The following is a 54,961-nucleotide window of genomic DNA, read 5'->3' on the forward strand; positions in this document are numbered from 1 at the left end:
GATGAGCACGGCCGTTGCGCTCACGCACAACATGTTCGACGCGGCGCTGTGCCTGGGCGTGTGCGACAAGATCGTGCCGGGTCTGCTGATCGGCGCGCTGCAATTCGGCCATCTGCCCACGATTTTCGTGCCCGCCGGCCCGATGACAAGCGGCATTTCGAACGACGACAAAGCGAAGGTGCGCCAGAAATTCGCGACGGGCCAGTGCGATCGCGAGGCGCTGCTCGAATCCGAGGCCGCCGCATACCACGGCCACGGCACCTGTACGTTCTACGGCACGGCCAACAGCAATCAAATGCTGATGGAGGTCATGGGCCTGCATTTGCCGGGCTCGGCATTCATCCATCCGCATACGCCGCTGCGCGATGAACTTACGGCAGCGGCTGCGCGCCGCGTGCTCGAACTCACCGTCGAGCGCGGCAACTACACGCCGATCGGCCACGTGATCGACGAGAAGGCGGTGATCAACGGCATCGTCGCGCTGATGGCGACGGGCGGCTCGACCAACCATACGCTGCATCTCGTGGCGATGGCGCGCGCGGCGGGCATCATCATCGACTGGAACGACTTCGACGAGCTTTCGGCTGCGGTGCCGCTGCTCGCGCGCGTCTATCCGAACGGCAAGGCCGATGTGAACCATTTCCATGCGGCGGGCGGCATCGCCTTCCTCGTGCGCGAGCTGCTCGACGGCGGCCTGCTTCACGAAGACGTGAAGACGGTGGCGGGCGAGGGCCTGCGCCACTACACCGAAGAGCCGAAGCTGCTCGACGGCAAGCTCACGTGGGTGCCGGCGGTCGAGAAGAGCGCTGACACGGCTGTGCTGCGTCCGCTTCCCGAGCCGTTCCAGCCCGACGGCGGCCTGCGTCTGATGCAAGGCCGCATCGGCCGCGGCGTCATCAAGATTTCGGCGGTGGCGCCCGATCATCGCCTCGTGCGCGCGCCGGCCGTCGTGTTCGATTCGCAGGAGGCCGTGCAGGAAGCGTTCGATCGCGGCGAACTCGAACGCGATTTCGTGGCCGTCGTGCGCTTCCAGGGCGCGCGCGCCAATGGCATGCCGGAATTGCACCGCCTCACGCCGCTGCTCGGCGTGCTGCAGGACAAGGGCTTTCACGTTGCGCTCGTGACCGATGGGCGCATGTCGGGCGCGTCGGGAAAGGTGCCGGCCGTGATCCACGTTTCGCCCGAAACGCTGCTGCATGGGCCGATTGGCAAGGTGCGCGATGGCGACATCGTCGTGATCGATGCGGTCGCTGGCGTGCTGGACGTGGAAGTGGACGAGGCCGAATGGAGTGCGCGCCCGGTTGCGCAGCCCGCGCACCAGGAGAGCAACGAAGTGGGCTTCGGCCGCGAACTGTTCGGCGTATTCCGCGCCGCTGCCGCGCCGGCTGAGCTGGGTGCGTCGGTGTTCGGACCGCTTGTCGGCGAAGCGCCGGCTACGCCAGCGACTGCCGCTGCCGCACGCGCGACGCACTGAGCGACAAACTGAATTCATCATCAAGGAGCCTGATCATGGCAACAAGCACGGTGGCCGACATTGTCCGCCTCGGCCCGGTGATCCCGGTGCTGGCATTCGACACGCCCGAGCAGGGCGAGCACGTTTCGCGCGCGCTGCATGCGGGCGGCGTTAAGGTATTGGAGATCACGCTGCGCACGGCGGCCGGTCTCGAAGCAATCGAGCGCGCTGCGCAGATCGCGCCGGACATCGTCGTGGGCGTGGGTACGATCACGAAGCCCGAGCATTGCGCGCTCGCGAAGAAGGCCGGCGCGAAGTTCGGCGTCTCGCCGGGCCTCACGCGCGAGATTCATCAGGCGTCGCTCGATGCGGGGCTGCCGCTGCTGCCCGGCGTCATGACGCCGACGGACATCATCGTGGCGATGGAACTCGGCTACGAGATCGTCAAGTTTTTCCCCGCGGTGCCGGCGGGCGGCCTCAACATGCTGCAGGCTTTCCATGGCCCGTTCCCGACGCTAAAGTTTTGCCCCACGGGCGGCATCACGTCCGAATCGGCGATCAACTTCCTCGCGCTGCCCAACGTGGTTTGCGTGGGCGGCTCGTGGCTCACGCCGAAGGCGGCGCTCGCCGCCCAGGACTGGGCCGAAGTGACGCGTCTCGCACGCGCCGCGAGCGAGCTGGCGCGCCCGGTGCGCTGAAGTTGCATGTGGCGGGCGGTATTCCGGGCGTTCGCGCCCCGATTTAGATCTGCTGCATTCGCGAGCCGCGCAGGCCGCGCCCTTCGGGGCGCATGGCCTGCGCGGCTCGCGCGTCTGCGCTTGTTTTTCGCTCGTTTTTCAGGCACGCGGCTCGGAAAGCCGCTATAACCTCTACAATCCCGGACCCTCGACAGCCGAACTCTTCCGTGCAGCGTGGTGACGCGTGGTGACGTGCTCGCGCCGCTGCGGAAGAACAAAGACAACTAACAGGAGAAGAGCCTCATGGGAGTGGCCCACGGCAGTACGCTGCTGATTTACGCGGTCGTTGCGATCGCTGCGCTGATCTTCATGATCACGCGCTGGAAGGTTTATCCGTTCCTCGTCCTGATCATCGTTTCGTTGCTGCTCGGCCTGGTTGCCGGCATGCCGATGGATACGATCGTCAAATCGTTCGAAACCGGCAACGGCAATACGCTCGGCCACATTGCCATCGTGGTGGGCCTCGGCACCATGCTCGGCAAGATGATGGCGGAATCGGGCGGCGCCGAGCGCGTCGCCACGACGCTGATCCGCTGGTTCGGCGAGAAGAACATCCACTGGGCGATGATGTTCGTCGCGATCATCGTGGGCTTGCCGGTGTTCTTCGAAGTCGGCTTCGTGCTGCTGATTCCGATCGCGTTCAACGTCGCCAAACGCACCGGCAAATCGCTGCTGCTGGTCGGCCTGCCGATGGTGGCGGGGCTGTCCGTCGTGCACGGCCTGATTCCGCCGCACCCGGCCGCGCTGCTCGCGGTGCAGGCGTATCACGCCGACATCGGCAAGACCATCGCTTACGGCCTGATCGTCGGGGTTCCGACCGCGATCGTCGCCGGCCCGCTGTTCGCGCTGCTCATCCATCGCGCGATCAAGCTGCCCGAGAACAATCCGCTCGCGGACCAGTTCATCGGCGACATGAAGATCAAGGCCGATCACGAGCTGCCCAGCTTCGGCATCACGCTCTTCACGATCCTGCTGCCCGTGATCCTGATGCTGGTCGGCAGTTGGGCCGACCTCGTGTTCACGCCCAAGACCTTGCCGAACAGTCTGCTGCACTTTGTCGGCACCTCGGACGTCGCGCTGCTGATTGCCGTGCTGGTCAGCTTCTGGACCTTCGGCGCGCAACGCGGCTTCAACCGCGCGCAGATCCAGAAGTTCTGCGGCGACTGCCTCGCACCGATCGCGGGCATCACGCTCATCGTGGGCGCGGGCGGCGGCTTCGGCCGCGTGCTGATGGACGGTGGTATCTCGAAGGAGATCGTCGCGGTGGCGCAGTCGGCGCATCTTTCGCCGCTGCTGTTCGGCTGGTTCGTTGCGGCGCTGATCCGTCTCGCGACCGGCTCGGCTACCGTTGCCATGACGACGGCCTGCGGCATCGTCGCGCCGGTTGCGGCCGCGAGCGGCGCGGCTGTGAGCCCTGAGCTGCTGGTGCTCGCGACGGGCTCGGGCTCGCTGATCTTTTCGCACGTCAACGACGGCGGCTTCTGGCTGATCAAGGAATACTTCGGCATGACGGTCGGCCAGACCTTCAAGACCTGGTCGCTGTGCGAGACTATCATTTCGCTGATGGGCCTCGGACTGACTTTCGTGCTGGCGAGCGTGGTGTAAAGAGACGAGGGTGCGGCAATGATTCTGATCGCGATGGGAGTGTCGGGGGCGGGCAAGACCCGCATTGGCGAGTTGCTGGCCGAGCGCCTGCACTGCAGCTTCACCGACGGCGACGCTTTCCACAGCGAAGCCAACAAGAAGAAGATGCACGACGGCATCCCGCTCACCGACGACGACCGCTGGCCCTGGCTGCGCACGATCCGCGCGGCCATCGAGGAAAAGCAGCGTGCGCACGAGACGGCCGTGTTCACGTGCTCGTCGCTCAAGCGCTCGTACCGCGATATCCTGCGCGGCAGCGACCGCGACGTGTTCTTCGTTTACCTGAAGGGCAGCTTCGAGGTGTTGCACGAGCGCCTCGCGTCGCGCACGGGCCACTTCTTCGATCCGTCCTTGCTGCAAAGCCAGCTCGACACGCTCGAAGCGCCGGACCCGGACGAGGCAATCGAGGTGAGCATCGAGCACACGCCCGAGCAGATCGTCGATGAGGTGATCCGGCAGATGGAGACGCGCGGCGCGAGTTGATCGCTTCGTGTGGACGTGAAGGACGTAAAAAAGGCGCTTCGTTCAYKRCGAACGAGCGCCTTTTTTGTTGAGACGACGGGTTGTTGACTTACGAAATGCGCTTGGCCAGCTCCGCCGCCTTGCCGACGTACGAAGCCGGCGTCATCGCCATCAGACGCTGCTTCGCATCTTCCGGAATCGCCAGGCCGCTCACGAAGGTCTGCAGCGCTTCGCGCGTGATGCCCTTGCCGCGCGTGAGCTCCTTCAACTGTTCATACGGGTTTTCGATGCCGTAGCGGCGCATGACCGTCTGCACCGGCTCGGCCAGCACTTCCCACGTGGCGTCGAGGTCTTCGTTCAGGCGCAGCGGGTTCACTTCGAGCTTGTCCAGACCGCGGATCAGCGAGTCGTACGCGAGCAGCGAGTAGCCGAACGCGACGCCGATGTTGCGCAGCACCGTCGAGTCGGTGAGGTCGCGCTGCCAGCGCGAGACCGGGAGTTTGTCGGCGAGGTGGCGCAGCGTGGCGTTCGCGAGGCCGAGGTTGCCTTCCGAGTTCTCGAAGTCGATCGGGTTGACCTTGTGCGGCATCGTCGACGAGCCGATCTCGCCGGCCTTGGTCTTCTGCTTGAAGTAGCCGACCGAGATGTAGCCCCACACGTCGCGGTCGAGGTCGAGCAGGATCGTGTTGGCGCGCGCGATGGCGTCGAACAGTTCGGCCATGTAGTCGTGCGGCTCGATCTGGATCGTGTACGGGTTGAAGGTGAGCTTCAGGCGCTTTTCGACGACGTCCTTCGAGAACGCTTCCCAGTCGAATTCCGGATACGCCGAGAGATGCGCATTGAAGTTGCCCACCGCGCCGTTCATCTTGCCGAGCAGTTCGACCTTCTCGATGCGCTGGATCGCGCGCGCAAGCCGCGCCGCGACGTTGGCGACTTCCTTGCCGAGCGTGGTCGGGCTGGCGGGCTGGCCATGCGTGCGCGAGAGCATCGGCTGGTCGGCCTGCGCGTGGGCGAGCGCGACGAGGCGCTGGTGCACCGAACGCAGCGCCGGCAGGATCACGTGCTCGCGGGCGCCCGCGAGCATCAGGCCGTGCGAGGTGTTGTTGATGTCTTCCGAAGTGCAGGCGAAGTGGATGAACTCGCTCGCGCGCTCGAGCTCCGGCTGACCCTTCACCGATTCCTTGAGCCAGTACTCGACGGCCTTCACGTCGTGGTTCGTCACGCGCTCGATGTCCTTGATGCGCGCGGCGTCGTGCGCCGTGAAGTTCTCGGCGAGCTTGAGCAGGAATTGCTCCGAGGCTTCCGAAAAGCGCGGCACTTCCGCGAAACCGGCCTGCGAGAGTGCGATGAGCCAGTGGATTTCGACGGTCACGCGGTTGCGCATGAACGCGGCTTCCGACAACCAGTCGCGCAGGGCTTCGGTTTTCGAGGCGTAGCGGCCGTCGAGCGGGGAGAGCGCGTTGAGCGCGAAGAGGGTATCGGGACGAGTATCGGACATGATGGGGACGTAACGTATGGCGTTACGGTCAGAAAGGAACCGGAGGGAGCCGCATATTTTATCACCACGCTGACAGGGGCCGGGGCGATGGTGATATATGAGACGGATATAGAGTGGCGCGGTTTGCGGCTTCGGTCGCTTTTTGCTTTTCGTCTCGCATGAACCACGATATCTCTCCCGCGCCTGGCCATGAGCATGAGATTGCCGCGCTGCTCGAAGCGGGCCTCGCGCACCACCGCTCCGGCCGGCTGGGCGACGCGCAGGCGTTCTACGCGCGCATTCTCGACTTGCAGCCTGATCAGCCTTGCGCGCTGCATTACTTCGGCGTGCTGGCGCTCAATCAGGGCGACCCCGAACGCGCCGCGCTACTGATGGATCGCGCGCTTGCGCAGACGCCCGGCGACGCCGAGTTGCTGGGCAATCGCGGCGTGGTCGCGGCGCGGAAGGGCGATCACGCGGCCGCTGCCGCGCTGCAGCGCAAGGCCATCGAGATCGCGCCCGAGTTTGCGAACGCGCACAACAATCTTGGCAATGCGCTGATGGAGCTCGGCGACCTCGCCTGCGCGGAGCAACACTACCGGCGGGCTCGCTTGCTCGACCCGCACTCGGCGCATTTCGCGTTCAATCTGGGCCGCGCGCTCGAGAAGGCCGGCCGCGTACCTGAGGCTGTCGCGCAATACCAGGATGCACGCGCCCGCGATCCCGACGACACTCAAACGCTCATGCATCTAGGCAAGCTTTTGCGCGTGGCCGCGGAGCACGCGCAGGCAGCGGCTTGCTTCGAGCGGATCGTCGTGCTTCAGCCAGAGAACGCCAACGCGCACTTCGAGCTCGGTTACGTCTACGACGCGCTGCATCGCTATGAGGAAGCGATTCCACACTATCGGCGCGCCGCGGCGCTCAAGCCCGACGCGGCGGGTGCCGTGAACAATCTCGCGTTCGCGCTCACGGCGCTCGCGCGTTACGACGAGGCCGAGGTGAACTATCGCCGCGCGCTCGAAATGAGCCCGGGCTTGCCGGAACCGCAGTTCCAGCTCGGCATGCTGTTGCTGCGGCGCGGCGAATACGAGGGAGGCTGGCCGCTCTTCGAGCACCGCAAGACCACGACGACCGGCAAGCCCAACTACCGCAAGCTGCCGTGCGCCGAATGGCAGGGCGAGCCGCTAGCGGGCAAGCGCTTTCTGATCGCGCGCGAGCAGGGCTTGGGCGATCAGATCCAGTTCGTGCGTTATGCGGGGCTGCTGGCGGAAATGGGCGCGCAGGTCGATGCGTGGGTTGCGCCGGAGCTGGCTTCGCTTGCCGCGACGGTGCCGGGCGTGGCCCACGTGCTCGACACCGCGCCGGCCGACGAAGCGATCAGCGAGCGCTACGACTACTGGTGCGATGTGATGAGCTTGCCGCTGAAGTTTCCAGGCCAGCCGATCCATGCGCCCGTGCCCTACATGCACGCCGATGCTGCGCAGGCCGCCACCTGGCGCGTGCGCGTGGACGCCCTCGCGGGCAACGCATCGCGCCGCATCGGGCTGGTCTGGGCCGGCAACCCGCTTCATCTGTTCGATACGTTCCGCTCGGTGCCGCTCACGGCCTTGCTGCCGCTCGCCGCGCTCGAGGGCAATGCATGGTTTGCTATCCAGAAGGGGCCCGGCGCCGCCCAGCTCGCCGGGGTGGCGGGGCGCTGGCCGCTCCATGCGCTCGGCGACGTTCTCCACGATTTTGCGAGCACCGCCGCGCTCATCGAAAGCCTCGATCTCGTGATCACCGTCGATACCTCGGTTGCGCATCTCGCGGGCGCGCTTGGCAAGCCGGTGTGGGTGCTGCTCGCCGCACAGCCCGACTGGCGCTGGGGCATGGGGCGCACCGATTCGGTGTGGTATCCGTCGGCACGGCTGTTCCGGCAATCCACGCTCGGCGACTGGGGCCGCGTGGTAAGCGAGCTGGAGGTCGCGCTGGCGAGCGCGCGGGCCTAGAATGCGGACTTCTCATCCGCAATCAGGCTTTGCATGGAACTCAAATGGCTTGAAGACTTCGTTTCGCTGGCGGAAACGCATAGTTTCAGCCGCTCGGCCGAGTTGCGGCACGTAACGCAGCCGGCGTTCTCGCGCCGCATCCAGGCGCTCGAAGCGTGGCTCGGCACCGAACTGATCGATCGTTCGGTCTATCCCACGCGGCTGACCTCGGCGGGGCAGGTGTTTTACGAGCAGGCGCTCGCGATGCTCTCGCAGTTTCACGAGGCGCGCGCTGTGCTGCGCGGCCATACGGCCACGCCCGCCGCGACGATCGAATTCGCGGTGCCGCACACGCTCTCGCTCACGTATTTCCCGCGCTGGCTCCAGCGCATCGAAGCGAAGCTTGGCCGGATCCACACGCGCCTGCGCGCGCTGAACGTGCACGACGCGGTGCTCTCGCTCGTGGAGGGCGGCTGCGATCTCGTGATGGGATATCACCATCCGAGCCACCCGGTAACGCTCGACCCGGCGCGCTACGACACGCTCACACTCGGCATCGAGCCCATCAGCCCATACTCGGCGCCGCAGCGCGCGGGCCGCGCGCGCTACACGCTGCCCGGCACCGCCGACGCGCCCACACCGTATCTCTCCTATACGCCGAACGCCTATCTGGGCCGCATGACCGAGGTGATCGTCGCCAATGCGCCGGCGCGGCTGTATCTGGACCGCGTCTATGAAACCGACATGGCCGAGGGTCTCAAGGCGATGGCGCTCGCGGGCCACGGCATCGCGTTCCTGCCGCACAGCGCGGTGGAGGATTCCGTTGCGCAAGGCAACCTGATCCGGCTCGATCGCGGCACGCGCGGCGTGCCCGAGGGCCAGTTCACGCTCGATATGGAGATTCGTCTCTACCGCGACAAGCTCGCTTCGCAGGGCAACGACGCGCGCGAGATGCTCGTGCGCGCGCTGTGGGACGTCGTGAGCGACGAGGTGGCGCGCGGTTGAACGAGGCTGAGTGCGACACATTCTTTCGACTTCGAAAACGTTATGCACAATACGCATAACGGGATGATCAAACGGCATTGGATTTCGTGTGGGTGTTTTCTGACAATGGCTCCACTTCTTTGATCGCTGGAGCGTTCATGTCTTCCCAATCGCAGTCTGCAGTGTCTTCGGTTCCGTCCTATCTTCACGCGGACGATCTTGGTCCGTGGGGCAACTATCTTCGTCAGGTCGATCGCGTCGCGCCATATCTCGGCTCGCTGTCGCGCTGGCTCGAAACGCTCAAGCGCCCGAAGCGCATTCTGATCGTAGACTGCCCGATCGAACTCGATAACGGCACCGTTGCGCACTTCGAAGGCTATCGCGTGCAGCACAACGTCTCGCGCGGTCCCGGCAAGGGCGGCGTGCGTTACCACCAGGACGTTACGCTCTCCGAAGTGATGGCGCTGTCCGCGTGGATGTCGGTGAAGAATGCAGCAGTGAACGTGCCGTACGGCGGCGCGAAGGGCGGCATCCGCGTCGACCCGCGCACGCTTTCGCGTGGCGAGCTTGAGCGTGTGACGCGCCGCTACACCAGCGAGATCGGCATCATCATCGGACCGAACACCGACATTCCCGCGCCGGACGTGAACACGAACGAGCAGATCATGGCGTGGATGATGGACACGTACTCGATGAACCAGGGCCAAACGGCCACCGGCGTCGTGACGGGCAAGCCCATCTCGCTCGGCGGCTCGCTCGGCCGCCGCGAGGCAACGGGCCGCGGCGTGTTCGTCGTGGGCTGCGAAGCGGCGCGCCGCAAGGGCCTGTCGATCGAAGGCGCACGCATCGCCGTGCAGGGCTTCGGTAACGTGGGCGGTATCGCTGCGCGTCTGTTCCAGGAAGCGGGCTCGAAGATCGTGGCCGTGCAGGATCACACGGGCTCGCTCTACAAGTCGACGGGCATGGACGCGGCAGCGCTGCTCGAGCACGTGGGCAAGACGGGCGGCGTGGCGGGCTTCCCGGGCGCGGACATGCTCAGCAACGAAGAATTCTGGACCATCGAAACCGATATCCTGATTCCGGCCGCTCTGGAAAACCAGATCACCGAACACAACGCGGGCAAGATCCGCACGAAGATCATCGTGGAAGGCGCGAACGGCCCGACCACGACGGCCGCCGACGACATCCTGCACGACAAGGGCGTCCTCATCATTCCGGACGTGGTGGCAAACGCGGGTGGCGTGACCGTTTCGTACTTCGAATGGGTGCAGGACTTCTCGAGCTTCTTCTGGACCGAGTCCGAGATCAACGAGCGTCTCGAGCGCGTGATGCGCGAAGCGTTCACGGCGGTCTGGCAAGTGGCGAGCGAGCAGGGCGTGTCGATGCGCACGGCGGCGTTCATCGTTGCATGTAAGCGCATCCTGATGGCGCGCGAAATGCGCGGCCTGTACCCCTGATCGAGGCGCAACTTCGGAGAGCACCTTCGAAGCGCGAAGCATCCGGCAGCGGTAAAAATTACGTTTTGAATCGTTGCTGAAAGAAGGCGGGCGGCCCCCAAAAAGGGCCGCCTGCTTTTGCATTGGCGGTGTATAAAACACTCATGCAGCGCCAGGGTCCACCTTAATTCTTTCAATAAAATTACTTTGCTACACTGGCGGCGATTCTTGCCAAGGAGATCAAGGATGAAAATCAAAAAGGCTGCGCTCGTTCTCGCCGCACTCGGTTTCGTTGCCGTAAGCGCGCATGCGCAGGACTCGGGCACGCTCAAGAAGATCAAGGACACGGGCGTCATCTCGCTCGGTCACCGCGAATCGTCGATTCCGTTTTCATACTATGACGACAAGCAGAACGTGGTTGGCTACTCGCAGGACTTCGCGATGAAGATCGTCGAGGCGGTGAAGCAGAAGCTGAACATGCCGAACCTCAAGGTCAAGATGGTGCCCATCACCTCGCAGAACCGCATTCCGCTCGTGCAGAACGGCACGATCGACATCGAGTGCGGCTCCACGACCAATAACGCCGAACGCCAGCAGCAGGCCGCCTTCACGAACACGATTTTCGTGATCGGCACGCGCCTCATGACGAAGAAGGATTCGGGCATCAAGGACTTCGCCGACCTCAAGGGCAAGACCGTCGTGACGACGGCGGGCACGACGTCCGAGCGCCTCCTGCGCAAGATGAACCAGGACAAGAGCCTCGGCATGAGCATCATCAGCGCGAAGGACCATGGCGAGTCGTTCATGACGCTGTCCACGGGCCGCGCGGCGGCGTTCATGATGGACGACGCGCTGCTCGCGGGCGAGCGCGCGAAGTCGAACAATCCGGGCGATTTCGTGATCGTCGGCACGCCGCAATCGCATGAGGCCTACGGCTGCATGATGCGCAAGAACGACCCCGAGTTCAAGAAGGTCGCCGACGACGCCATCGCGAAGGTCCAGACCTCGGGACAAGCCGATGCGATCTACAAGAAGTGGTTCGAATCGCCGATTCCGCCGAAGGGCCTCAACCTGAACTTCCCGGAAAGCGACGACATGAAGGCGCTCTTCAAGAGCCCGAACGACAAGGCAATCGACTGACCCGGGCGCAAGCCTGATCGGCGTGTAACACAGAACGGAAGAAGCCGCGCTTCTTCCGTTCTTTTTGTTGGAGGCTCTTCATGTCCTACCACTGGAACTGGGGCATATTGCTCAGCCCGGTCTCGACGGGCGAACCCACCACCTATCTCGGCTGGATCATCTCCGGCCTCTGGGTGACGGTGTCGGTGTCGCTCTGCGCGTGGGTGATCGCGCTCATCGTCGGCTCGTTGTTCGGCGTGCTGCGCACGGTGCCGAACAAGTACGCGGCCGCCGTGGGCACCGTCTATGTCGCGATCTTTCGCAACATCCCGCTCATCGCGCAATTCTTCATCTGGTACTTCGTGCTGCCGGAAATCTTGCCGCCCTCGCTTGGCAACGCGTTCAAGCAACTGCCGCCCGGCGTGCAGTTCTTCACCGCGTCGGTGATCTGTCTCGGGCTCTTCACGGCCGCGCGCGTGTGCGAACAGGTGCGCTCGGGCATCAACGCGCTGCCGCGCGGCCAGCGCGCCGCCGGCCTCGCGATGGGTTTCACGCAGTGGCAGACGTATCGCTACGTCTTGCTGCCGGTGGCTTACCGCATCATCGTGCCGCCGCTCACCTCCGAGTTTCTCAACATCTTCAAGAACTCGGCGGTGGCGTCCACCATCGGCCTGCTCGATCTTTCCGCCCAGGCGCGCCAGCTCGTCGACTACACCGCGCAAAGCTATGAGTCGTTCATCTCGGTCACGCTCGCCTACGTGCTGATCAACCTGATCGTCATGGCGCTGATGCGGTGGGTCGAGTCGAAGTCCAGGCTGCCCGGCTATATCGGAGGCAAGTGATGCATCATTTCGACTGGAGCGGTATTCCGGGCGCGCTGCCGACGTTGTGGACCGGCGCCATCGTCACCTTCAAGATCACGGTTTGCGCGATCGTCGTGGGGATTCTGTGGGGCACGCTGATCGCGCTCATGCGCCTCTCGGGCGTGAAGCTGCTCGGCTGGTTCGCGCAGGGCTACGTCACGGTGTTCCGCTCGATTCCGCTCGTGATGGTCCTGCTGTGGTTCTTCCTGATCGTGCCGCAGTTGCTGCAGAATCTGCTCGGCCTCTCGCCTGACATCGACATCCGGCTGGCTTCCGCAATGATCGCGTTCTCGCTGTTCGAGGCCGCGTATTATTCGGAGATCATCCGCGCCGGTATTCAGGCGGTGCCGCGCGGGCAGGTGAATGCGTCGTTCGCGCTCGGCATGCGCTACGGCCAGGCGATGCGCTTCGTGGTGCTGCCGCAGGCGTTCCGCGCGATGGTGCCGCTGCTGCTCACGCAGGCCATCGTGCTGTTTCAGGACACCTCGCTCGTCTACGTGATCAGCCTCGCCGACTTCTTCCGCACCGCAACCAATATCGGCGATCGTGACGGAACGATGGTCGAGATGGTACTGTTCGCGGGCGCATGCTATTTCGTGATCTGCGTGATCGCGTCGACCCTTGTGAAAGGTCTTCAGAAAAAGGTCGCAAGATGATTTCAATTAAGAACGTTTCGAAGTGGTACGGCCCGTTCCAGGTGCTGACCGACTGCACGACGGAAGTGAAGAAGGGCGAGGTGGTGGTGGTGTGCGGGCCGTCGGGCTCGGGCAAATCCACACTCATCAAGACCGTCAACGGACTCGAGCCGTTCCAGCAGGGCGAGATCCTCGTGAACGGCCAGTCGGTGGGCGACAAGCGCACCAATCTCTCGAAGTTGCGCGCGAAAGTGGGCATGGTGTTCCAGCACTTCGAGCTGTTCCCGCACCTGTCGATTACCGAGAACCTCACGCTCGCGCAGATCAAGGTGCTCGGCCGCGGCAAGGACGAGGCCACCACGAAGGGTCTGAAACTGCTCGACCGCGTGGGCCTGCGCGCGCATGCGGACAAATACCCGGGCCAGCTTTCGGGCGGTCAGCAGCAGCGCGTGGCGATCGCGCGCGCTCTCTCGATGGACCCCATCGCGATGTTGTTCGACGAGCCTACCTCGGCGCTCGACCCCGAGATGATCAACGAGGTGCTCGACGTGATGGTGGAGCTCGCGCAGGAAGGCATGACCATGATGTGCGTGACGCACGAAATGGGCTTCGCCAAGAAGGTCGCGCATCGCGTGATCTTCATGGACAAGGGGCTCATCGTGGAGGACGACCGCAAGGAAGACTTCTTCGCGAATCCGAAGTCGGACCGTGCGAAGGATTTTCTCGCGAAGATCCTGCACTGAGCGTTTCGCGCCGCGAGGCATAAAAAACCGCGCAGGCCTTCGGGCCTTGCGCGGTTTTTTCGTTCGGGCGTTAGCGCCGAGTCATTTGTGGCGTGTCATTCGCCCCAGGTCTGCAAGGCAGCGGCGGCTTGCGGATCCACCGCACCGGGCGGGGCCACGCGCGAAGCGCTCGCCGAGGCGTCCGTCGACGGATTCTTGAGCTTGTCGAGCACCTTCTGCGGCACCGGCACGCTCCTGCGCGCGACGACGTCGCCGTGCTGGAACATCAGCAGGTCGCCGGGAGCGAAGCGCGTCCAGACTTCGTTGTCGGTGAGCGGCGCGGTGGCGATCACGGACACGCGGTCTTCGGGCGTGGTGTATTTCGCGAAGTCGATCGAGACGTCGGCGTCGACCAGATGCGCGGTGGAAAACGGCCAACTGCGCACGAGGTAGTACAGATGCGTCGAGCAATGCGCGAACAGCGCCTGGCCGTTCGACAGCAGGAAGTTGAACACGCCGAACTGCGTGATCTCGCGCGTGAGCGATTCGAGTGTCGCGAACAGTTCGTCGAGCGGCGGCTGGGTCCCCGGAAAGGCCTTGCGCAGACCTTCCAGCAGCGTGCAGAAGGCCTGCTCGCTATCGGTAGTGCCGACGGGCTGGTAGACGCCCGACATGACCGGGTTGAAGTCCTGAAGGTCGCCGTTGTGCGCGAAGATCCAGTGGCGGCCCCAAAGCTCGCGCTGGAACGGATGGCTGTTCTCGAGCGACGTATGCCCTTGGGTAGCCTTGCGGATATGCGCGATGGTATTGCGCGATTTGATCGGGTAGCGCTTGACCATCTCGGCGATGGGCGAGCGCGCCGATGCCTCGTGGTCGATGAACAGGCGGCAGGCCTTGTCCTCGAAGAATGCGATGCCCCAGCCGTCGGCGTGGTGGTCGGTGGCGCCGCCGCGCGCAGCGAATCCTGTGAAGGAGAACGTGACGTCCGTTGGCGCGGCGCAGTTCATTCCGAGAAGTTGGCACATGATGCTTATGGTACGTAACGCGGGTACGGGGTGCGGGAGCGCTTGCGTGCTCCCCGTGAAGGGCGACCCGGTACAATGATGATTTTCCAAGCATATCACCGGGCTGCGGCGCGCCAATACGAAATTTGTCGGATGCATTCCCGGCGCTCGCGTAAGCGCGCCGGCGCGGCATCCGCGCGTGATGGCCGCGTGCGGGTCGCCATGCAGAGTGTCGTGCGCACGCGACGCCTCGCCTGGCGTCCAACGCTTTGCTGCCTTGCCGCTTTGCAGCCCCGTGTTTTGCACCCTGATTTCGTAGTCCGATCATCCGTGGCGCACCGCGCCTCACACTAGCCATGAACGCTTCCACACCCACGACTCTCACGCTCGCCCGCCCCGACGACTGGCATCTGCACGTGCGCGACGGCGCGATGCTTGCAGCGGTGCTGCCGCACACGGCGCGCCAGTTCGGCCGCGCGATCATCATGCCGAACCTGAAGCCTCCGGTCACCACGACCGCGCAGGCCGCGGCCTACCGTGAGCGCATTCTCGCGGCGCTGCCCGCGGGCGCGAAGTTCGAGCCGCTGATGACGCTCTATCTCACCGACAACACGCCGCCCGAGGAAATCCGCCTCGCGAAGGCGAGCGGCTTCGTGCATGGCGTGAAGCTTTACCCGGCGGGCGCGACCACCAATTCGGACGCGGGCGTGACCGACATCCGCAAATGCGCGCAGACCCTCGAGGCGATGCAGGAAGTGGGCATGCCGCTGCTGGTGCACGGTGAAGTGACGAGCGCCGACATCGACCTGTTCGACCGCGAGAAGGTTTTCATCGACCGCGTGATGACGCCGCTGCGCCGCGACTTTCCGGCGCTGAAGGTGGTCTTCGAGCACATCACGACCAAGGACGCCGTCGATTACATTCGCGCGGACCACGCGGCGCCCGGCCTGCTCGGTGCGACGATCACGGCGCACCACCTGCTGTACAACCGCAACGCGCTGTTCCAGGGCGGCATTCGTCCGCATTACTTCTGCCTGCCGGTGCTCAAGCGCGAGACGCATCGCGTGGCGCTCGTCGAGGCGGCCACCTCGGGCGACGCGCGTTTTTTCCTCGGCACCGATAGCGCGCCGCACCCGAAGGGCCTGAAGGAGCACGCGTGCGGCTGCGCGGGCTGCTATACGGCGCTGCACGCGCTCGAACTCTATGCCGAGGCGTTCGACAACGCTGGCGCGCTCGACAAGCTCGAAGGCTTTGCGAGCTTTTTCGGCGCCGATTTTTACGGCCTGCCGCGCAGCGCGGAAACCGTCACGCTGCGCCGCGAGCCGTGGACGCTGCCGGCGGAAATCAGCGTTGGCGATGCGCCGGTCGTGCCGCTGCGTGGCGGCGAGACGATCGGCTGGAAGCTGATTTGAGCGTAGTGATGCCCGGCACAGTGCGCCGGACTTTGCCCGAGGGCAGTTTCGCCGACATCGACTGGGCGCGCCCCTGGTTCGCCCAGCACGAGGCGCGCGGCCGGCGCTGGCAGCAAGCCGCGCTGGCGGGCTACGCTCGCTATCTCGACGAACTGAACGCCGATGCGCGCGCCGCGCAACAGTTCACGGGCCGCGGCCAGCGGCTCGCGTTCATCGCGCAAGACGATCTGCCCGAGGGCGCCGCCTACGAGGCTCACATTGCCGCGACCGGTTGCGTGCCCACGCGCCACAATCTCCACGACTTCTTCAACGCGCTGGCCTGGTTTGCGTTCCCGCGCATCAAGGCGGCGCTCAACGCGCGCCAGGCGGCGGCGATCGACGTGTTCGGCGTGGGGCCCACGCGCGGCGGCGTGCGCGACGCGCTGACCTTGTTCGATGAGAACGCAGTGCTGTTCGCGAGCGCCGATCCTGTGCTCACACAGGCGTTGCGCGACTTCGACTGGCGTGCGTTGTTCGTCGAGGGGCGCTTGGCATGGGAGACGCCGGATGGCGAGACAGCAGGAACGACGGCTGCCGTAACGCACGGCCCGGCGCGCTGCGAAGTCCACGTATTCGGCCATGCGCTGCTGGAAAAGCTGATCGCGCCCTATACGGCGTGCACGGCGCACGCGTGGGTAATCGACGTTCCGCCGGCGTACTTCGCGTGGCCGCGCGCGCAGCGAAACACCTATCTGGACGAAACGGTGAGCGCGACGCTAGCCGCCGACGCGCATCTGAACGGACGCAGTTTCTCGCCGCTGCCGGTGCTGGGCATTCCCGGCTGGTGGGCGCCGAACGAAGACCCGTCGTTCTATACCGACACCACCGTCTTTCGCCCGGGCCGGCGCGCACGTTGAGTACGCCACGTCCGACGCCTGGCGCATTCAGCCGGCGCCGCGCGCGATGGGCTCACCCGTGCTAATATCGCGCCTCGCAAAGCAGGCCAGGCAGTCGCGGCCCCGAGGTTCACGCCGAGGGGGCGAGGAAAGTCCGGACTCCACAGGGCAGGGTGATGGCTAACGGCCATCCGTGGCGACACGCGGAACAGGGCAACAGAGAACAGACCGCCGATGGCCCGATTTCGGTCGGGATCAGGTAAGGGTGAAACGGTGCGGTAAGAGCGCACCGCGTCTGCGGCGACGTAGACGGCACGGTAACCTCCACCCGGAGCAATTCCAAGTAGGCAGGCGCGCATCTTCGAGATGCAGGACGGGGCCCCCGTCTCGTCTGCGGGTAGGAAGCTTGAGCGCGTCAGCAATGGCGCGCCTAGAGGAATGGCTGCCACGCGCGGCGTGCCTTCGGGCGCGGCGCGTGCACAGAATCCGGCTTATCGGCCTGCTTTGCCGCCTCATTCACGCAAAAAGCCGGCGCGGTTCTTCGAAGAACCGCGCCGGCTTTTTCTTTTGCCGCCGATTCTTGCCGCAGATCTTAGATTGCGACGATCTCGAACGAGTGCGTGATCTCGGCCGTCTTGCCGATCATGATCGACGCCGAGCAGTACTTGTCGTGCGAGAGATTGATCGCGCGCTCGACGGTGGCCGGGTTCAAGTTCTTGCCGGTCACGATGAAGTGGAAATGAATTTTCGTGAAGACCTTGGGGTCTTCGCTCGCGCGTTCGGCCTTCAGCGTCACGTTGCAGCCCGTGACTTCCTGGCGGCTCTTCTTCAGAATCAGGACCACATCGTAGGCCGTGCAGCCGCCCGTGCCGAGCAGCACCATTTCCATCGGGCGCGGCGCGAGGTTGTGGCCGCCGCCTTCCGGCGCGCCGTCCATGTTGACGAGATGGCCGCTGCCCGTTTCGGCTGCGAACGCCATGCCATCCTGACCCATCCAGCTTACTTTGCATTCCATGCGTTTGCCCCTGCGCAAATTTCTCGGTCCAGCCGGCATTGTAGCCCGGCCCTACTGGTATGTCCGGGGGGACACGGCGCATGCGAGTCATGCGCCGTGCTTGAATGTTGCGGCGCGACATCTTAGTAACAAGTCGGATTTCCCTCGTGCGATTAGGGGTTTTGCTCTAGCGGATGCGCGCCATCTGGCTCGGTATTAATCGTAAGATATTGATTTGTATCGATAAACTGTAATTCCTTGTGCGCCGATTGAATTTCATATTGTGGTTTATGTTTTCATGATGCAAATTCTCTTGCGTCGCACAAGGTCGATCCGTATAATTTGTTCCGTTGGTTGTCGTGCTTCACGACACCTCAGCATGTCTCCTCCACCCTCCTCCAAGAGGTGGATTAAGCCCGAGCAAACGCGTTCGGGCTTTTTTTCGTCCGCGTTTTTTCGCGTACATTCCGCCATCGGCCGCTCGTATGGTCTTTGACGGTGCGCTAATTTTTCCTTTATAATTTTAGGTTTCCCGCATTCATGCCCGCGGGAAAATACCAGGGAGAGCCTGCGCCGACGCCAACGAGCGTCACGACACAAGCAGGACCAAACAGGGCACAAGCATATTTTTTGGATCGATCATGAAGACTTTTTCCGCCAAGGCACATGAAGTGCAGCGCGAATGGTACGTGATTGACGCGACGGATAAGGTTCTCGGCCGTGTCGCCAGCGAAGTGGCACGCCGTCTTCGCGGCAAGCACAAGCCTGAGTTCACCCCGCACGTCGACACTGGTGATTTCATCATCATCATCAACGCCGGCAAGCTGAAGGTCACGGGCAACAAGACCACTGACAAGAAGTACTACCGTCACTCGGGCTACCCGGGCGGTATCTACGAAACCACGTTCGGCAAGATGCAAGAGCGCTTCCCGGGCCGTGCGCTCGAGAAGGCCGTAAAGGGCATGCTGCCCAAGGGCCCGCTCGGCTACGCGATGATCAAGAAGCTGAAGGTCTACGCAGACGCAACGCACCCGCACTCGGCACAACAGCCGAAGGCGCTCGAGATCTAAGGGGAGCCCACATGATCGGTAACTGGAATTACGGTACGGGCCGCCGCAAGAGCGCCGTCGCTCGTGTCTTCATCAAGTCGGGCAAGGGCGACATCATCGTCAATGGCAAGCCCATCGCCGACTACTTCTCGCGCGAAACGTCGCTCATGATCGTGCGTCAGCCGCTGGAACTCACGAACCACGCCACGACGTTCGACATCAAGGTGAACGTGAACGGCGGCGGCGAAACCGGCCAGGCCGGCGCAGTTCGCCACGGCATCACGCGCGCGCTGATGGACTACGACGCAACGCTCAAGCCGGCACTGTCGCAAGCTGGCTTCGTGACCCGCGATGCACGTGAAGTGGAACGTAAGAAGGTCGGTTTCCACAAGGCACGTCGCCGCAAGCAGTTCTCGAAGCGTTAATTTTGCGCTTCGGCGCGGCGCTCTTCACCGGGCGCAGCGCTGCTGCAAAAGCCGTCCGCGCTCATGCGCCGGGCGGCTTTTTCATTTAATGGGTGTTCATATATGCCCGGCCGCAAAAAGTGGCGAGAAACCCTTGATTTCGTGGGATTCAGCACGAACTGCGGAAGAGCCCTACAATAGCGGCTAGAAGCTTTTTTGGAGAGTTCGAATGAACGCTGTCACCGAGACCCCCGTGACTGAAATGCCCGCTCCTTTCGTCTTTACCGACGCAGCGGCTGACAAGGTCAAGCAACTGATCGATGAGGAAGGCAATCCGGAGCTGAAGCTGCGTGTGTTCGTGCAGGGTGGCGGCTGTTCGGGCTTCCAGTACGGATTCACGTTCGACGAGGCTGTCAACGAAGACGACACCGTGATGAACAAGAACGGCGTCCAGTTGCTGATCGACTCGATGAGCTATCAGTACCTCATCGGCGCCGAGATCGACTACAAGGACGATCTGAACGGCGCGCAGTTCGTCATCAAGAACCCGAACGCCACGACCACTTGCGGTTGCGGCTCGTCGTTCTCGGTTTGAGCGAATACGTCAGGCAGTAAAAAACGGGGCATCAAGCCCCGTTTTTCGTATCTGCGCCCGCGATGTCCATCGCGTTAGCTCTCTATCTCGGATAAATCGCACCCAGCACGCGTTCGCCCGCCGCGCCCGTCACTACCGGTAGATTGCCCGGCTCGCGCGCGACGCAGCGCATCGCGAGCCACGCGAAGGCGAGCGGCTCCACCTGCTGCGGCGGCACGCCCAGCGCCTCGGTGGTCGTGACTGGCACGCCGGCTACGCCGCCGGTTTCCAGCGCTTTTTGCAGCGCACCCATCAATGCCTTGTTGCGCGCGCCGCCGCCACATACGTAAACGGCACGGCAATCCCCCGCATGACGCTCGATTTCGCGCGCGACGCTCACCGCTGTGAGCGCGACGAGCGTGGCTTGCACGTCGGCCGGCGTGAGCGATTCGAAACCCTTCAGTTTTTGATCGAGCCACTGCGCGTTGAAAAGATCGCGCCCGGTGCTCTTGGGCGGTTGCTGTTCGAAGAACGGCTCGTCGAGCAGCGCGTTCAGCAGCGGCTGATGCAGCGTGCCGCTTGCCGCGAACTGGCCGTTGTCGTCGTAGGGTTTGCCCAGATGCCGCTCGGCCCACAGATCGAGCAGCGCGTTAGCCGGCCCGCAGTCGAACCCGCGCACCGCGCCCGTCGACGAGAGTACCGTAATGTTGCTGATGCCGCCGAGATTGCAGACGACGCGCGTTTCGTCGAGCGAGCCGAATAGCGTCGCGTGAAACGCTGGCACGAGCGGCGCGCCCTGGCCGCCCGAGGCGACGTCGCGGCTGCGGAAGTCGGCGATCACGTCGATGTGCGAGAGCTCCGCGAGCAGCGCGGGATTCTGGATCTGCACCGTGAAGCCCTTCTCGGGCCGATGCCGGACGGTCTGGCCGTGGGCGCCGATGGCGCGCACCTCGCCGGAGGAGAGATTGCCCGAGCGCAGCAGCTCGTGGCAGCAGACCGCGTAGCGCGCCGCGAGCGCATTGCCCGCGAGCGAGGCGCGCACGATCTCGTTCTCGCCGGGCTGCTGGAGCGAAAAGAGCGCGTCGCGCAGGCCCTGCGCGAAGCCCACGAAGGCCTCGGCGAGCACCACGGGTCGCTTGCCGTGTTCGAATCGCACGGCGATGCCGTCCACGCCGTCCATGCTGGTGCCGGACATCAGGCCGAAATACACGCCGTCGGCCGGGTATGCGCTGTCTTTGCGTGCGGGCGCCACGTTGCTGCTCCTTTCGTGAGTGCGGGGAAGGGATTCTGACGGTGATTATCGGGGCAATGGCTATTGAGCGTAAGCCGTAGGGCTGAATTGAGCCGCACTCGCCGGTCATGGGACGACGACATCTTGCCCGAGCTTGGCCTGACCGTGACCGAGCCTGCCGCGCAGCTTGGCGTGACGCGCGTGCTCAACGGGCGCGCTGGCATCTCGCCGGAGATGGCGCTGCGCCTCGAAGCGTGGCTTGGCGTGGTAAACGGTGCTCGCGCCGGCTCGCGCAGCAAGCCGCCTACGATCTTTGGCAGGCGCGCGCGAAAGGCCTGCCGCATGTGCAGCGGGCCGTCGCGCGTGCGTAGCGTAGGTCGCACAACGCCGCTGGACTCGCGTGTAAGCTCGCAAATCTCGGTCCGGAGAGTCGAATCACGTAAAATCCCGGTCTAAACCCAACGAAACGATCGAAGCATGAGCACCGAGTCCACTACAAACAGCGGCGCCAAAGACGCCTTTCCGGTCACCGACGAAGTTCGTCACGCGCTCGCCGTCACCAAACGCGGCGTCGACGAACTGCTGATCGAAGAAGAATTCCAGCAGAAGCTCGCCCGCAGCGCCGCCACGGGCAAGCCGCTGCGCATCAAGCTCGGCCTCGATCCGACCGCGCCCGACATCCACATCGGCCACACGGTCGTGCTCAACAAGATGCGCCAGCTTCAGGATCTCGGCCATACCGTGATCTTCCTGATCGGCGACTTCACCTCGCTGATCGGCGACCCCTCGGGCCGCAACGCCACGCGCCCGCCGCTCACGCGCGAGCAAATCGAGTCGAACGCGAAAACGTATTTCGATCAGGCCGCGCTCGTGCTCGACCGCGAGAAGACCGAGATCCGCTACAACAGCGAATGGTCGATGCCGCTCGGCGCCGACGGCATGATCAAGCTCGCGTCGCGCTACACGGTCGCGCGCATTCTCGAGCGCGAGGATTTCACCAAGCGCTTCCAGGGCGGCGTGCCCATCTCGATCCACGAATTCCTCTACCCGCTAATGCAGGGCTACGACTCGGTCGCGCTCAATGCGGATCTGGAGCTCGGCGGCACGGACCAGAAGTTCAACCTGCTCGTGGGCCGCGAACTGCAAAAGCAGTACGGCCAGGAGCAGCAGTGCATTCTGACGATGCCGCTGCTCGAAGGCCTCGACGGCGTCGAGAAAATGTCGAAGTCGAAGAACAACTATGTGGGCATCAGCGAGAAGCCCAACGACATGTTCGGCAAGCTCATGAGCATCTCGGATACGCTGATGTGGCGTTACTTCACGCTGCTTTCGTTCCGTCCGATGGACGAAATCGAAGGCTTCAAGCGCGAGATCGAAGCGGGCCGCAACCCGCGCGACTTCAAGGTGCTGCTCGCGCAGGAAATCGTCGCGCGCTTTCACTCGCAGGCCGACGCCGAGCGCGCGCTCGAAGACTTCAACCACCGCGCGAAGGGCGGCGTGCCCGACGATATCCCGTCGATCACGCTCGCTGGCGCGCCGCTCGCCATCGGCCAGCTGCTCAAGCAGGCGGGGCTCGTGCCGTCCACGAGCGAAGCGCTGCGCAACATCGAGCAGGGCGGCGTGAAGATCGACGGCGCCACCGTGTCCGACAAGGGCCTGAAGGTCGAGGCGGGCGAGTTCGTCGTGCAGGTGGGCAAGCGCCGCTTCGCGCGCGTGACGCTGACTGCCTGATGGCGATTCGCGTTTTAGACGTGGAGCGCACGCGATGATCGCGCTGATTCAACGCGTGCGCCGCGCCGAAGTTCGCGTTGCCGATGGCCATGCAGAGCGCGTGACCGGCGCGATCGGCCCTGGCTTGCTCGCACTCGTCTGCGCGGAGCGCGGCGACACCGAAGCAAGCGCCGACAAGCTGCTCGCGAAGCTGCTGGGCTACCGCGTGTTCAGCGACGCCGCGGGCAAGATGAATCTGCCGGTGCAGAACATCGACGGCAACGGCGCGGCGGGTGGCCTCTTGCTGGTCTCGCAGTTCACCCTTGCCGCCGATACCAACAGCGGCCTGCGCCCGAGCTTCACGCCCGCGGCGCCGCCCGACGAGGGGCGGCGTCTATTCGACTACTTCGTTGCTGCGGCGCGTGCGAAGCATCCCACGGTCGAGACCGGCGAGTTCGGCGCCGACATGCAGGTCTCGCTCGTCAACGACGGGCCCGTCACGTTCTGGCTGCAAGTGCGCAATTGATCATGACCACGCAGATTCTCTTTATCCGCCACGGCGAAACCGCCTGGAACCGTATCAAGCGCATCCAGGGGCATATCGACATTCCGCTCGCCGAGAGCGGCGTCGAGCAGGCCCAGTTGCTCGCCGCACGTTGCGCGAACGAAGCGCGCGCGGGCGTGCGCCTCGACGCGATCTGGTCGAGCGACTTGATGCGCGCGCAACAAACCGCCCAGCCGATCGCCGCTGCGCTCGGACTGACGCTCCAGCTCACCGAAGGCCTGCGCGAGCGCAACTATGGTGCGTTCCAGGGCCACGACAGCGACCAGATCGCCGAGCGCTTTCCCGACGAATACGCGCACTGGCAAACGCGCGATCCCGGTTTCTCGCCGCCCGAGGGCGAGTCGCAGCGCGTGTTCTACCACCGCGTGCTGCACGCGCTCGAGCCGATCCTCGCGAAGCATCCCGAGGGGCGCATCGCCTGCGTCGCGCATGGCGGCGTGCTCGATTGCATCTATCGTTTCGCGAACGGTCTCGCGCTCGACGCGCCGCGCGCGTGGCCGCTGCTCAACACGAGCGTAAACGTCGTCGATTTCGAGCGCGACGGTGCGGTGACGCAAGCGCGCGTGCTCGCGTGGGGTGACGTCACGCATCTGCCCAGCCCAAGCGACGACGACAGCTTCAAGCGCTCCTCCTGAGCGCACAGCCGAACCCCACGAGGCTCTCCGCGCCGGTCGTCGCTCGACCTGCGCATTTCCCGCGTTTAGCCCCGCTGCGGACGTCAAATTCTTACCTGCAACTTTCAATTGCTTTCCAAATGCCAACCGCAAAGCGGGAGCGCCTGATACCATTTGCCAGACCATTGCGCCTTGCCGTGCGTTGAAGAGGGATGCGCACCACGTATATGTGGCGTGGGCGAGGCCAAGGTCGCAGACGAAAAAGCGAAGCACAGTTTCAAGAACAACCGCAGGAGATCTTTAATGACGTTCAAGCTTCACAAGCTGTTGCCGGTGAGCGCCGCTGTCATGGCGTTCGCGGCGGGTTTGGCCGCTGCGTCGGCCAATGCTTCCGCTGACCAGGTCGTCAAGATCGGCCACGTTGGCCCGCTCACGGGCGGCTCGGCGCACCTCGGCAAGGACAACGAAAACGGCGCGCGTCTCGCCATCGAAGAGATCAACGCCAAGGGCCTCACGATCGGCGGCCAGAAGATCACGCTCGCGCTCGACGGCCAGGACGACGGCGCAGACCCGCGCCAGGCGACCCAGGTCGCGCAGAAGCTCGTCGACGACAAGGTCGTGGCCGTGGTCGGCCACCTGAATTCGGGCGCGTCGATTCCCGCCTCGAAGATTTACAGCGACGCGGGCATCGTCCAGATCTCGCCCTCGTCGACGAACCCGACCTACACGCAGCAGGGCTTCAAGACCACCTATCGCGTGGTCGCGACCGACGCGCAGCAAGGTCCGGCGCTGGCCAACTATGCCGCGAAAAGCCTGAACGTGAAGACCGTGGCCGTGGTCGACGATTCGACCGCCTACGGTCAGGGCCTCGCGAACGAGTTCGAGAAGACCGCGAAGTCGCTCGGCCTGAAGGTCGTCTCGCACGACGCGACCAACGACAAGGCCGTCGATTTCCGCGCGATTCTCACCAAGATCAAGGGAGAGAATCCCGACGCCATCATGTACGGCGGCATGGACGCCACCGGCGGCCCGTTCGCCAAGCAGGCGCGCCAGCTCGGCCTGCGCGCGAAGGTGCTGGCCGGCGACGGCGTGTGCACGGAAAGCCTCGCGCAGCTCGCGGGCACGGCTTCCGACAACATCGTCTGCTCGCAGGCCGGCATGGCGCTCGAGCGCATGGAAGGCGGCGCGGCGTTCTCGGCGAAGTACCAGAAGCGCTTTGGCCACCCGGTCGAATACGATGCGCCGTTCACCTACGACGCGGTGTATATCGTCGTCGACGCAATGAAGCGCGCGAACTCGACCGACCCGGCGAAAATCCTCGCGCAGATCCCGGGCACCGACTACAAGGGCGTGATCGGCGAGACCGTATTCGATTCGAAGGGCGACCTCAAGCACGGCGTGATTTCGCTTTACAACTACAAGGCGGGCAAGAAGTCGCTGCTCGACGTGGTGAAGATGTAAGCCGCGCTGTCCGGCGTTACTGATGCACGGCCAGCCTGCGCAAGCAGCCTGGCCGTTTTTCGTTGCGTGCGGGGAAGAGCGAAAACGGTGGGCTCAGGGCGCCGGAGGCGCGGCCGCGCGCCGGCGCGCGCGCTTCGAGACGCCATTGACGAGCGCCCAGCGCAGCACGGGCGCGACCGCGCGCATGCCCGGCTGCACCATCGCGCGGCGGGCGAGGGCGAAGCGGTCGAAGCCGAGCATCTGCTGGGCGAACGGCGGCAGGAGGTCGATGCCCGCATTACGCAGCAATGCGCCTGCGGGGCGCATCGCCGGGCGTGGCACCGGCGCTTCCATCAGCACGCGCACGACTTCGCGCGTGCGCTCGCTCGCGACGAGTTCGGGCCGCATCGCTTCCAGATATGCGGTGACTTCTGCGCGCGAGCGCGGCACATCGATCGCGCCCAGCAACTGTGCGATGAGCGCAACTTCGGCGTAGTACTGGTCCTGCGCTTCGCTCGGCAGCGCGGGATTCACGTAGCGCAGATACGCGGCCAGAAAGCTCGACACCTCGGCCACGTGCACCCACGTGAGCAGCGCGGGGTCGCTCGCGCGATACGCGCGGCCATCGGGCGCGATGCCCGTCACTGCAAGATGGATTTTCTTCACGCGCTCGATGAGCGCGAGCGCGTCGGCGCGGCTGCCGTAGGTCGTGCCGGCGATAAAGGTCGCGGTGCGGCGCAGCCGGCCGAGGATGTCGCTGCGAAAGGTCGAGTGATCCCATACGCCCGCGAGCGCAAGCGGATGCAGCGCTTGCAGCAGCAATGCGCTGATGCCGCCCGCCATCATCGCGGCGAAGTCGGCGTGCACTTTCCAGCAGATGGCGTGCGGGCCGAAGAGACCGGGGTCGCCGGGCGGCGACGAGTAGTCGAGTTTCGGGCCGCTGCCCGTGGTGAGATGCGTGACGTTTTCGGCGAGCATCATGCGCAGGCGCTGCGCGATCTGCCCGACGAGGCCAGCCGGTTCGGGAGCGTTCGGAGGACGGCCGGCGTGATCGGACATCGTGCTCTCGCTTGCTTGTGCCGCTGTGCGTCTGGTTGAGCCTTGCCGCGCCTTACGGCGCGCCCGGGCTCCAGTCGCCGCCCGTCGATGCGTCGTCGGGCACGACGAGGCCGAAGTGGCGGTAGGTGAGCTGCGTGGCCACGCGTCCGCGCGGCGTGCGCTGCAGAAAGCCTTGCTGGATCAGGTAGGGCTCCAGCACGTCCTCGATCGTGTCGCGCTCTTCGCCGATAGCCGCCGCGAGGTTGTCCACGCCCACCGGGCCGCCGTCGAACTTGTGCAGGATCGCTTCGAGCAGCTTGCGGTCCATCAGGTCGAAGCCCACGGGATCGACGTCGAGCATCTTGAGCGCGGCGTCGGCCACTTGCGCGGTGATCGTGCCGTCGGCCTTCACTTCGGCGTAGTCGCGCACGCGGCGCAGCAGACGGTTGGCGATACGCGGCGTGCCGCGCGAGCGGCGCGCGATTTCGAGCGCACCGTCACGGTGAATATGCGCGCCGAGCAGCGCCGACGAGCGCTGCACGATGCGCGAGAGCTCGCTCGCGTTGTAGAACTCGAGCCGCGAGACGATGCCGAAGCGGTCGCGCAGCGGGTTCGTGAGCATGCCCGCGCGCGTGGTCGCGCCCACCAGCGTGAACGGCTGCAAGTCGAGCTTCACGCTGCGCGCGGCCGGCCCTTCGCCGATCATGATGTCGATCTGATAGTCCTCGAGCGCCGGATAAAGAATTTCCTCGACGACCGGCGAGAGCCGGTGGATTTCGTCGATGAAGAGCACGTCGTTGGCTTCGAGATTGGTGAGCAGCGCCGCAAGATCGCCCGCGCGTTCGAGCACGGGGCCCGAGGTCTGCCGCAGATTGACCCCCATTTCGCGCGCGATGATGTGCGCGAGCGTGGTCTTGCCGAGGCCCGGCGGCCCGAACAGCAGCACGTGGTCGAGCGGTTCCGAGCGGCGCTTGGCGGCCTCGATGAAGATCTCGAGCTGGCCGCGCACCTTTTCCTGGCCAACGTATTCGTCGAGCTGGCGCGGGCGCAGCGCGCGCTCGAACGCCTCCTCGTTGGACGAGGCCGGCGTGGCGGCGATCACGCGGCTGGTGCCGGCGCCGGATTCACGGTCCGCGGCGAGTTTGTCGGTTTCGATCATGCAGCGATTGTACCGCGCAGACTATGGAGCGGCGGGGCCGTCCCGCGTGTCGCGATGGCGTCGCAACTAACAGCCAGCAGTGGGCCCGGGAGTGGGCCCACTACGAGCCCATTGCCGGCACTCTCGAAGGCGATCAAGCCTTCGAGAGCACCTTCAATGCGAGCTTGATGCCTTCCGAGACGCCCGTGCCGGCCGGCACGCTCTTGATCGCGGCGAGCCCTTCCTTCTCCGAATAGCCGAGCGCGAGCAGCGCGTTGAGGATGTCGTTCGCATGATCCGAAGGCGATGCCGCGGCGGCCATGGCGCCCAGATCGGCACCGAGCTTGCCCTTGAGTTCGAGCAGCAGGCGCTCGGCGGTTTTCTTGCCGATGCCGGGCACGCGCGTGAGGCGCGCCGAGTCCTGCAACGTCACGGCCTGCGAGAGATCGTGCACGCTCATGCCCGAAAGCACGGCCAGCGCCATGCGCGCGCCGATGCCGGTGATCTTGAGCAGTTCGCGAAACGTCGCGCGTTCCTGCGCGGTGCCGAAGCCGTAGAGCAAGTGCGCGTCCTCGCGCACGATCATCTGCGTGAGCAGCACGATTTTTTCGCCGGTGCCGGGCAGGTTGTAGAACGTGCTCATCGGCACGTCGACTTCGTAGCCGACGCCGTTGCAGTCGATGAGCAGGTGCGGCGGGTTCTTTTCCAGCAGTACGCCGGCAATGCGACCGATCATGGCGGATTCAGTGATGAGGGAAAGGGCAGAGTGTAGCGGAGCGCGCCGCGCTGCGGCGTGCTTCCGGGTTACGTTGGCTTTGTGGCCAAGGGGGCGTTGTTTACCCGATCAACCGCCCGCGCCGCACGCGCACGCCCTTCTTCGCGAGCGCGGGCGCGATGCCGCCGAGGGTCGCGAGCGCATTGCCACTGTGTGCGTGGCAAATTGCCATGCCGAGCGCGTCGGCGGCGTCGGTGCCCGGCGTGCCCGTGAGGGCGAGCAGGCGCACGACCATCTGCTGCATCTGTTCCTTGGTCGCGCGGCCGTAGCCCACCACGGCCTGCTTCAGTTGCAGCGCAGTGTATTCGGCGACGGGCACGCCGCCCGAAACGAGCCCGCAGATTGCCGCGCCGCGCGCCTGACCGAGCAGCAGCGTCGACTGCGGGTTGACGTTGACGAAGACTTTTTCGATGGCTGCCTGGTCGGGCGCGTGCTGGCGGATCAGCGTGGAGACGCCTTCGAAGATGGTGCCGAGGCGTGTGGGCAGATCGGCATCGGCGGTGCGGATGACGCCGCTCGCGACATACGTGAGCTGATGGCCGTGACGCTCGATCACGCCGAAGCCGGTCACGCGCAAGCCGGGGTCGATGCCGAGAATTCTCATGAAATGCGGGAAAGACGAATGTGCCTGCGATGGTACAACGAACGGCCCAGGGGCCGCGAGCCTTGATGCGGCAAGCGCCGAGCGCGCGAAGCGAAGAAAAAAGCCCGCGCTGACACATGTCGGGCGGGCTTTGGAGCGGGGCGGCCACGCGTACAGGGCGCGCGCCGCCGCGGCGATCAATAACGATCAGTGACGGAAATGGCGGATGCCCGTCACCACCATGGCGATGTTGTGCTCGTCGGCGGCGGCGATCACTTCGTCGTCGCGCATCGAGCCGCCCGGCTGGATCACGCAGGTCGCGCCGGCGTTGACCACCACGTCGAGGCCGTCACGGAACGGGAAGAACGCATCCGACGCGACTGCCGTGCCCGCGAGCTTGAGGCCCGCGTTTTCGGCCTTGATGCTGGCGATGCGCGCCGAGTCCACGCGGCTCATCTGGCCTGCGCCCACGCCCATCGTCATGCCATTGGCGCAGAACACGATTGCGTTGGACTTCACGAACTTCGCGACGCGCCAGGCGAACAGCAGATCGTCCATTTCCTTCGGCGTCGGGTGGCGTTTGGTCACCACGCGCAGTTCGTGCGGCTGCACGTTCTTCGCGTCGAGCGATTGCACCAGCAGGCCGCCGCCCACGCGCTTGAAGTCGAACGCGTTGTGGCCATCGCCCAAGGCGATTTCGAGCAGACGCACGTTCTGCTTCGCCGCGAACACGGCCTTGGCGGCTGCCGAGAACGACGGTGCGATCAGCACTTCGACGAACTGCTTCGAGACCGCTTGCGCCGCGGCTTCGTCCACTTCGCGGTTGAACGCGATGATGCCGCCGAACGCCGAGGTCGGGTCGGTCTGGAACGCCTTCGAGTACGCTTCGAGCGCATCCGCGCCCACGGCCACGCCGCACGGATTCGCGTGCTTGATGATCACGCAGGCCGGCGCGTCGAAGGTCTTCACGCATTCCCACGCGGCGTCCGAGTCGGCGATGTTGTTGTACGAGAGTTCCTTGCCCTGGATCTGCTTGTAGTTCGCGAGCGCGCCGGCCGGCGTCGAAAGATCGCGGTAGAACGCGGCGCTCTGATGCGGGTTCTCGCCGTAGCGCAGGTCCTGGACCTTGTCGAACGCGAGGTTCAGCACGGCCGGGTAGGTATTGCGCGACTTATGCTCGAGCGCTTCGGTGAGGCTCGTGAGGTAGTTCGTGATCGCACCGTCGTACTGCGCCGTGTGCGAGAACACCTTGGTCGCGAGGCGGAAGTTGGTCGCGTAGCTCACGGCGTTGCCGTTCGCGCGCATTTCTTCGAGCACCTTCGCGTAGTCGGCCGGGTCGACGACCACGGTCACGTCGCGGTGGTTCTTCGCCGCCGAGCGCAGCATGGTCGGGCCGCCGATGTCGATGTTCTCGATCGCGTCTTCGAGCGAGCACTCTTCCTTTGAGATCGTCTGGACGAACGGGTAGAGGTTCACCACCAGCAGATCGATCGTCGGGATGTCGTGCTTTTCGAGCGCGGCCATGTGCTCGGGCAGGTCGCGGCGCGCGAGAATGCCGCCGTGGACCTTCGGGTGCAGCGTCTTCACGCGCCCATCGAGCATTTCCGGGAAGCCGGTGTAGTCAGCCACTTCGGTGACGTTGAGGCCCGCGTCCGCGAGCAGTTTCGCGGTGCCGCCGGTCGACAGGATCTTGACGCCGAGGTCCGACAGCGATTTCGCGAAATCGACGATGCCAGCCTTGTCGGAAACGGAGATGAGCGCTTGCTTGATCATGATGGGGGAGAATTTGCCGAGGGATCGAGAGTCCGCGCCAGAAGTCCAGTACCGTCCGTGGAGCGATGACGGTCGTTACAGCGGGCCGTTACAGCAGGCCGTGCTGCTGAAGCTTCTTGCGCAGCGTATTGCGGTTGATGCCGAGATACTCGGCGGCCAGCGACTGGTTGCCGCCTGCCTGCTCGAGCACCACCTCGAGCATCGGTTTTTCGACGCACGCCATCACCATTTCGTAGACGTCGTGCGGGTTGCTGCCGTCGAGATCCTGGAAATAAATCCCCAGGCTCTCGCGGACGGATTGTTCGATATTGTGCTTGCTCATGCTGCCAGTCGATCGGTGGGTTCGCGCTCGCCGTCCGCGCCGGTTTCGTCGTCGACATAGACGAGGCGCTCGGAAACGGCCTTTTGCTCGTCGAAGAACTGGTTGACGGCGGCGAGTTGGTCGCGCGTGGTGTCCAGCGTGTTCATGCGATGCCGGAACGTATTGGCGCCGCAAAGGCCGCGAGTGTACCAGCCGATATGCTTGCGCGCAGTACGCACACCCGTAAATTCGCCATAAAACGCGTAGTGGTCTTCGAGGTGCTCGTTCATGATCGCCTGGATCTCGTCCACGCGCGGGGGCGGCAGCAATTCGCCGGTCGCGAGAAAATGCCCGATCTCGCGAAAGAGCCACGGGCGGCCCTGCGCCGCGCGGCCGATCATGATGGCGTCGGCGCCGGTGCAGGCGAGCACGTCGCGCGCCTTCTGCGGCTTCGTGATGTCGCCGTTGGCGACCACCGGAATGCGCGCGGCGGCCTTCACGGCCGCAATCGTTTCGTACTCGGCTTCGCCGTGGTAGAGGTCGGCGCGCGTGCGCCCGTGCATGGTGAGCATGGAAATGCCGCTGTCCTCCGCAATGCGCGCGATGGTGAGCGCGTTGCGGTGCTCGCGGTCCCAGCCCGTGCGGATCTTGAGCGTAACGGGCACGGCGTCTGGGCCGGTGCCCACGGCGTCCACCACGGCCTTCACGATGCGCGCGACGAGCGGCTCGTTTTGCAGCAGCGCGGAGCCGGCCGCCACGTTGCAGACCTTCTTGGCCGGGCAGCCCATGTTGATGTCGATGATCTGCGCGCCGTTCGCGACGTTATAGCGCGCCGCTTCGGCCATCATCTCCGGGTCCGCGCCGGCGATCTGCACGGCGATGGGCTCGACCTCGCCCGCGTGATTGGCGCGGCGCATGGTCTTTTCGCTCTTCCAGAGCTGCGCGTTGGACGCGACCATCTCCGAGACCGCATAGCCCGCGCCCAGCCGCTTGCACAGCTGACGGAACGGCCGGTCCGTGACACCCGCCATGGGGGCGACGAACAGGTTGTTGCGCAGGGTGTGGCGGCCAATTGTGAACATGATGCACGGACGAAAGCGGCAGCGCGCCTGGCTGGCTTCGATGAACGTCGAAGGCATCGGCGCGGCGGCGGCTCGAAAAGGGGAAACGCATATTTTAGCTTAAGCGAGATGGGCGGTCTCGGCTTGTGGACCCTGGTGTTGTTCTGGCGATGGCGCCGAAGCGCGGCTGTAGTGCCCTGATGTGAAACACGATTCGACCCTTTCAGCGGAGACGCCGATTCGTCACATCAATTCCGCTGCCCGAACATCATCTGCCGCGCGAGCGCCGTCTTGATCGGCGGCGCGAACTCGAGCGCCGTGAGCGCGAGGCCGCGCAGCGTCGCGAGCGGCGCGAAGTCTACCGTGAACAGGCGCGCGAGCGTGTCCGTCGCGCCAATCGTCATGCGGCGGTCGAATGCGCGGCGGCCCGCGAAGTCGGCGAGCGCGTGCGGCGTGGCGCCGTGTTGCGCGAGGGCGTCGGCGAGCGCGTGGGCGTCGCGCAGGCCGAGATTCAGGCCCTGGCCGGCCACCGGATGCAGCGTTTGCGCCGCGTTGCCCACGGCCGCGATGCGATTGTTGCCGCTGACCAGCGTGTCGAGCGCGTTCAGGCCGAGGGGAAACGCCGCGCGGCCATGGATCTGCGTGAAGCGGCCCATGCGCGTGCCGAAGGCGGCGCCGAGCGCGGCGAGGAAATCGGTGTCGGAAAGCTGGGCACGGCGCTCGGCCTCGACCGGCGACGAACACCACACGAGCGCGTAGTCCGCGCCGCGAACGCCGCCAACTGGCAGCAGCGCGATCGGGCCTTCGTTCGTGAAGCGCTCCCATGCCACGTGCGGCTGCGGCGAAGAAACCGTCACCACGCCAACCAGCGCGGTCTGGCCGTAGTCGCGGGTGCGCTTGCGCGCGTCCGGGGCCGAGTCCGTGGCGGAGCCGGACTCGCCCGAAGCATCGGCGGTTTCGCCTTGTTCGTCGTCACCGTCAGCGTCGGCGCGCGTCGGTTTGTGCACGGTCTGCGGCCGATAGAGCCCGCCTTCCGCGTTCACGAGAATGCGCGCGCGCAGCGTGCGCGTGACACCCGCGCTTTGCACGGGAAGCGTCACGCCGTCGTGGTCGACGACCGGTTCGTGCGCGTGCGTGTGGTGCAGCCAGTGCACGCGCGTGCCGCGCACCGCCTGCGCAAGCGACTGCACGATCGCGCCGTAGCGCGCGACATAGCCAAGCGCGGGCAAGTCGTAGTCGTGCCGGTCGATCAGCGTGCGGCCGAAGTGGCCGCGCTGCGAGACGTGGATGCGCTCGATCGGCGTCGCGTCCTGCGGCCACGCGAGCGCCTGCAGCAGCGTGCGGCTGCCCTGGGAGACGGCGATGGCGCGCGGGTCGCCGGCGCTGTCGTCGGGTTCGCGCGCGTCGATCAACGCGACCGAGAGCGCCGCCGTTGCGCTGCGCCGCGCGAGCCAGCCGGCCAGCGCGAGCCCGACCGGCCCCGCGCCGACGATGATCACGTCAAACTCGTTGGGCGCATGCGTGGCTGCGCTTTTGATCCCGTTTTTGATCCCGCTCGTGATCCCGCTCGTGGTCCCGCCTGCCGGGGTGTTCGCTGCATTCATGTCGCTGCGTTCGCTTCAGATCGTTGGCTTTTAATCGGTGCTCACGCGCCGCGGCGCGCGTCCTGCATCAGCGCCTCGATTTCGTCGGCGGCCACGGGCACGTCGCGCGTGATCAGCTCGCAGCCGGCGGCGGTCACGATGGCGTCGTCCTCGATGCGGATGCCGATGTCCCAGTAGCGCTCCGGGACGTCTTCGGCGGCGCGCACGTAGAGGCCGGGCTCGATCGTGAGCGTCATGCCGGGCCGCAGCGTGCGCCAGGGCGGCGCGGCGGCGGTGGCTGTGGCATTGGCAGAAGCGGCAGCCGCTCCGGCATTTGTGTCGCGTTCGCCGCGCTCACGATAGTCGCCCGCGTCGTGCACGTCCATGCCGAGCCAGTGCCCGGTGCGGTGCATATAGAAGCGCGCATAGGCGCGCTCGGCGATCACGTCGTCGACGCTCGCAAAGCGCTGCTTGTCCACGATGCCCGTATCGAGCAGCCCTTGCGCGAGCACGCGCACGGCGGCCTCGTGCGGCGCCTCGAAGTTCACGCCCGCGCGCGTGGCGTCGATGGCGGCCTGCTGCGCTGCTAGCACGATCTCGTAGAGTTCGCGCTGGGCGCTCGTGTAGCGCCCGCTCGCGGGAAAGGTGCGCGTGATGTCGGAGGCGTAGCCGTTCAGCTCGCACGCGGCGTCGATCAGAATCAGATCGCCTTCGCGCACCACCGCGTTGCCGGCCGGGTAGTGAAGCACGCAGGCGTTCGCGCCCGTCGCGACGATCGAGCCGTAGGCGGGCGCCTGCGCGCCGTGCTTGCGGAACATGTAGAGCAGCTCGGCTTCGAGTTCGTACTCGCGAATGCCGGGGCGGCAGGCCTGCATGGCGCGCACGTGTGCGAGCGCAGAAATTTTGGCGGCGCGGCGCATGGTGTCGAGCTCGTGCGCGTCCTTGACGATGCGCATGTCGTCGAGCAGCGGCACGAGGTCGTACGCGGCGGCCGGCGCGGCAACGCCGCTGCGCGACTGCGCGCGCACGGCGTCGATCCAGCGCTTGACCTGCGCGTCGAAGCGCTCCGAGGCCGCGAGCGCGTAATGGAGCGCCGGACGATCGGCGATCAGGCGCGGCACCTGGGTGTCGATATCGTCGACGGCGAACGCGGCGTCGAACCCGAACGCCTCGCGCGCGCCGTCGGGCCCGAAACGAAAGCCTTCCCACGTTTCGCGCTCGACATTCTTCGCGCGGCAAAACAGGATCGTGGCGGGCTGGTTCTCGCCCGCGCTCGCGTCGAGCACGAGCAGCGCCTCGGGCTCGGTGAAGCCGGTGAGGTAATAGAAGTAACTGTCGTGCCGGTACGGATATTCGGTGTCGCGGTTGCGCGCCGCCTCGGGCGCGGTAGGCACCAGCGCCACGCCGCCGCCTTTGGCGCGCAGCGCGGCGAGCACGCGTTCGCGGCGCGCGCGGTACAGCGCGGCGCCGCCGTCGGGGCCGCGCGGCGCATCGGCTGCGGCGCGAGGGGTGGCCGATGCAGTGGCCGCAGCAGCCGAGGTGCTTTCCGAGAGGTTCGTGTCCATCGTGCGATTGTAGCGCCTGCGTAGTTGCGGCTGCGCAGTTGCTTCTGTGCCGCACGCGCATCGCCGCAGGCCGCTCGCGTGCGCTGTTGCATCGAGCCGACAACACGTATCGGAGAAATCTGCCGCTGCAGCAGGTGACCCGTCAGAATCAGGGCATTCCAACGTATACTTTCGCCGGATTCCAGAAAAGGCAGGTGTGATGAAACTTATCGGTTCGCTCGGCAGCCCCTACGTCCGCAAGGCGCGGATCATGCTCGCCGAAAAGAAAATCGACTACAAGCTGGTGCTTGAAAACGTTTGGGGCGCCGACACGGCGATTCACGATTTCAACCCGCTCGGCAAGGTGCCGTGTCTCGTGATGGAGGACGGCGAAGCCGTGTTCGATTCGCGCGTGATCTGCGAATACGTCGACATGCTCTCGCCGGTCGGCAAACTGATTCCGCAGGCGGGGCGCGAGCGCGTGGAGGTGCGGTGCTGGGAGGCGCTCGCCGACGGCATGCTCGACGCCGCCGTGCTGATCCGTCTGGAAGGCACGCAGCGCGAGCCCGAGCAGCGTAGCGAGGCGTGGGTCGCGCGCCAGCAGCGCAAGATTCGCGAGGGCTTGAACGCGATGGCCAAGGGCCTCGCGGGCAACGCGTGGTGCGCGGGCAACCGCTACACGCTCGCCGACATTGCGGTGGGCTGCGCGCTCGGCTATCTCGACTTCCGCATGCCGGAACTCGACTGGCGCGACCCGCATCCGAATCTTGCCCGGCACTTCGACAAGCTCATGCAGCGGCCGTCGTTCGCCGATACCGTGCCGCAGGCGTAAATATCCAATTACGCAGGACGCGCGCACGCCGCAATGACGTTGCGCGCGCAACCATCTGGGCGTTAGCCTATCTTTTCGATATCCGGCGCGAACGAATCGCTGCGCGCGACCGGCCACCACTTCTCATACAGCTGATAGCGGTAGCGTCCTTCGATAAGGTCGCCCGGCTTCAGGTACCTGAGCAGTTCCGACATCAGCTTGACTTCATACGACGAAACACGACGCACGATGTGATGCGCGCGCAGATCGGCGGGGCTTTCGAGACCCGCGGCCTGGAGGATTTCCTGCAGCGCGTGCAGCGTGTTGCGATGGAAGCTGTAGACGCGCTCGCCCTTGTCGGGCACATTCAGCGCGCGCTGGCGCGCCGGGTCCTGAGTGGCGACGCCCGTTGGGCAGCGGTCCGAATGGCACTTCTGCGCCTGGATGCAGCCCACCGCGAACATGAAGCCGCGCGCCGAGTTGACCCAGTCCGCGCCGATCGCGAGCGTCTTGGCGATATCGAACGCGGTGATGATCTTGCCGCTCGCGCCAATCTTGATCTTGTCGCGCAGGCCGATGCCCACGAGCGTGTTGTGCACGAGCAGCAGGCCTTCCTGCAGCGGCGTGCCGATATGATCGGTGAACTCGATGGGCGCCGCGCCGGTGCCGCCTTCGGCGCCGTCCACGACGATGAAATCGGGCAGGATGCCGGTTTCGAGCATGGCCTTGGCGATGCCGAAGAACTCCCACGGGTGGCCGATGCACAGCTTGAAGCCGGTGGGCTTGCCGCCCGAGAGCTTGCGCAGGCGCTCGACGAATTCGAGCAGGCCGCGCGGCGTGGAGAACTCCGAATGGCGCGCGGGCGAAACACAGTCCTTGCCGATCGGAATGCCGCGCGTCTCGGCAATCTCGGGCGTGACCTTGGCGGCCAGCAGCATGCCGCCGTGGCCCGGCTTCGCGCCCTGCGAGAGCTTCACCTCGATCATCTTCACCTGCGGTTCCTGGGCGAGCCGCTGGAATTTATCGGCGCTGAAGGTGCCGTCGTCGTTGCGGCAGCCGAAGTAGCCGGAGGCGACTTCCCAGATGATGTCGCCACCGTTTTCGCGGTGGTACTTCGACATCGAGCCTTCGCCGGTGTCGTGCGCGAAGCCGCCTTTTTTCGCGCCCAGGTTGAGCGCGCGGATCGCGTTGGCGGACAGCGCGCCGAAGCTCATCGCCGAGATGTTGAAGATCGACATCGAATACGGCTGCTCGCGCTCGGCGCCCACCAGTACGCGAAAGTCGCTGCCGGCGAGCTTCGTCGGCGCGAGCGAATGGCTGATCCATTCGTGGCCGACGGCCTTCACGTCGAGCTCGGTGCCGTACGGACGGCTGTCGACGACATTCTTCGAGCGCTGATAGACGACGCTACGCTGCACGAGCGAGAAAGGCTTTTCGTCGGTGTCGTCTTCGACGAAATATTGGCGGATCTCCGGGCGCACGAATTCGAACAGGAAGCGCAGATGGCCCCAGAGCGGATAGTTGCGCAGGATGGCGTGACGCTGCTGGGTCATGTCCCAGATGCCGAGCGCGACGATGAGCGCCGGCACGATGGCGCACAGCCACGACAGATGATGGAGCGCCGCTGCAAGCACGCAGGCTGCCAGCAGCAGCACCGCACACCACATGGCGAGGTAACGTCGGGAAAACATGGGGGGACTCCTCGATCTTTTGATTCGCTGCGCGAGGCGGGTTGCGGCCGCGCGTGCCGGCCGCGCCCGGGTGAGGCGCGACCGTGCCCGAATGATGCCGGAAGTTGGTGAATCTGGCCGGCAGGACGGCAACAAGCCGGCAAAAAGCCGGCGAGAAGCCGGCGAGAAGCCGGACGGGGATCGTGCGGATGGAGGAGGGGCAACGCGCGGCGCCGAGTGCGCCGCGCAAGCGCGCCTATGTCTGGACTCGAGCCCGGACTTAAGCCAGGTCTCGCGCCGCCGATGCAGCAAACTGCGCCGACTTCTTGCGCGGCGAGCGCTTTTTCTTCGGCGCGACCGGGGGAGGGACGGCGGGCACATGCGGCTCCAGCGTCGTCACGGCTTCGATGATGCCGCCGCCGAGGCACACGTCGCCGTCGTAGAGCACCGCCGACTGGCCCGGCGTCACGGCCCATTGCGCCGTAGGGAAGTGCAGCGCGAACTGGCCCGCGCCGCCTTCCACGTCTGCGGGCGCGGCCTTGAACGAGCAGGGCGCGTCGGCCTGGCGGTAGCGCGTTTTCGCGCCGCACGTGTAGCCGTCGGCGGGCGGCTCGCCCGCGACCCAGCTTACGTTGCCCGCGCGCAGCTCGTGCGCGAGCAGCCACGGATGATCGTGGCCCTGCACGACGTAGAGCGTATTGGTGGCCATGTCCTTGCCAGCGACGAACCACGGGTCGCCGCTGCCGTCCTTGCTGCCGCCAAGGCCAATGCCCTTGCGCTGCCCGAACGTATAGAACGCGAGGCCGATATGCTCGCCCACGACCTTGCCTTCGGGCGTCATCATCGGGCCGGGTTTGGTCGGCAGATAGCGGTTCAGGAAGTCGCGGAACGGCCGCTCGCCAATGAAGCAGATGCCGGTCGAGTCCTTCTTCTTCGCGTTCGGCAAACCAATCTGTTCGGCGATTTCGCGCACCTTCGTCTTGGGAATTTCGCCCAGCGGAAACATCGTCTTCGAAAGCTGCGCCTGGTTTAGCCGATGCAGGAAGTACGACTGATCTTTCGTATGATCGAGCGCCTTCAGCAGTTCGAAGCGTCCGTTATGTTCGTTCTGGCGCACGCGCGCGTAATGGCCCGTGGCGATGGTTTGCGCGCCCAGCGACATGGCGTGATCGAGGAAGGCCTTGAACTTGATCTCTGCGTTGCAGAGCACATCGGGGTTCGGCGTGCGGCCCGCCGAGTATTCGCGCAGAAACTCCGCGAACACGCGGTCCTTGTACTCGGCGGCGAAATTGACCGCCTCGACGTCAATGCCGATCAGGTCCGCGACCGACACCACGTCGATCCAGTCCTGGCGCGTCGAGCAGTACTCGCCGTCGTCGTCGTCTTCCCAGTTCTTCATGAAGAGACCGACGACGTCGAACCCCTGCTCCTTGAGCAGCCATGCGGTTACCGACGAATCGACGCCGCCCGACATGCCTACCACGACCTTACGTTTGCTCATTTGTCTGCTGCCTTGTTGCTGCTTTCTATCCTGGGCCCAACCGCGTGGGTGTGCACGAAATGGAGCGGCACGCGCTTGCCCGCGAGGTAATCGTCGACGCACTGCATGACGAGCGGCGTGCGGTGGCGCGCGCTCGCGGCGCGCAACTCGTCGGCGCTCATCCACAGCGTGCGGACAATGTCCGGATCGAGCGCGCGCGCTTGCGGCTCGCTCGCGACGCTGCCGCAGTAGGTAAAGCGCAGATACGTCGTGCCGCTTTCGCCGGGCTTGCCGAAATGCGTCATGTACATGCCGACCAGCGCCTCGGGCACGAACGCATAAGCGGTTTCTTCGAGCGTTTCGCGCACGACCGCCTCGTGGAGCGTCTCGCCGGCTTCCAGATGCCCGGCGGGCTGATTCAGGCGCAAGCCGGCCGGCGTGTGCTCCTCGACGAGCAGAAAGCGCCCGTCGCGCTCGACGATTGACGCCACGGTGACGTGGGGTGCCCAGGTTTCATCATTCATGGGCCGCTATTTTACCGGCACGCGCCCAAGACTGCCGGGGGCCGGATCGCGTTCGCGGCGACGCTACCCAGCCCGCATGCGGGACCCGAAGGCGGCTTACAGGAGTTTTCGCCAACCGACCGGTCGGACTCCGGAAAGTGTTGTGTGCAGTGCACAAATCTGGGCGATTTCCGCTTCAATCGCGCCGCGGGTTTCGGTTAAAGTGGTGCGTCGTTTTGCCGTTGCAACAGAAAGCCGGCGCGCCTCGTCGGCCGTACTCCGCTCGATTTCGAGCCAGATTAGAACGAAAGCAGGTCGAGGAGGAAACAGCAATGCATATCGGAGTGCCCGCAGAGACGCGGGCGAACGAAACCCGCGTGGCCGCGACACCGGAGACAGTCAAGAAGTACGTCGCGCAGGGTCACACGGTCACCATTCAGGCAGGCGCTGGCACGGGCGCGAGCTTTCCCGACGAGGCTTATACGGCCGCCGGCGCCCAAATCGCCGACGCGGCCGCCGCCTTCGGCGCCGAGCTCGTGCTCAAGGTCCAGTCGCCCTCGGTCAGCGAACTCGCGTTCATGAAGCGCGGCGCGGTGCTGGTCGGCATGCTCGATCCCTTCAATGCGGAAAATGCGCAGAAGCTCGCGGAAGCGGGCGTGACGGCGTTCGCGCTCGAAGCCGCGCCGCGCACCACGCGTGCGCAGAGCCTCGACGTGCTCTCCTCGCAGGCCAACATCGCCGGCTACAAGGCGGTGCTCGTGGCGTCCAATCTTTATCCGCGCTTCATGCCGATGCTCATGACTGCCGCCGGCACGGTGAAGGCCGCGCGCGTGCTGATCCTTGGCGCGGGCGTGGCGGGCCTGCAGGCGATTGCCACCGCGAAGCGCATGGGCGCCGTGATCGAGGCTTCGGACGTGCGTCCGGCGGTGAAGGAGCAGATCGAGTCGCTGGGCGCGAAATTCATCGACGTGCCCTACGAAACCGATGAAGAACGCGAAGCGGCGCAGGGCGTGGGCGGCTACGCGCGCCCGATGCCGCCGTCGTGGCTTGCGCGCCAGTCGGCGCTCGTGCACGAGCGCGCGAAGCAGGCTGATATCGTCATCTCCACCGCGCTGATCCCGGGCCGCGACGCACCCACGCTGCTGCCCGCCGACACCGTGCAGGCGATGAAGCCGGGCTCCGTGGTGATCGACCTTGCCGCTGGACGCGGGCCGGTCGCGGATCAGGCAACGGGAAGGCGCGGCGGCAACTGCCCGCTTACCGAGGCCGACAAGGTCGTCACGCACCACGGCGTGCAGATCTGCGGCTACACGAATCTCGCGTCGATGGTGGCCGCCGATGCCTCGTCGCTCTACGCGCGCAACCTGCTCGACTTCCTGAAGCTCATTGTGACGAAGGAAGGCGCGCTCAATATCGATCTCGCGGACGACATCGTCGCGGCCACGCTGCTGGCCCGCGACGGCGCCGTCACGCGCAAGACCTGAGGAGACCCGGCAATGGAACTGATCAACCATACCGTCATCAACCTGATCATCTTCGTGCTGGCCGTGTACGTGGGCTATCACGTCGTGTGGAACGTCACGCCCGCGCTGCATACGCCGCTCATGGCCGTGACCAATGCGATCTCGGCCATCGTGATCGTGGGCGCGATGCTGGCGACCGGCCTCACGGTGGGCGGCGCCGGCAAGTTCTTCGGCACCTTCGCCGTGCTGCTCGCGGCAGTGAACGTATTCGGCGGCTTCCTCGTCACGCGGCGAATGCTGGAGATGTTCCGCAAGAAGGAGCCGAAGAAGGCAGCGTCCGCAGCATCAGGCAGCAAGGAGGGCGCATGATGAGCATGAACGTCGTTACGCTGCTCTACCTGGTGGCATCGGTCTGCTTCATCCAGGCGCTCAAGGGGCTCTCGAACCCGCGCACCGCGCGCGCCGGCAACATGTTCGGCATGGTGGGCATGGCCATCGCCATCCTTACCACCATCGCGCTGATTGCGAAGCAGTCCGCACAATTCGGCTCGAACCTCGGGCTCGGTCTCGGGCTCTTGTTCGGGGCGCTGGTGGTGGGCGGCGGCCTCGGGGCGTTTGTGGCTGCGCGCGTCGAGATGACCAAGATGCCTGAGCTGGTTGCCGCCATGCACTCGCTGATCGGTCTTGCAGCCGTGTGTATCGCATATGCAGTGGTTTCGGAGCCGGCCGCGTTCGGGCTGGTGGCCGAGGATGCGCCGTATCCGGGCTTTCTGCCATACGGCAACCGCATCGAACTGTTCATCGGCACCTTCGTGGGCGCGATCACGTTCAGCGGTTCGGTGATCGCCTTCGGCAAGCTTTCGGGCAAGTACAAGTTCCGCCTGTTCCAGGGCGCTCCCGTGGTCTATCCGGGCCAGCATCTGATCAACCTGATGCTGGCGCTGGGCATGATCGGCTTCGGCATCCTGTTCTTCCTCACGCAGTCGTGGCTGCCGTTCATCATCATGACGGCGATCGCGTTCGCGCTGGGCGTGCTCATCATCATCCCGATCGGCGGGGCGGACATGCCCGTGGTGGTGTCGATGCTGAACTCGTACTCGGGCTGGGCGGCGGCGGGCATCGGCTTCTCGCTGAACAACGCGATGCTGATCATCGCGGGCTCGCTGGTGGGTTCGTCGGGCGCGATTCTCTCTTACATCATGTGCCACGCGATGAACCGTTCGTTCTTCAACGTGCTGCTGGGCGGCTTTGGCGCCGAAGCGGGCGGCGCGTCGGCGGGCGGCGCGCAGGAGCAGCGTCCGGTGAAGTCGGGCTCGGCCGACGACGCCGCGTTCATGCTCGGCAACGCCGAGAGCGTCGTGATCGTGCCGGGTTACGGTCTTGCAGTGGCGCGCGCGCAGCATGCCTTGAAGGAACTCACGGACAAGCTCGTGGAAAAAGGCGTGGACGTACGCTATGCGATTCACCCGGTGGCGGGCCGCATGCCTGGTCACATGAACGTGCTGCTCGCGGAAGCCGAAGTGCCGTACGACATGGTCTACGAGATGGAGGACATCAACAACGAGTTCGGCCAGACCGACGTGGTGCTGGTGCTGGGCGCGAACGACGTGGTGAATCCGGCGGCGAAGAACGATCCGAAGTCGCCGATCGCGGGCATGCCGATCATCGAGGCCTACAAGGCGCGCACGATCATCGTGAACAAGCGTTCGATGGCGGCGGGTTACGCCGGTCTCGACAACGAACTGTTCTACATGGACAAGACCATGATGGTGTTCGGCGACGCGAAGAAGGTAATCGAGGAGATGGTGAAGACGGTAGAGTAGGCGCCCGCCGCATTATTTCGACGGCGCTTCCACGCGCCGCAAATAGTCGCCGAGCCGTCTCCCGCTCATGTCGGGAAACGGCTCGAGCACTTCCACGTCGTTCATCCGCGCGATGTTGAAGTTGCGGAAATCCTCGCGCATTTCGCACCACGCGCCGACTGTCCACTGCGCCCCCCAGTACACGAGCCCGAGCGGCCAGATGCGCCGCTGCGTATGCGCGCCGATGCGGTCGCAATATGCGAAGCGCACCACGAGCCGCGAATCGACGGCACGATGCAATGCATCCACCTTCTCCGAATACGTGGGATCGACGTGATACGACGGCACGAACACGGCAATGCGTTCGAGCACTGCGCGCTTGTCGGCCGGCATTGCCGCGGCGATCTTTGCGAGCGCGCCGCGCGCCCCGCCCGCGAGCACCGCGCCGCCCCACGATTCGGCCATGCGCGCGCCCACTGCGAGCGCGGTGAGCTCGTCGGCAGTGAAGGTGAGCGGCGGCAGGCTCGCCGTGCGCGCTAGCCGGTAGCCGATGCCCGCTTCGCCTTCAATCGGCACGCCCGAAAGCTGCAGATCGCGTACGTCGCGATAGACGGTGCGCGGCGACACCTCGAGCCATTGCGCGAGCTGCTGCGCAGTGGTGAGGCGGCGGCCGCGCAGCAGCTCGGCGATGCGGAACAGGCGGTCGGCTCGGCGGGTCATGAGTGGGCGGGCCAGAACGGTGGACGGGTTCGGAGGGCCGGTCCGGACAGCGAAGCACTGCGTGGCCGGAAGCGTGACCGGAAACGGTCCCCAGGATGATAGCGCCGCCGCGTTCAGCCCAGCTTGGCGGCGTGCAGGCCGACGCGGTTGCCTTCGGTATCGATGAAGAAGCCGATATAGCCGTAATTGTTGGGCAGCTCCACGGCGGGGCCCTGCTTCTTGCCGCCGGCCTTTTCCACCCGGTCGAGCACGGCCGTGATCGACGGCTGCGCGTTCAGATACACGAGCACGCCTTTCGGGTCCGGCTTGGCGTCGCGCGGATTGAACACGATGCAGCCGCCGGTTTCGGCGTCCGTGTGCGAGAACAGCGCCATTGGCACGCCGCCGACCACCTCGCGTTGCAGCGACGTATCGAGGGCGGTTTCGTAAAAGGCGGCGGCACGATCCAGATCGTGCGCGGGGATTTCGAACCACGAGATGACACGGGATACTTCGGTCGACATGATGCGCTCCTCGGATGCCAATGGTGTCGATGGCGGATGCGGTGAAATGGCGGCGGCTGGCGGGACGCCGTGGCGCCGGCCTGCCCGGGACTCGCTTGATGTCGCGCGGGCTGGCGCAGGAAGGAGTGTGCGGCAGGGCTGCTGACAGCGTGCTGTCAGTAGCTTTGACAGGACGTTCACCGGCTGCGCAGCGCCATGCCGGCAGACGTTTTCGAGAGAGAGGCGCGCGCAAATCTGCTGTAATCGACGGATTTATTCTCTCTTGTTCTCTTGATCCGGCGGGCCGTGGCCAGCCTTGCGCCTCATGTCTCCAAACATCTCCATCATCACGCCCACGGCCAACCGCGAGTCCTTCCTGCCGGCGATTGCGCGCTGCGTGGCGCGTCAGCAGGTCGACTGGGAGTGGCTCGTGCTCGACGACAGCCCGCAGCCCAGCGCCTTCATGCGCCAGCTCGCCGACACCGACCCGCGCGTGCGCTACTACTGGTCGAAGACGCCCATGTCGATCGGCGCGAAACGCAATTTCCTCGTGGGCGAGTCGCGCGGCGAGCTGATTGCCCATTTCGACGACGACGATCATTACGCCTCGCACTATCTAGCGACCATGACGCGGCTGTTGCGCGAAAGCGGCGCGCAGCTCATGAAGTTATCGACGTTCTGGATGTATGCGCCGCACACGCAGTTTCTGGGCTATATGGACCTGAATGCGCGCGTGGGCCTGCATTACGTGCTCAAGGGCAAGGAGGTGAGCACGGTGAGCTTCCACGAGAAGATGCAGATTGGCGCCGATTTCATTCTGTTCTACGGCTTCGCATACGTGTACCGCAAGGCGCTCTTCAATATCGCGCGCTTTGACGACGTCAATTTGTGCGAAGACGAGAGCTTCATCCGCCGCGTGGTGGAGTCGGGCCAGAAAGTGCTTGCCGCCGACGACACGCAGGCGAGCTGCCTGCATCTGATTCATCCGGCTTCCACGTCGCGCTGCTTTTCGCGGCATTCGCTGCCGGTTTTCCTGCTGCCGAGGCTCTTTCCGGAGTACGAAGGATATCCGCTGCCCGTCGAGCCGGGCGGAGCGGCGGTCGGGCCTGCGCGCGTCTGAAACGCGGACGCGGCGCAGGGGTTACATCGCGCAGCCGTTTAGCTGTTGGCGCTGGCGCTGCCCGGGTTCTTGCCGGCGGCGGCGTCCTCGCCCGCGCTGGCAGGGCGCTGGCGCACGCTGCCCGCGATCAGGTCGAAGCGGAACAGGCGGCATTCGAGCGCGCCGTTGAAGAGCGGCGTCTTGGCCGCTTCGCGCAAACGCAGCTGCCCCGGCAGCTTGCGGTCCGAGGTCAGGAAGAACGCGCGCCAGCCCGTGAAGCGCTGCTTGAGCGCGTCGCCGAGCGCCTGGAAGAATTCGGCGTCGGGTGCATCGGTATGAACGCGGCGGAAGGATTCTAGCTCCTCGTAGTCGTCGCGCATCTCGCGCGGCGCGCGAGCTTCGCCACGCGCATTGCGCCCGCGCACCTCGATCCGCTCGCCATACGGCGGATTCGCCACGAGAATCCCGTTGCCCTCCGCGGGCGGCGTCATGTTGCGCGCATCGAGCTGCTTGAGCGGCACCTTGCCGAGACCCGCGCGCGCGAAGTTGGCACGCGCCTTCTCGAGCATGACATCGGAAATGTCGCTGCCGAAGATGTTCAGCTCCGTCGCGCGGCTCATGGCCGTGTTGCGCAACGTGTTCGCCTCGCTCTTCAGATGGCGCCACGCGGCGGTGTCGGCCTGCTTCAGACGCTCGAAGCCGAAGCTGCGCGACAGCCCCGGCGCGATGTCGAGCGCGACCTGCGCCGCTTCGGCCAGAAACGTGCCGCTGCCGCACATCGGGTCGTAGAGCGGCATCTCGGGCGTCCAGCCCGTGAGGCGCAGGATGCCGGCGGCGAGATTCTCGCGCAGGGGCGCGGCGCCCTTGTCCAGACGCCAGCCGCGCTTGAAGAGCGGCTCGCCCGACGTGTCGAGATAGAGCGTGCAGTCGTTCGCGGTGAGGAAGGCGAACACGCGCACATCGGGATACGCGGTATCGACGCTCGGACGCGCGCCGGCCTTGTCGCGCATGCGATCGCAGATCGCGTCTTTCACGCGCAGCGTGGCGAATTCGAGGCTGCGCAGCGGCGACTTGATCGCGGTGATGTCGATGCGGATGGTCTCGTTCGGCGAGAACCATTTTTCCCACTGCTGCTCGCGCGCGAGCGCGTAGATGTCCTGCTCGCCGCGATAGGGCCGCTGGGCGATTTTCAGGAGCACGCGGCTGGCAATGCGCGAATGCAGGTTCGCGGCCATGCCGCCGGCCCAGTTGCCGCGAAAATGCACGCCGCCGGGCACTTCGGCGCCTGCCTGGAGCGCGCCGGGCGGCAGGCGCCGCTGCGCGATTTCGGCCAGTTCGGCGGCGAGCGGGGCTTCGAGGCCGCGCGGGCAGGGAGCAAAGAAATCGAAAGGCATGAGAAGAGAGGGGACGCTGCGGGGAAGGCGCTATTGTACGCGGGTTGGCGGGAGGCGCCCTCAGGCGGCTTGCCGTGCGAGCGGCCGGATTCTCGGGCGCGGCTGCTGGCGGGCCTGCCAGAGGTCCCACTGGGTCTGCACGCCGAGCCATGCCGACAGGCGCAGCGCGATATTGGCGGTGATGCCGGCCTTGCCGTTCAACAGATTGGAGAGGGTCACGCGGTTGATCTGCAGGGCGTGCGCGGCTTGCGTCACGCTCACGTCCGGCGAGATCCACTCCCGCAATACCTCGCCCGGATGCGGCGGGTTGTGCATTCTGCTCATGGTCGTTCCCTTAGTGGTAGTCCTGATAATCGACGAGGACGGGTGCCGTCGAATGTGAACGTGAGACGCCAATTTCCGTTCACCCAGAGGGTCAATCGTTGCCCTCACGCAACTTCGCCCGCCGGATCGGCCACACCAGATCGATCGGATGGCGCGTCACGCGCCGCCAGAACGCGCGCATGAGCGGACGCACGTCCTGGCGCCCGAGGTCGCGCGAGCGTACCGCCATGTGCAGCGCGAGCGCGAAGCTCACCGTCACGTTGAGCACGGCCATGCTCGCCACGCCGGCCACGGCCCACCAGAGCTCGCCGGTTTTGAGCGTAGCAGTGCCGAGCACGCCGAGCGCCACGCCGATCGACCCCGCCGAGAGCGTCACGTGGCGCACTTCGAAGTGGAACGCGATGGCAGAGAGGATCGCGGGCACAATGCCGAGCATCATGCCCAGCACGACGTTGCCCCACACGCCCGCCACGTTCACGCGGCAAAAGTGCGCGAGGCGTGCGGCGCCCGAGGCGCCCAGCGTCAAGCGCAGGCGCCGGTTCCACGCAAGCGCGTCCTCGACGCGATGCAGCACGAACCAGTTGTCGGCCCAGCCCGCGAACAGGCTCGACGCCCACAGCAGCACGCCGGTGAGCGCGGCGTAGAACGGCGTCGGGCCGATGAGCGAGAACGACTGGAGTGTCGCGTGCGCTTTCGCCGGCGTGATCAGGTTCGCGTGGAACAGCCAGCCAAACGCGAGCTGGATCGCGAGACAGGCCGGGAACACGAGCAGCACGTTGCCGAGCACGGCGGCGGCCTGGGTGCGGATCAGCGCCACCACCGACGACACGAAGCGCGCGCGTCCCGCGGGCTCGTTGGCGCCGTCGAGTTCGCGCGCGAGTGTGGGCGCGGTCATCGCGGGCTGCTTGGTCGCGAGCGAAAAGTGGCAGAAGTGCATGACGAGAAAGCTCAGCGCGTAGTTGATGCCCGCGAAGAGCCCTTCGATCATCGAGGGCAGGTGCGCGCCCGTGATGCCGAATTTCACGTAGACCGTCACCGCCGTGACGAGGCCGCCGCCCGCCGCCATGCGCAGCATCGTGAGGTATTCGGCGCGGTCGCGCGCGATGTAGTGCTCGCCGGTGTCGGCGGAGAGCTCCACCACCTTGCGCGAGAGCAGCGCGAAGTTGCTGCGCACGAGGTGGGTCATGCTCTGGCTTTTCTGGTTCGCGCGGACGAGATCGGCAACGAGGCGCGCCTGCGTTGCGGGATCGTCGGCGGACATCCATGCGTCGAGCAGACGCTCCGCGCGGACGATGCGCATGCGCATGCGCTGGACCTGGAACACAGTGTCCACGCGCACGCCGTGGCGGTAGAGGTGCGCGAAGACGCCGTCGGTGGCTTTGCGGCAGTCGTCGAGCAAGAGGCGCAGCCACGTCACTTCCTGCAACAGCCGCGTGGGCTCGCCCGCGTCGCGTGCGTTTTCCACCGCGAGCATCGCGCGCGTGAGGCGGAAGAACGACAGCTTCTCGACGGGGACGTGCGCGTCTTCGTTCGACAGGCGGCTGCGCACCGTCGGCGAGAGACCCGTCGAGCTGATCTGGCAGGTCAGGTTGTGCAGCGCCGTGAGCAGGTCCAGCGAGAACTCGTTGGGCAGCGCAGCCGAAGCGGCAGGGCGCGCGGCGGCCGCGCCGTATTCGTCTGGGACCTGGACCGGGACGGCGGGGGATTCGACCGCGGCTTCCGGCTGGAGCGCACCGGGACCGGCGATCAAGATCCGCAGCCGGGCGAGCAGGTCGTGCGGCAGCGTGGCGATCCACTCGGGGTCGTGGGTCGACGGGAACATCAGCGTGAAGAGCGCCGCGAGGTCGCGCCGGTTCGGCGCGGGCGGGATCAACTGCGCCTGCATCCGGCCCACGAGCGCACCGAACAGGTTCGAGTGGACCGGCATGCCCGCGTCGCAGAGCAGGGTGATGCTGTCGGTCTCGCGCAGCAGCTTGCGCACCATTGCGCCGACGTTGGTTTTCCATGCCGGATTGCGGTCCAGCACGTGCAGCAGGTAGCGCACGCGCGCATGCTCGGGCGGCGCGCGCAACGGCGCATCGGGCTCGGTGGCGGCTGCGGTGGCATCGGCGTCGAGCTGGCCGCGCCGGTGGATCCAGTGTGCGAGCTCGATCAACCAGTCGCTGCGCTCCGCGTAGGGGGCGTCGGCGTCGGCGATGGCGAGCAGCGCATCGAGTTGCTGAACTGCGCTGCGCGAAGCGCGCCATTTTTTCCAGAGCGTCTTGAACGAACGAAACATACTAGTGGCAGCAGGGTAAAGCGGCATTATCGCGGCTCGCGCGGATTGGGCGGTTCGAGTTGGACAGCGCGGGAGCGCACCGATGCGAGGCGTTTGGCGGCACACGGGTGCGAGATAGAGCGGTGTGGAAGCGCCGAAGCCGGTGAGCGCCATGGCGCGACCATGGCGTAGCGCGTACCAGTGCGTTTATGAGGACCCGGGGAACGCGATACGGACGCGGCGAGCCGCGTCCGTTCAGGCTGTCCGCGCTGGGACTCAGCCCGCCGTTGCGGCGGTCGATACGGCCTGCGGGCAGGCGATGCTGGTCATGGGCGACGTATGCACGGAAGACGCCTTCGCGCCGTTCTTCGCCGCGCTCTTCGTGCTTGCCGTCGCGCTCGCTTGCGGCATGGCGGCGAGTGTGCGCACGCCGCTCGCGATGGCCTGCGAGAGCGCCGCCACCGCGCGCCGGTGGCCGACTACGAGCGCGTCATAGCCGTCGCCGACGGGTTCGTTGAGCACGCTGCGGCAGGTCATGACCGTCTGCGAGTCGAGTGCGCGCACGCTCCAGACCGCGTCGATGAGGGCATGCGAGCCCGGCCACGATTCGAAGCGCTGAACATTCACGCTCACGCGGTAGACCGGCACGCCCTCGGGATGCGGCGAGCCATACACGTCGATGGCGCCGAGCTGCTGCGTGAGATCGCCGGAGAGCGCGCGGCGAATCTCGTCGCCGGGCAGCGAGGCCCAGCGTTCCTGCTCGAGCACCTTGACCTGGTTGGCGTCGTTCTGCACGACGAACTGCAGCTTTGCGACCTGCGGCGGCACGTCGACCGGCGCGAGTGCGACGAGCAAAGCTTGATTGCCCGAGGTCGAGGCGACGCTCGCGCGCGCCCCATCGCTGGTCGCGTCGGTGGGGCTAAGCGTGTAGAAGCGGCTGCCGGGCGAGGCGCACCCCGCGAGCGCCGCCACGAGGGCGAGCGCCGCGAGGACTGGGGCCGGGGCTGCCGGGAGCCGCAGGGGGAGCCGGCGAAACGTCATGGCTTGTCTCCTGATTTGCCGCGCAGCAGCGATTCGGGATGACGCTCCAGATAGTCGGAGAGCGCGTTGAGGGATTGCAGGGTGCGCGTGAGTTCCTGCAGCGCCTGATGCACGTCCGATTGCAGCGGCGAATCCTGCTGCAGCGTGGACTGCGCGGCGTTGAAGGTCTTCTGCGCCTGATCGAGCGTGCCGCGCATCTGCGGCAGGATCTCGTCGTTGACCTTGCCGAACAACTGGTTCGCGTTCTTCAGCGAGTCGTTCAGGTTGTTGCCGATCTGATCGAACGGGATCTTGTCGAGCTTCTTCGCGATGTCGGCGACTTGTGCCTGCAGCTCCTCGAGCGAGTTCGGGATCGTCGGCAGTTCCATCGGAATGCGGTCGAAATCCACCTTCGCGGCCGGCGCCTTCGGGAAGATGTCGAGCGCGACGTAGAGTTGGCCGGTGATCAGATTGCCGGTGCGCAACTGGCCACGCAGGCCGCGTGCGACGAGACGCTTGACGAGCTCCTGACCTTGCGGCGTGCCCGGTATCGGCGCTTCGCCGTGAACGCGCCGCGCAAGGCGCTGCGGATACAGGTCCATCGTCACCGGCATCGTGAAGTTGCGCTCCTTCGGGTCGTACTCGATGCCAATGCCCGTCACCTGGCCGAGCACGATGCCGCGGAAGTCGACCGGCGCGCCCACCGAGAGACCGCGCAGCGACTGGTTGAAGTACATCACCACCCGCTGCGGCGCTCCGTCGGGCTCGCGCATCGCTTCGGCCTCGTCGGCGGCGAGCGTGAAGGTCGAGTTGTCGGGCGCCTGCGGACCCATTGCCTGGCCCGGCGGCGCCTGGAACGCGAGGCCGCCCACCACCACCGTCGCGAGCGATTGCGTGTTGATCTTGATGCCGTTCGAATCGAGCTGCACATTCACGCCGCTCGCGTGCCACCAGCGCGTGTTGGTGCCCACGTACTGATCGTAGGGCGCGCTCACGAACACCTGCACCGTGACGCCGTTGCCGTCCTTGTCGAGCGAGTAGCCCGTCACCTGGCCCACCTGGATGCGCCGGTAGAAAATGGGTGTGCCAATATCGAGCGAGCCGAGCGCTTCGCTATGCAGCGTGTAGCGGTGGCCTTTTTCGTCGATGGTCACGGCGGGAGGCGCTTCGAGCCCGACGAAATCGCTCGCGGTATCGTCCGAGCGGCCCGGGTCGGCGCCAATGTAGGAGCCAGAGAGCAGCGTGCCGAGACCCGAGACGCCGCTCGCGCCGATGCGCGCGCGCACGACCCAGAAGTGGCTGTCCTTCTTGGCGAATTTTTCGGCGTCCTTGGTGAGTTCCACGGTCACGAGCACGCGCGAGAGATTCGGCGAAAGCTTGATGGCGCGCACCGAGCCGATATCGACGTCCTTGTATTTGACCTTGGTTTTGCCGGGCTCCAGTCCCTCGGCGCTCAGGAAGCTGATCGTGATGGTCGGGCCGCGCGAGGTCACCGATTTCACCACGAGTGCGATGCCGATCAGCGCCGCGACGAGCGGCACGATCCAGACGAGCGAAGGGAGCCAGCGCCTCGGCTTGACGATGTCCGGCTCGGGAAGGTCGGGCGGCAGCGAGCCGCCTCCTGAAGGCGGGTTCGGTCCTTGCGGACTATTCATGAGGGCGATCCTGAGAGTGTTGCGACGGTTGCTGTTTATCTTCGTCTACCGGATCCCAGATGAGGCGCGGATCGAACTGCATCGACGCCAGCATCGTCAGGATCACGACCGAGCCGAACGCAATCGCGCCGGGCCCCGCCGTAATCACCGCAAGCGACTGGAAGCGTACCAGCGCGACGGTCAGTGTGACCACGAACACGTCCAGCATCGACCAGCGGCCGATAAACTCGACGAGCCTGTAGAGCTTCGTGCGTTCGGTGGGGCGCCATTTGGAGCGGCGCTGCGCCGTGGTGCAGAGCAGCGCGAGCACGGAGAGCTTGAGCATGGGCACGAGAATGCTCGCGATGAAGACGATCACCGCGAGCGGCGCGTCGCCCGAGGTCCAGAAGTAGGCGACGCCGCTCATGATGGTGTCGTCCTCGTCGCCGACAAGCGAGGCCGTGTGCATCACCGGCAGCAGATTCGCGGGGATGTACAGGATCGCCGCAGCGAACAGCAGCGCCCAGGTGCGCGTGAGGCTGTCGGGGTTGCGCACGTGCATCGGCGAGTGGCAGCGCGCGCAGCGTGCATGGGCGGCCTGGCGCTCGCGCGCTTGCACGTGGCCGCAGGCGTGGCAGGAGACGAGGCCGGCGTCGGTGGCGGTGACAAATTTCATCGGGTTGCCTCGGTGCGCTGGAGAAGCGTTGGGTTCATCGCGGGCTCAAGCCAGAGGCGTCCGCGCTGCCGCCGTGCGGCTTCGGTGCGGCCGGATCGCGAATTTCGGGGCTGGAGAGCGGGCCTCTCGGGCCGTCCGGGCCGATATCGGGCCCGCCGCCCGAACCCGTCCCGCTGTCCGCCGGTCCGGCGCCGCCGGGCCGCGCGGTGCGCTGGCGTTCGCGCAGGTCGTCGGCGATATCCCATAGCGTGCGTGCGTCGAAGGTCAGGACCACGGTGATCATGAGCGTGAGCGTGCCGAACGCGAACAGCGCGGTTTCCGGAATTACGCGGGCGAGGCTCACCATCTTCACGATGGTTATGAGCACGCCCAGCATGAAGACTTCGAGCATGCCCCAAGGACGCACGAGCTGGATCGTGCGCAGCACGAGGTTGAATCCCGGCGGAATGACGCCGCGCCGGATCGGCAGGAGTACATAGAGCAGCGCGACCAGTTCCGTGAGCGGGCTAAGGATGGTGGCGCAAAAGACCATCACCGCGACGATCTGCATGTTCTCGCCCCACAGCACCACGAGCGCGCCGAACAGGCTCGACTGCGACACGATCCCGTTGGCATCGAGTTCGATGATGGGAAACGACTGCGCGATGATGAACGTGACGAGCGCGGCGACGGTGATTGCGCAGATGCGGTCGAGCTGCGAAGACGCGCTGCTATAGAGCGTAGCGCCGCAACGCGTGCAGCGTGCGCTTTGTCGCCCGAGCAGGCGAGGCTTTTGGTAGAGCGCGTCGCATTCGTGACACGCGATCAGATTGTCCAGGGCCATGCGGGCAGAAGACGCAAAACGACGTGAGAGGAACGAAAGGCGCTGGCGCCGCAACGGCGCGGCATCGGCACTGCAGGCCATGTTACCAAAGGAGGCCGGCAACACGAGCTTCCTTCGGCCAGCGGAGGCGGCGCGCCGCGGGTCTGGGGACGGGCAGCGTCATGGCCAGAACGGCGTGAGAGTGTGCCATGTTTGTTGCAACTGCGTGCCGCGACTGTGCAACAGCCGTGAGCCAGCGCAGGAGGGCAAGCCGGCTTCCGGTCGCGGGCCTTGCTCCATGCCTGTGTTGCGCTGCGTCACGCGAGCGGAGCAACCTGCGATCCCGCAGATGCATGCATGCGCGCCGCCAGGTTATCTTTCATTCTGAGCGGCCGAGTGACCGGCCATCCCTCCAGGGCTCGCGCGGGCGGCGGGTACGATTGGCGGAGGTTCCCGGCGCCCGGGGTGGGGAAGAGCATGGAAGCATTGATCGTAGTCGCGCGTTTGACTGGAGGCATGGCGCGCGCGGGCAGGGTGCGGGTGGCGCTCGCGCGCGCCGTGCCCATCGTGGCCCGCGCGCTCGTGGCGCCGGCGCTGCTGGCCGCGAGCAGCGCGGCCTGGGCGCAACTGGACGCGGGCAAGAGCACGATCGTGGCCGTCTCGCGGCAAATGAGCGTGCCCGTGGAGGGCCGCTTCATGAAGTTCGATGCGCAGATCAACTTCGATCCGGCGAAACCGGCGGCGGGCACGGCGCGCCTGACGGTCGATACGGCCAGCTACGATCTCGGCGACGCGAGCTACAACGACTCGGTGCGCGGTCCCGAATGGTTCGACGCGAAGGCTTTCCCGCAGGCTACCTTCGTCTCCACGTCGATCACGCCCACGGGGCCGAACCAGTACAGCGTGGGCGGCAACATGACGATCAAGGGGCATACGCAGCCCGTCGTGGCCCCGGTCGTGCTCACCCAGCAGGGCGCGACGCAGACCTTCGACGGCACGCTGCCCATTCATCGGCTCGCGTTCGGCATCGGCACGGGGGAGTGGAAGGACACCTCGACCGTCGCGGACGAAGTGCTGATCAAGTTTCACATCGTTGTGCGCAAGTAGCGGGCAACGAGTGGCCAACGAGTGAGCAGCGTGCGAAAAAAAAGCCGGTTCGCGAGAACCGGCTTTGTCGTTCGATCGTGCTAGATGGAACGTAGAGCGCTTAAACCTGAGCGCCCGCGTTCGGATCGTTCGGATCGTACTTCTCTTTTTTGTCCTTGATGAGATCCTCGCGCTTCACGCCGAGCCACATCGCAATTGCCGCGGCCACGAACACCGACGAGTAGATACCGAACAGAATACCCACCGTCAGTGCAAGGGCGAAGTAGTGCAGCGTCGGGCCGCCGAAGAAGAACATCGAGAGCACCATCATTTCCGTACAGCCGTGGGTGATGATGGTTCGCGACATCGTGCTCGTGATCGCGTGGTTGATGACTTCCATGACGGTCATCTTGCGCTCGCGTTTGAAGGTCTCGCGAATCCGGTCGAAGATAACTACCGATTCGTTCACCGAATAGCCGAGCACCGCGAGCACCGCCGCGAGCACGGAGAGCGAGAACTCCCACTGGAAGTACGCGAAGAAGCCCAGAATGATCACCACGTCGTGCAGGTT

General features: G+C 65.5%; 52 protein-coding genes, 1 other RNA gene and 1 pseudogene (2 of these 54 running past the window's edge). 28 read left to right on the top strand and 26 right to left on the bottom strand.

The genetic code is table 11. From position 1 onward, the window contains the following. From edd to NH14_RS09845, 4 genes are all read left to right on the top strand, one after another. Positions 1-1,474 carry the 3' portion of a phosphogluconate dehydratase gene (gene edd / locus NH14_RS09830; protein WP_035535247.1) on the top strand. The gene continues 407 nt to the left of window position 1, outside the view, so only the last 1,474 of its 1,881 coding nucleotides appear in the window; the start codon falls outside the window, past its left edge; it ends in the stop codon at positions 1,472-1,474. A 35-nt stretch (positions 1,475-1,509) separates the two neighbouring features. Next, complete coding sequence (eda, locus tag NH14_RS09835) at positions 1,510-2,151, top strand: bifunctional 4-hydroxy-2-oxoglutarate aldolase/2-dehydro-3-deoxy-phosphogluconate aldolase (RefSeq protein WP_035535249.1); 642 nt, start codon at positions 1,510-1,512, stop codon at positions 2,149-2,151. 282 nt (positions 2,152-2,433) lie between these two features. After that, a complete protein-coding gene (locus tag NH14_RS09840) occupies positions 2,434-3,795 on the top strand; it encodes a GntT/GntP/DsdX family permease (protein WP_035535251.1) in 1,362 nt (453 codons plus the stop codon). An 18-nt stretch (positions 3,796-3,813) separates the two neighbouring features. After that, positions 3,814-4,317 carry a gluconokinase gene (locus NH14_RS09845; RefSeq protein WP_035535253.1) on the top strand — a complete coding sequence of 168 codons (504 nt, stop codon included), beginning with the start codon at positions 3,814-3,816 and terminating at the stop codon, positions 4,315-4,317. An 88-nt stretch (positions 4,318-4,405) separates the two neighbouring features. Here the strand turns inward: NH14_RS09845 and purB are convergent, their stop codons facing one another. Then, on the bottom strand, positions 4,406-5,794 hold the full coding sequence (gene purB / locus NH14_RS09850) for an adenylosuccinate lyase (RefSeq protein ID WP_035526969.1): 1,389 nt from the start codon (positions 5,792-5,794) through the stop codon (positions 4,406-4,408). A gap of 158 nt (positions 5,795-5,952) precedes the next feature. Here purB and NH14_RS09855 point away from each other — a divergent pair, with 158 nt between their 5' ends. The 7 genes from NH14_RS09855 to NH14_RS09885 all read left to right on the top strand — a co-directional run bounded on the left by NH14_RS09855 (position 5,953) and on the right by NH14_RS09885 (position 13,520). After that, complete coding sequence (locus NH14_RS09855) at positions 5,953-7,761, top strand: tetratricopeptide repeat protein (protein ID WP_052148069.1); 1,809 nt, start codon at positions 5,953-5,955, stop codon at positions 7,759-7,761. A gap of 33 nt (positions 7,762-7,794) precedes the next feature. Next, on the top strand, positions 7,795-8,745 hold the full coding sequence (locus NH14_RS09860) for a LysR substrate-binding domain-containing protein (RefSeq protein ID WP_035526967.1): 951 nt from the start codon (positions 7,795-7,797) through the stop codon (positions 8,743-8,745). A gap of 137 nt (positions 8,746-8,882) precedes the next feature. Further along, on the top strand, positions 8,883-10,181 hold the full coding sequence (locus NH14_RS09865; RefSeq protein ID WP_035526965.1) for a Glu/Leu/Phe/Val family dehydrogenase: 1,299 nt from the start codon (positions 8,883-8,885) through the stop codon (positions 10,179-10,181). Between the two features lie 225 nt (positions 10,182-10,406). Then, positions 10,407-11,300, top strand: coding sequence for a glutamate/aspartate ABC transporter substrate-binding protein (locus NH14_RS09870; protein WP_035526963.1), 894 nt, complete (start codon positions 10,407-10,409; stop codon positions 11,298-11,300). A gap of 80 nt (positions 11,301-11,380) precedes the next feature. Further along, positions 11,381-12,121 (top strand): amino acid ABC transporter permease, encoded by a 741-nt coding sequence (locus tag NH14_RS09875; RefSeq protein ID WP_035526962.1) that lies wholly within the window; start codon positions 11,381-11,383, stop codon positions 12,119-12,121. Then, positions 12,121-12,798 (top strand): glutamate/aspartate ABC transporter permease GltK, encoded by a 678-nt coding sequence (gene gltK / locus NH14_RS09880; RefSeq protein ID WP_035526959.1) that lies wholly within the window; start codon positions 12,121-12,123, stop codon positions 12,796-12,798. The genes NH14_RS09875 and gltK overlap by 1 nt, the downstream gene beginning before the upstream one ends. Beyond that, on the top strand, positions 12,795-13,520 hold the full coding sequence (locus NH14_RS09885) for an amino acid ABC transporter ATP-binding protein (protein ID WP_035526956.1): 726 nt from the start codon (positions 12,795-12,797) through the stop codon (positions 13,518-13,520). Before gltK ends, NH14_RS09885 begins: the two co-directional genes overlap by 4 nt. A gap of 95 nt (positions 13,521-13,615) precedes the next feature. Here NH14_RS09885 and NH14_RS09890 read toward each other — a convergent pair whose 3' ends face one another. After that, the gene (locus NH14_RS09890; protein ID WP_084225446.1) at positions 13,616-14,524 is read right to left on the bottom strand and encodes a class II glutamine amidotransferase; all 909 of its coding nucleotides are present in this window, start codon (positions 14,522-14,524) and stop codon (positions 13,616-13,618) included. 335 nt (positions 14,525-14,859) lie between these two features. Between NH14_RS09890 and pyrC the strand changes: the two genes are divergently transcribed. The 3 genes from pyrC (at position 14,860) to rnpB (ending at position 17,300) form a co-directional block, all read left to right on the top strand. Further along, entirely contained in the window at positions 14,860-15,915 is a 1,056-nt protein-coding gene (gene pyrC, locus NH14_RS09895; RefSeq protein ID WP_035526950.1) for a dihydroorotase, read from the top strand. 8 nt (positions 15,916-15,923) lie between these two features. After that, complete coding sequence (locus NH14_RS09900; protein WP_035526948.1) at positions 15,924-16,811, top strand: DUF3025 domain-containing protein; 888 nt, start codon at positions 15,924-15,926, stop codon at positions 16,809-16,811. Positions 16,812-16,889: 78 nt separating this feature from the next. Continuing rightward, positions 16,890-17,300: RNase P RNA component class A (rnpB, locus tag NH14_RS09905), an RNA gene on the top strand. A gap of 82 nt (positions 17,301-17,382) precedes the next feature. Here the strand turns inward: rnpB and NH14_RS09910 are convergent. Further along, the gene (locus tag NH14_RS09910; protein WP_035526945.1) at positions 17,383-17,805 is read right to left on the bottom strand and encodes an OsmC family protein; all 423 of its coding nucleotides are present in this window, start codon (positions 17,803-17,805) and stop codon (positions 17,383-17,385) included. 620 nt (positions 17,806-18,425) lie between these two features. Here NH14_RS09910 and rplM point away from each other — a divergent pair. From rplM to erpA, 3 genes are all read left to right on the top strand, one after another. Next, positions 18,426-18,854 carry a 50S ribosomal protein L13 gene (rplM, locus tag NH14_RS09915; RefSeq protein WP_027795838.1) on the top strand — a complete coding sequence of 143 codons (429 nt, stop codon included), beginning with the start codon at positions 18,426-18,428 and terminating at the stop codon, positions 18,852-18,854. Between the two features lie 11 nt (positions 18,855-18,865). Continuing rightward, positions 18,866-19,258: a 30S ribosomal protein S9 gene (gene rpsI / locus NH14_RS09920; protein ID WP_028216172.1), complete on the top strand. Its 393-nt coding sequence runs from the start codon at positions 18,866-18,868 to the stop codon at positions 19,256-19,258. A 208-nt stretch (positions 19,259-19,466) separates the two neighbouring features. Next, entirely contained in the window at positions 19,467-19,832 is a 366-nt protein-coding gene (gene erpA, locus NH14_RS09925; protein WP_035526942.1) for an iron-sulfur cluster insertion protein ErpA, read from the top strand. A gap of 82 nt (positions 19,833-19,914) precedes the next feature. On the opposite strand, the gene NH14_RS09930 is transcribed toward erpA, so the two are convergent. Continuing rightward, positions 19,915-21,006, bottom strand: a complete 1,092-nt coding sequence (locus NH14_RS09930) for an anhydro-N-acetylmuramic acid kinase (RefSeq protein ID WP_052148075.1) — start codon at positions 21,004-21,006, stop codon at positions 19,915-19,917. A gap of 144 nt (positions 21,007-21,150) precedes the next feature. On the opposite strand from NH14_RS09930, the pseudogene NH14_RS33455 reads away from it, so the two are divergent. The 5 genes and pseudogenes from NH14_RS33455 to NH14_RS09955 all read left to right on the top strand — a co-directional run bounded on the left by NH14_RS33455 (position 21,151) and on the right by NH14_RS09955 (position 25,392). Beyond that, positions 21,151-21,413: pseudogene (locus NH14_RS33455) on the top strand (HigA family addiction module antitoxin). 106 nt (positions 21,414-21,519) lie between these two features. Then, positions 21,520-22,773, top strand: a complete 1,254-nt coding sequence (tyrS, locus tag NH14_RS09940) for a tyrosine--tRNA ligase (RefSeq protein WP_035526935.1) — start codon at positions 21,520-21,522, stop codon at positions 22,771-22,773. A gap of 34 nt (positions 22,774-22,807) precedes the next feature. Continuing rightward, positions 22,808-23,278: a D-aminoacyl-tRNA deacylase gene (dtd, locus tag NH14_RS09945; protein ID WP_035526932.1), complete on the top strand. Its 471-nt coding sequence runs from the start codon at positions 22,808-22,810 to the stop codon at positions 23,276-23,278. 2 nt (positions 23,279-23,280) lie between these two features. After that, positions 23,281-23,952, top strand: coding sequence for a histidine phosphatase family protein (locus tag NH14_RS09950; protein ID WP_035526929.1), 672 nt, complete (start codon positions 23,281-23,283; stop codon positions 23,950-23,952). Positions 23,953-24,234: 282 nt separating this feature from the next. Continuing rightward, positions 24,235-25,392: a branched-chain amino acid ABC transporter substrate-binding protein gene (locus tag NH14_RS09955; protein ID WP_035526926.1), complete on the top strand. Its 1,158-nt coding sequence runs from the start codon at positions 24,235-24,237 to the stop codon at positions 25,390-25,392. A gap of 93 nt (positions 25,393-25,485) precedes the next feature. On the opposite strand, the gene NH14_RS09960 is transcribed toward NH14_RS09955, so the two are convergent. The 9 genes from NH14_RS09960 to NH14_RS10000 form a co-directional block, all read right to left on the bottom strand. Beyond that, positions 25,486-26,430 carry an oxygenase MpaB family protein gene (locus tag NH14_RS09960; RefSeq protein ID WP_035526923.1) on the bottom strand — a complete coding sequence of 315 codons (945 nt, stop codon included), beginning with the start codon at positions 26,428-26,430 and terminating at the stop codon, positions 25,486-25,488. A 52-nt stretch (positions 26,431-26,482) separates the two neighbouring features. After that, on the bottom strand, positions 26,483-27,568 hold the full coding sequence (ruvB, locus tag NH14_RS09965) for a Holliday junction branch migration DNA helicase RuvB (RefSeq protein WP_035526920.1): 1,086 nt from the start codon (positions 27,566-27,568) through the stop codon (positions 26,483-26,485). Positions 27,569-27,701: 133 nt separating this feature from the next. Further along, a complete protein-coding gene (gene ruvA / locus NH14_RS09970) occupies positions 27,702-28,283 on the bottom strand; it encodes a Holliday junction branch migration protein RuvA (protein ID WP_035526917.1) in 582 nt (193 codons plus the stop codon). Between the two features lie 100 nt (positions 28,284-28,383). Continuing rightward, positions 28,384-28,926 carry a crossover junction endodeoxyribonuclease RuvC gene (gene ruvC / locus NH14_RS09975; protein WP_035526913.1) on the bottom strand — a complete coding sequence of 181 codons (543 nt, stop codon included), beginning with the start codon at positions 28,924-28,926 and terminating at the stop codon, positions 28,384-28,386. A 186-nt stretch (positions 28,927-29,112) separates the two neighbouring features. Further along, positions 29,113-30,678, bottom strand: a complete 1,566-nt coding sequence (purH, locus tag NH14_RS09980) for a bifunctional phosphoribosylaminoimidazolecarboxamide formyltransferase/IMP cyclohydrolase (protein ID WP_035526910.1) — start codon at positions 30,676-30,678, stop codon at positions 29,113-29,115. An 88-nt stretch (positions 30,679-30,766) separates the two neighbouring features. Continuing rightward, positions 30,767-31,000: a Fis family transcriptional regulator gene (locus tag NH14_RS09985; protein ID WP_028216158.1), complete on the bottom strand. Its 234-nt coding sequence runs from the start codon at positions 30,998-31,000 to the stop codon at positions 30,767-30,769. Continuing rightward, a complete protein-coding gene (gene dusB, locus NH14_RS09990) occupies positions 30,997-32,061 on the bottom strand; it encodes a tRNA dihydrouridine synthase DusB (protein WP_035527072.1) in 1,065 nt (354 codons plus the stop codon). Before dusB ends, NH14_RS09985 begins: the two co-directional genes overlap by 4 nt. Before the next feature lie 227 nt (positions 32,062-32,288). Then, positions 32,289-33,644 (bottom strand): UbiH/UbiF/VisC/COQ6 family ubiquinone biosynthesis hydroxylase, encoded by a 1,356-nt coding sequence (locus NH14_RS09995; protein ID WP_084225444.1) that lies wholly within the window; start codon positions 33,642-33,644, stop codon positions 32,289-32,291. A gap of 41 nt (positions 33,645-33,685) precedes the next feature. Beyond that, on the bottom strand, positions 33,686-35,188 hold the full coding sequence (locus NH14_RS10000) for an aminopeptidase P N-terminal domain-containing protein (protein WP_084225442.1): 1,503 nt from the start codon (positions 35,186-35,188) through the stop codon (positions 33,686-33,688). A 199-nt stretch (positions 35,189-35,387) separates the two neighbouring features. Here NH14_RS10000 and NH14_RS10005 point away from each other — a divergent pair, with 199 nt between their 5' ends. Further along, positions 35,388-35,999 carry a glutathione S-transferase gene (locus NH14_RS10005; protein ID WP_035526906.1) on the top strand — a complete coding sequence of 204 codons (612 nt, stop codon included), beginning with the start codon at positions 35,388-35,390 and terminating at the stop codon, positions 35,997-35,999. Between the two features lie 62 nt (positions 36,000-36,061). Here the strand turns inward: NH14_RS10005 and NH14_RS10010 are convergent, their stop codons facing one another. From NH14_RS10010 to NH14_RS10020, 3 genes are all read right to left on the bottom strand, one after another. Continuing rightward, positions 36,062-37,669, bottom strand: coding sequence for an FMN-binding glutamate synthase family protein (locus NH14_RS10010; protein ID WP_035526903.1), 1,608 nt, complete (start codon positions 37,667-37,669; stop codon positions 36,062-36,064). Between the two features lie 259 nt (positions 37,670-37,928). Further along, positions 37,929-39,149: a tRNA 2-thiouridine(34) synthase MnmA gene (gene mnmA / locus NH14_RS10015; RefSeq protein WP_052148068.1), complete on the bottom strand. Its 1,221-nt coding sequence runs from the start codon at positions 39,147-39,149 to the stop codon at positions 37,929-37,931. Beyond that, complete coding sequence (locus NH14_RS10020) at positions 39,146-39,652, bottom strand: NUDIX hydrolase (protein ID WP_035526901.1); 507 nt, start codon at positions 39,650-39,652, stop codon at positions 39,146-39,148. Before NH14_RS10020 ends, mnmA begins: the two co-directional genes overlap by 4 nt. 311 nt (positions 39,653-39,963) lie before the next feature. On the opposite strand from NH14_RS10020, the gene NH14_RS10025 reads away from it, so the two are divergent. The 3 genes from NH14_RS10025 to NH14_RS10035 are packed head-to-tail and all read left to right on the top strand — an operon-like array spanning position 39,964 to position 42,917. After that, the gene (locus NH14_RS10025) at positions 39,964-41,115 is read left to right on the top strand and encodes a Re/Si-specific NAD(P)(+) transhydrogenase subunit alpha (RefSeq protein ID WP_035526899.1); all 1,152 of its coding nucleotides are present in this window, start codon (positions 39,964-39,966) and stop codon (positions 41,113-41,115) included. Positions 41,116-41,127: 12 nt separating this feature from the next. Then, a complete protein-coding gene (locus NH14_RS10030; RefSeq protein WP_035526897.1) occupies positions 41,128-41,463 on the top strand; it encodes an NAD(P) transhydrogenase subunit alpha part 2 in 336 nt (111 codons plus the stop codon). After that, positions 41,463-42,917: an NAD(P)(+) transhydrogenase (Re/Si-specific) subunit beta gene (locus NH14_RS10035; protein WP_035527065.1), complete on the top strand. Its 1,455-nt coding sequence runs from the start codon at positions 41,463-41,465 to the stop codon at positions 42,915-42,917. Before NH14_RS10030 ends, NH14_RS10035 begins: the two co-directional genes overlap by 1 nt. Positions 42,918-42,929: 12 nt before the next feature. Here the strand turns inward: NH14_RS10035 and NH14_RS10040 are convergent, their stop codons facing one another. Together NH14_RS10040 and NH14_RS10045 are read right to left on the bottom strand one after the other, a co-directional pair. Next, positions 42,930-43,616: a helix-turn-helix transcriptional regulator gene (locus NH14_RS10040; protein ID WP_035526894.1), complete on the bottom strand. Its 687-nt coding sequence runs from the start codon at positions 43,614-43,616 to the stop codon at positions 42,930-42,932. 113 nt (positions 43,617-43,729) lie between these two features. Further along, a complete protein-coding gene (locus NH14_RS10045; protein ID WP_035526891.1) occupies positions 43,730-44,119 on the bottom strand; it encodes a VOC family protein in 390 nt (129 codons plus the stop codon). Between the two features lie 304 nt (positions 44,120-44,423). On the opposite strand from NH14_RS10045, the gene NH14_RS10050 reads away from it, so the two are divergent. Then, positions 44,424-45,218: a glycosyltransferase family 2 protein gene (locus NH14_RS10050; RefSeq protein ID WP_052148067.1), complete on the top strand. Its 795-nt coding sequence runs from the start codon at positions 44,424-44,426 to the stop codon at positions 45,216-45,218. A 38-nt stretch (positions 45,219-45,256) separates the two neighbouring features. Here NH14_RS10050 and NH14_RS10055 read toward each other — a convergent pair whose 3' ends face one another. The 7 genes from NH14_RS10055 to NH14_RS10085 all read right to left on the bottom strand — a co-directional run bounded on the left by NH14_RS10055 (position 45,257) and on the right by NH14_RS10085 (position 53,325). Then, positions 45,257-46,591: a THUMP domain-containing class I SAM-dependent RNA methyltransferase gene (locus NH14_RS10055; protein ID WP_035526888.1), complete on the bottom strand. Its 1,335-nt coding sequence runs from the start codon at positions 46,589-46,591 to the stop codon at positions 45,257-45,259. A gap of 60 nt (positions 46,592-46,651) precedes the next feature. Then, on the bottom strand, positions 46,652-46,915 hold the full coding sequence (locus tag NH14_RS10060) for a HigA family addiction module antitoxin (RefSeq protein WP_035526885.1): 264 nt from the start codon (positions 46,913-46,915) through the stop codon (positions 46,652-46,654). Positions 46,916-47,006: 91 nt separating this feature from the next. Continuing rightward, complete coding sequence (locus NH14_RS10065; protein WP_035526883.1) at positions 47,007-49,193, bottom strand: site-specific recombinase; 2,187 nt, start codon at positions 49,191-49,193, stop codon at positions 47,007-47,009. A 255-nt stretch (positions 49,194-49,448) separates the two neighbouring features. Continuing rightward, a complete protein-coding gene (locus tag NH14_RS10070; RefSeq protein WP_035526880.1) occupies positions 49,449-50,213 on the bottom strand; it encodes a PqiC family protein in 765 nt (254 codons plus the stop codon). Further along, a complete protein-coding gene (locus tag NH14_RS10075; RefSeq protein ID WP_035526877.1) occupies positions 50,210-51,847 on the bottom strand; it encodes a PqiB family protein in 1,638 nt (545 codons plus the stop codon). Before NH14_RS10075 ends, NH14_RS10070 begins: the two co-directional genes overlap by 4 nt. Then, positions 51,840-52,502 (bottom strand): paraquat-inducible protein A, encoded by a 663-nt coding sequence (locus tag NH14_RS10080; protein WP_035526874.1) that lies wholly within the window; start codon positions 52,500-52,502, stop codon positions 51,840-51,842. Before NH14_RS10080 ends, NH14_RS10075 begins: the two co-directional genes overlap by 8 nt. A gap of 34 nt (positions 52,503-52,536) precedes the next feature. After that, positions 52,537-53,325 carry a paraquat-inducible protein A gene (locus NH14_RS10085; protein WP_084225448.1) on the bottom strand — a complete coding sequence of 263 codons (789 nt, stop codon included), beginning with the start codon at positions 53,323-53,325 and terminating at the stop codon, positions 52,537-52,539. A gap of 495 nt (positions 53,326-53,820) precedes the next feature. On the opposite strand from NH14_RS10085, the gene NH14_RS10090 reads away from it, so the two are divergent. Further along, positions 53,821-54,411, top strand: a complete 591-nt coding sequence (locus tag NH14_RS10090; RefSeq protein ID WP_152617157.1) for a YceI family protein — start codon at positions 53,821-53,823, stop codon at positions 54,409-54,411. Between the two features lie 100 nt (positions 54,412-54,511). Here NH14_RS10090 and secF read toward each other — a convergent pair whose 3' ends face one another. After that, on the bottom strand, positions 54,512-54,961 hold the 3' end of the coding sequence (gene secF / locus NH14_RS10095; RefSeq protein WP_035526871.1) for a protein translocase subunit SecF. 501 nt of this gene lie beyond the right edge of the window; only the last 450 of its 951 coding nucleotides appear in the window; its start codon lies off the right edge, out of view; it ends in the stop codon at positions 54,512-54,514.

It is taken from the genome of Paraburkholderia sacchari (assembly GCF_000785435.2).
Lineage (GTDB): Bacteria > Pseudomonadota > Gammaproteobacteria > Burkholderiales > Burkholderiaceae > Paraburkholderia > Paraburkholderia sacchari.

What these genes read in the sequence shown, in the direction of transcription:
- tyrS (WP_035526935.1), top strand. Translation starts at nt 21,520, where the DNA reads ATGAGCACCGAGTCCACTACAAACAGCGGCGCCAAAGACGCCTTTCCG.
- NH14_RS10090 (WP_152617157.1), top strand. Translation starts at nt 53,821, where the DNA reads ATGGCGCGCGCGGGCAGGGTGCGGGTGGCGCTCGCGCGCGCCGTGCCC.
- NH14_RS09960 (WP_035526923.1), bottom strand. Translation starts at nt 26,430, where the DNA reads ATGTCCGATCACGCCGGCCGTCCTCCGAACGCTCCCGAACCGGCTGGC.
- rplM (WP_027795838.1), top strand. Translation starts at nt 18,426, where the DNA reads ATGAAGACTTTTTCCGCCAAGGCACATGAAGTGCAGCGCGAATGGTAC.
- NH14_RS09985 (WP_028216158.1), bottom strand. Translation starts at nt 31,000, where the DNA reads ATGAGCAAGCACAATATCGAACAATCCGTCCGCGAGAGCCTGGGGATT.
- pyrC (WP_035526950.1), top strand. Translation starts at nt 14,860, where the DNA reads ATGAACGCTTCCACACCCACGACTCTCACGCTCGCCCGCCCCGACGAC.
- NH14_RS09910 (WP_035526945.1), bottom strand. Translation starts at nt 17,805, where the DNA reads ATGGAATGCAAAGTAAGCTGGATGGGTCAGGATGGCATGGCGTTCGCA.
- NH14_RS09845 (WP_035535253.1), top strand. Translation starts at nt 3,814, where the DNA reads ATGATTCTGATCGCGATGGGAGTGTCGGGGGCGGGCAAGACCCGCATT.
- NH14_RS10085 (WP_084225448.1), bottom strand. Translation starts at nt 53,325, where the DNA reads ATGGCCCTGGACAATCTGATCGCGTGTCACGAATGCGACGCGCTCTAC.
- NH14_RS10020 (WP_035526901.1), bottom strand. Translation starts at nt 39,652, where the DNA reads ATGAATGATGAAACCTGGGCACCCCACGTCACCGTGGCGTCAATCGTC.
- NH14_RS09855 (WP_052148069.1), top strand. Translation starts at nt 5,953, where the DNA reads ATGAACCACGATATCTCTCCCGCGCCTGGCCATGAGCATGAGATTGCC.
- NH14_RS10075 (WP_035526877.1), bottom strand. Translation starts at nt 51,847, where the DNA reads ATGAATAGTCCGCAAGGACCGAACCCGCCTTCAGGAGGCGGCTCGCTG.
- NH14_RS09950 (WP_035526929.1), top strand. Translation starts at nt 23,281, where the DNA reads ATGACCACGCAGATTCTCTTTATCCGCCACGGCGAAACCGCCTGGAAC.
- rpsI (WP_028216172.1), top strand. Translation starts at nt 18,866, where the DNA reads ATGATCGGTAACTGGAATTACGGTACGGGCCGCCGCAAGAGCGCCGTC.
- NH14_RS09930 (WP_052148075.1), bottom strand. Translation starts at nt 21,006, where the DNA reads ATGTCCGGCACCAGCATGGACGGCGTGGACGGCATCGCCGTGCGATTC.
- NH14_RS10050 (WP_052148067.1), top strand. Translation starts at nt 44,424, where the DNA reads ATGTCTCCAAACATCTCCATCATCACGCCCACGGCCAACCGCGAGTCC.
- purH (WP_035526910.1), bottom strand. Translation starts at nt 30,678, where the DNA reads ATGATCAAGCAAGCGCTCATCTCCGTTTCCGACAAGGCTGGCATCGTC.
- NH14_RS09870 (WP_035526963.1), top strand. Translation starts at nt 10,407, where the DNA reads ATGAAAATCAAAAAGGCTGCGCTCGTTCTCGCCGCACTCGGTTTCGTT.
- NH14_RS09885 (WP_035526956.1), top strand. Translation starts at nt 12,795, where the DNA reads ATGATTTCAATTAAGAACGTTTCGAAGTGGTACGGCCCGTTCCAGGTG.
- purB (WP_035526969.1), bottom strand. Translation starts at nt 5,794, where the DNA reads ATGTCCGATACTCGTCCCGATACCCTCTTCGCGCTCAACGCGCTCTCC.
- ruvB (WP_035526920.1), bottom strand. Translation starts at nt 27,568, where the DNA reads ATGATCGAAACCGACAAACTCGCCGCGGACCGTGAATCCGGCGCCGGC.
- erpA (WP_035526942.1), top strand. Translation starts at nt 19,467, where the DNA reads ATGAACGCTGTCACCGAGACCCCCGTGACTGAAATGCCCGCTCCTTTC.
- NH14_RS10000 (WP_084225442.1), bottom strand. Translation starts at nt 35,188, where the DNA reads ATGGACACGAACCTCTCGGAAAGCACCTCGGCTGCTGCGGCCACTGCA.
- NH14_RS10060 (WP_035526885.1), bottom strand. Translation starts at nt 46,915, where the DNA reads ATGAGCAGAATGCACAACCCGCCGCATCCGGGCGAGGTATTGCGGGAG.
- ruvA (WP_035526917.1), bottom strand. Translation starts at nt 28,283, where the DNA reads ATGATCGGTCGCATTGCCGGCGTACTGCTGGAAAAGAACCCGCCGCAC.
- NH14_RS10070 (WP_035526880.1), bottom strand. Translation starts at nt 50,213, where the DNA reads ATGACGTTTCGCCGGCTCCCCCTGCGGCTCCCGGCAGCCCCGGCCCCA.
- dusB (WP_035527072.1), bottom strand. Translation starts at nt 32,061, where the DNA reads ATGTTCACAATTGGCCGCCACACCCTGCGCAACAACCTGTTCGTCGCC.
- NH14_RS10005 (WP_035526906.1), top strand. Translation starts at nt 35,388, where the DNA reads ATGAAACTTATCGGTTCGCTCGGCAGCCCCTACGTCCGCAAGGCGCGG.
- NH14_RS09840 (WP_035535251.1), top strand. Translation starts at nt 2,434, where the DNA reads ATGGGAGTGGCCCACGGCAGTACGCTGCTGATTTACGCGGTCGTTGCG.
- NH14_RS09875 (WP_035526962.1), top strand. Translation starts at nt 11,381, where the DNA reads ATGTCCTACCACTGGAACTGGGGCATATTGCTCAGCCCGGTCTCGACG.
- eda (WP_035535249.1), top strand. Translation starts at nt 1,510, where the DNA reads ATGGCAACAAGCACGGTGGCCGACATTGTCCGCCTCGGCCCGGTGATC.
- NH14_RS09995 (WP_084225444.1), bottom strand. Translation starts at nt 33,644, where the DNA reads ATGAATGCAGCGAACACCCCGGCAGGCGGGACCACGAGCGGGATCACG.
- mnmA (WP_052148068.1), bottom strand. Translation starts at nt 39,149, where the DNA reads ATGAGCAAACGTAAGGTCGTGGTAGGCATGTCGGGCGGCGTCGATTCG.
- NH14_RS10030 (WP_035526897.1), top strand. Translation starts at nt 41,128, where the DNA reads ATGGAACTGATCAACCATACCGTCATCAACCTGATCATCTTCGTGCTG.
- NH14_RS09955 (WP_035526926.1), top strand. Translation starts at nt 24,235, where the DNA reads ATGACGTTCAAGCTTCACAAGCTGTTGCCGGTGAGCGCCGCTGTCATG.
- NH14_RS09890 (WP_084225446.1), bottom strand. Translation starts at nt 14,524, where the DNA reads ATGTGCCAACTTCTCGGAATGAACTGCGCCGCGCCAACGGACGTCACG.
- NH14_RS09860 (WP_035526967.1), top strand. Translation starts at nt 7,795, where the DNA reads ATGGAACTCAAATGGCTTGAAGACTTCGTTTCGCTGGCGGAAACGCAT.
- NH14_RS10040 (WP_035526894.1), bottom strand. Translation starts at nt 43,616, where the DNA reads ATGACCCGCCGAGCCGACCGCCTGTTCCGCATCGCCGAGCTGCTGCGC.
- NH14_RS10045 (WP_035526891.1), bottom strand. Translation starts at nt 44,119, where the DNA reads ATGTCGACCGAAGTATCCCGTGTCATCTCGTGGTTCGAAATCCCCGCG.
- NH14_RS10065 (WP_035526883.1), bottom strand. Translation starts at nt 49,193, where the DNA reads ATGTTTCGTTCGTTCAAGACGCTCTGGAAAAAATGGCGCGCTTCGCGC.
- NH14_RS10055 (WP_035526888.1), bottom strand. Translation starts at nt 46,591, where the DNA reads ATGCCTTTCGATTTCTTTGCTCCCTGCCCGCGCGGCCTCGAAGCCCCG.
- NH14_RS09900 (WP_035526948.1), top strand. Translation starts at nt 15,924, where the DNA reads ATGCCCGGCACAGTGCGCCGGACTTTGCCCGAGGGCAGTTTCGCCGAC.
- NH14_RS10035 (WP_035527065.1), top strand. Translation starts at nt 41,463, where the DNA reads ATGAGCATGAACGTCGTTACGCTGCTCTACCTGGTGGCATCGGTCTGC.
- NH14_RS10010 (WP_035526903.1), bottom strand. Translation starts at nt 37,669, where the DNA reads ATGTTTTCCCGACGTTACCTCGCCATGTGGTGTGCGGTGCTGCTGCTG.
- NH14_RS09865 (WP_035526965.1), top strand. Translation starts at nt 8,883, where the DNA reads ATGTCTTCCCAATCGCAGTCTGCAGTGTCTTCGGTTCCGTCCTATCTT.
- dtd (WP_035526932.1), top strand. Translation starts at nt 22,808, where the DNA reads ATGATCGCGCTGATTCAACGCGTGCGCCGCGCCGAAGTTCGCGTTGCC.
- NH14_RS10025 (WP_035526899.1), top strand. Translation starts at nt 39,964, where the DNA reads ATGCATATCGGAGTGCCCGCAGAGACGCGGGCGAACGAAACCCGCGTG.
- ruvC (WP_035526913.1), bottom strand. Translation starts at nt 28,926, where the DNA reads ATGAGAATTCTCGGCATCGACCCCGGCTTGCGCGTGACCGGCTTCGGC.
- NH14_RS10080 (WP_035526874.1), bottom strand. Translation starts at nt 52,502, where the DNA reads ATGAAATTTGTCACCGCCACCGACGCCGGCCTCGTCTCCTGCCACGCC.
- gltK (WP_035526959.1), top strand. Translation starts at nt 12,121, where the DNA reads ATGCATCATTTCGACTGGAGCGGTATTCCGGGCGCGCTGCCGACGTTG.